This window comes from Embleya sp. NPDC008237, assembly GCF_042956465.1.
GTDB lineage: Bacteria > Actinomycetota > Actinomycetes > Streptomycetales > Streptomycetaceae > Embleya.
In genome coordinates this window covers 173,015-230,685 of sequence record NZ_JBIBGL010000013.1, presented here as the reverse complement: position 1 = coordinate 230,685, position 57,671 = coordinate 173,015, and the positions used below count along the sequence as shown (strand labels likewise).

The 57,671-nt window shown below is 72.2% G+C and carries 47 protein-coding genes (2 of these 47 running past the window's edge); 24 read left to right on the top strand and 23 right to left on the bottom strand.

Features of this window, described 5'->3' with window-relative positions; all coding sequences use genetic code 11:
* Both ACFZBU_RS31210 and ACFZBU_RS31205 read right to left on the bottom strand, forming a co-directional pair.
* On the bottom strand, window positions 1-1,980 hold the 5' portion of the coding sequence (locus ACFZBU_RS31210; RefSeq protein WP_391587042.1) for a DUF6493 family protein. Its footprint begins 843 nt before the window's first position; only the first 1,980 of its 2,823 coding nucleotides appear in the window; it begins with the start codon at window positions 1,978-1,980; its stop codon lies beyond the left edge, outside the window.
* Window positions 1,977-3,374, bottom strand: coding sequence for an SWIM zinc finger family protein (locus tag ACFZBU_RS31205; protein WP_391587041.1), 1,398 nt, complete (start codon window positions 3,372-3,374; stop codon window positions 1,977-1,979). Before ACFZBU_RS31205 ends, ACFZBU_RS31210 begins: the two co-directional genes overlap by 4 nt.
* Before the next feature lie 488 nt (window positions 3,375-3,862).
* Here ACFZBU_RS31205 and ACFZBU_RS31200 point away from each other — a divergent pair, with 488 nt between their 5' ends.
* Window positions 3,863-4,729, top strand: coding sequence for a helix-turn-helix transcriptional regulator (locus ACFZBU_RS31200; RefSeq protein ID WP_026219056.1), 867 nt, complete (start codon window positions 3,863-3,865; stop codon window positions 4,727-4,729).
* 49 nt (window positions 4,730-4,778) lie between these two features.
* On the opposite strand, the gene ACFZBU_RS31195 is transcribed toward ACFZBU_RS31200, so the two are convergent.
* From ACFZBU_RS31195 to ACFZBU_RS31185, 3 genes are all read right to left on the bottom strand, one after another.
* Window positions 4,779-5,015: a DUF397 domain-containing protein gene (locus ACFZBU_RS31195; RefSeq protein ID WP_020554482.1), complete on the bottom strand. Its 237-nt coding sequence runs from the start codon at window positions 5,013-5,015 to the stop codon at window positions 4,779-4,781.
* A 468-nt stretch (window positions 5,016-5,483) separates the two neighbouring features.
* On the bottom strand, window positions 5,484-5,918 hold the full coding sequence (locus ACFZBU_RS31190; protein ID WP_391587040.1) for an ATP-binding protein: 435 nt from the start codon (window positions 5,916-5,918) through the stop codon (window positions 5,484-5,486).
* Window positions 5,919-6,324: 406 nt separating this feature from the next.
* The gene (locus tag ACFZBU_RS31185) at window positions 6,325-7,395 is read right to left on the bottom strand and encodes a hypothetical protein (RefSeq protein ID WP_391587039.1); all 1,071 of its coding nucleotides are present in this window, start codon (window positions 7,393-7,395) and stop codon (window positions 6,325-6,327) included.
* Window positions 7,396-7,685: 290 nt separating this feature from the next.
* Here ACFZBU_RS31185 and ACFZBU_RS31180 point away from each other — a divergent pair, with 290 nt between their 5' ends.
* The 6 genes from ACFZBU_RS31180 (at window position 7,686) to ACFZBU_RS31155 (ending at window position 16,715) form a co-directional block, all read left to right on the top strand.
* Window positions 7,686-8,705, top strand: a complete 1,020-nt coding sequence (locus ACFZBU_RS31180) for an acyl-CoA dehydrogenase family protein (protein WP_391587038.1) — start codon at window positions 7,686-7,688, stop codon at window positions 8,703-8,705.
* Complete coding sequence (locus ACFZBU_RS31175; RefSeq protein ID WP_391587037.1) at window positions 8,705-9,862, top strand: acyl-CoA dehydrogenase family protein; 1,158 nt, start codon at window positions 8,705-8,707, stop codon at window positions 9,860-9,862. The genes ACFZBU_RS31180 and ACFZBU_RS31175 overlap by 1 nt, the downstream gene beginning before the upstream one ends.
* Window positions 9,863-10,153: 291 nt before the next feature.
* Window positions 10,154-12,610: a serine/threonine-protein kinase gene (locus ACFZBU_RS31170; RefSeq protein ID WP_391587036.1), complete on the top strand. Its 2,457-nt coding sequence runs from the start codon at window positions 10,154-10,156 to the stop codon at window positions 12,608-12,610.
* A gap of 124 nt (window positions 12,611-12,734) precedes the next feature.
* A complete protein-coding gene (locus tag ACFZBU_RS31165) occupies window positions 12,735-12,905 on the top strand; it encodes a hypothetical protein (RefSeq protein ID WP_391587035.1) in 171 nt (56 codons plus the stop codon).
* Window positions 12,906-13,170: 265 nt separating this feature from the next.
* A complete protein-coding gene (locus tag ACFZBU_RS31160; protein ID WP_391587034.1) occupies window positions 13,171-14,334 on the top strand; it encodes an FAD-binding oxidoreductase in 1,164 nt (387 codons plus the stop codon).
* 89 nt (window positions 14,335-14,423) lie between these two features.
* A complete protein-coding gene (locus ACFZBU_RS31155) occupies window positions 14,424-16,715 on the top strand; it encodes an FdhF/YdeP family oxidoreductase (RefSeq protein WP_391587033.1) in 2,292 nt (763 codons plus the stop codon).
* 166 nt (window positions 16,716-16,881) lie between these two features.
* Here the strand turns inward: ACFZBU_RS31155 and ACFZBU_RS31150 are convergent, their stop codons facing one another.
* Complete coding sequence (locus ACFZBU_RS31150; RefSeq protein WP_391587032.1) at window positions 16,882-18,063, bottom strand: FAD-dependent oxidoreductase; 1,182 nt, start codon at window positions 18,061-18,063, stop codon at window positions 16,882-16,884.
* 96 nt (window positions 18,064-18,159) lie between these two features.
* On the opposite strand from ACFZBU_RS31150, the gene ACFZBU_RS31145 reads away from it, so the two are divergent.
* Window positions 18,160-19,368 carry an ATP-grasp domain-containing protein gene (locus tag ACFZBU_RS31145; protein ID WP_391587031.1) on the top strand — a complete coding sequence of 403 codons (1,209 nt, stop codon included), beginning with the start codon at window positions 18,160-18,162 and terminating at the stop codon, window positions 19,366-19,368.
* A gap of 9 nt (window positions 19,369-19,377) precedes the next feature.
* On the top strand, window positions 19,378-20,244 hold the full coding sequence (locus tag ACFZBU_RS31140) for a family 16 glycosylhydrolase (RefSeq protein ID WP_391587030.1): 867 nt from the start codon (window positions 19,378-19,380) through the stop codon (window positions 20,242-20,244).
* 34 nt (window positions 20,245-20,278) lie between these two features.
* Here the strand turns inward: ACFZBU_RS31140 and ACFZBU_RS31135 are convergent, their stop codons facing one another.
* From ACFZBU_RS31135 to ACFZBU_RS31105, 7 genes are all read right to left on the bottom strand, one after another.
* Window positions 20,279-21,118 (bottom strand): polysaccharide deacetylase family protein, encoded by an 840-nt coding sequence (locus tag ACFZBU_RS31135; protein ID WP_391587029.1) that lies wholly within the window; start codon window positions 21,116-21,118, stop codon window positions 20,279-20,281.
* On the bottom strand, window positions 21,115-21,459 hold the full coding sequence (locus tag ACFZBU_RS31130) for a hypothetical protein (RefSeq protein ID WP_391587028.1): 345 nt from the start codon (window positions 21,457-21,459) through the stop codon (window positions 21,115-21,117). Before ACFZBU_RS31130 ends, ACFZBU_RS31135 begins: the two co-directional genes overlap by 4 nt.
* Complete coding sequence (locus tag ACFZBU_RS31125) at window positions 21,456-24,284, bottom strand: glycosyltransferase family 2 protein (RefSeq protein WP_391587027.1); 2,829 nt, start codon at window positions 24,282-24,284, stop codon at window positions 21,456-21,458. The genes ACFZBU_RS31130 and ACFZBU_RS31125 overlap by 4 nt, the downstream gene beginning before the upstream one ends.
* The gene (locus ACFZBU_RS31120; RefSeq protein ID WP_391587026.1) at window positions 24,281-25,576 is read right to left on the bottom strand and encodes a hypothetical protein; all 1,296 of its coding nucleotides are present in this window, start codon (window positions 25,574-25,576) and stop codon (window positions 24,281-24,283) included. The genes ACFZBU_RS31125 and ACFZBU_RS31120 overlap by 4 nt, the downstream gene beginning before the upstream one ends.
* Window positions 25,573-27,057 (bottom strand): glycosyltransferase, encoded by a 1,485-nt coding sequence (locus ACFZBU_RS31115; protein ID WP_391587025.1) that lies wholly within the window; start codon window positions 27,055-27,057, stop codon window positions 25,573-25,575. The genes ACFZBU_RS31120 and ACFZBU_RS31115 overlap by 4 nt, the downstream gene beginning before the upstream one ends.
* A complete protein-coding gene (locus ACFZBU_RS31110) occupies window positions 27,054-27,866 on the bottom strand; it encodes a glycosyltransferase family 2 protein (RefSeq protein ID WP_391587024.1) in 813 nt (270 codons plus the stop codon). Before ACFZBU_RS31110 ends, ACFZBU_RS31115 begins: the two co-directional genes overlap by 4 nt.
* Before the next feature lie 245 nt (window positions 27,867-28,111).
* A complete protein-coding gene (locus ACFZBU_RS31105; protein WP_391587023.1) occupies window positions 28,112-29,434 on the bottom strand; it encodes a DUF5685 family protein in 1,323 nt (440 codons plus the stop codon).
* 118 nt (window positions 29,435-29,552) lie between these two features.
* Here ACFZBU_RS31105 and ACFZBU_RS31100 point away from each other — a divergent pair, with 118 nt between their 5' ends.
* The 3 genes from ACFZBU_RS31100 (at window position 29,553) to ACFZBU_RS31090 (ending at window position 32,892) form a co-directional block, all read left to right on the top strand.
* A complete protein-coding gene (locus tag ACFZBU_RS31100) occupies window positions 29,553-30,095 on the top strand; it encodes a low molecular weight phosphatase family protein (RefSeq protein WP_391587022.1) in 543 nt (180 codons plus the stop codon).
* 144 nt (window positions 30,096-30,239) lie between these two features.
* A complete protein-coding gene (locus tag ACFZBU_RS31095) occupies window positions 30,240-31,994 on the top strand; it encodes a penicillin-binding transpeptidase domain-containing protein (RefSeq protein ID WP_391587021.1) in 1,755 nt (584 codons plus the stop codon).
* Between the two features lie 16 nt (window positions 31,995-32,010).
* Window positions 32,011-32,892 (top strand): acyl-CoA thioesterase, encoded by an 882-nt coding sequence (locus tag ACFZBU_RS31090; protein ID WP_391587020.1) that lies wholly within the window; start codon window positions 32,011-32,013, stop codon window positions 32,890-32,892.
* A 148-nt stretch (window positions 32,893-33,040) separates the two neighbouring features.
* On the opposite strand, the gene ACFZBU_RS31085 is transcribed toward ACFZBU_RS31090, so the two are convergent.
* Together ACFZBU_RS31085 and ACFZBU_RS31080 are read right to left on the bottom strand one after the other, a co-directional pair.
* A complete protein-coding gene (locus ACFZBU_RS31085; protein ID WP_391587019.1) occupies window positions 33,041-33,388 on the bottom strand; it encodes a YkvA family protein in 348 nt (115 codons plus the stop codon).
* Between the two features lie 18 nt (window positions 33,389-33,406).
* Window positions 33,407-34,786 carry an NADP-dependent succinic semialdehyde dehydrogenase gene (locus ACFZBU_RS31080; RefSeq protein WP_391587018.1) on the bottom strand — a complete coding sequence of 460 codons (1,380 nt, stop codon included), beginning with the start codon at window positions 34,784-34,786 and terminating at the stop codon, window positions 33,407-33,409.
* A gap of 134 nt (window positions 34,787-34,920) precedes the next feature.
* Here ACFZBU_RS31080 and ACFZBU_RS31075 point away from each other — a divergent pair, with 134 nt between their 5' ends.
* Window positions 34,921-35,256: a glyoxalase superfamily protein gene (locus tag ACFZBU_RS31075; RefSeq protein ID WP_391587017.1), complete on the top strand. Its 336-nt coding sequence runs from the start codon at window positions 34,921-34,923 to the stop codon at window positions 35,254-35,256.
* Between the two features lie 8 nt (window positions 35,257-35,264).
* On the opposite strand, the gene ACFZBU_RS31070 is transcribed toward ACFZBU_RS31075, so the two are convergent.
* Together ACFZBU_RS31070 and ACFZBU_RS31065 are read right to left on the bottom strand one after the other, a co-directional pair.
* On the bottom strand, window positions 35,265-38,276 hold the full coding sequence (locus tag ACFZBU_RS31070; RefSeq protein WP_391587016.1) for an NACHT domain-containing protein: 3,012 nt from the start codon (window positions 38,274-38,276) through the stop codon (window positions 35,265-35,267).
* Window positions 38,277-38,475: 199 nt separating this feature from the next.
* Window positions 38,476-39,108 carry a TetR/AcrR family transcriptional regulator gene (locus tag ACFZBU_RS31065; RefSeq protein ID WP_391587015.1) on the bottom strand — a complete coding sequence of 211 codons (633 nt, stop codon included), beginning with the start codon at window positions 39,106-39,108 and terminating at the stop codon, window positions 38,476-38,478.
* A 99-nt stretch (window positions 39,109-39,207) separates the two neighbouring features.
* On the opposite strand from ACFZBU_RS31065, the gene ACFZBU_RS31060 reads away from it, so the two are divergent.
* The 7 genes from ACFZBU_RS31060 (at window position 39,208) to ACFZBU_RS31030 (ending at window position 47,193) form a co-directional block, all read left to right on the top strand.
* On the top strand, window positions 39,208-39,867 hold the full coding sequence (locus ACFZBU_RS31060; RefSeq protein WP_391587014.1) for an FMN-dependent NADH-azoreductase: 660 nt from the start codon (window positions 39,208-39,210) through the stop codon (window positions 39,865-39,867).
* The gene (locus ACFZBU_RS31055) at window positions 39,867-40,187 is read left to right on the top strand and encodes a DMT family transporter (RefSeq protein WP_391587013.1); all 321 of its coding nucleotides are present in this window, start codon (window positions 39,867-39,869) and stop codon (window positions 40,185-40,187) included. The genes ACFZBU_RS31060 and ACFZBU_RS31055 overlap by 1 nt, the downstream gene beginning before the upstream one ends.
* Before the next feature lie 137 nt (window positions 40,188-40,324).
* Complete coding sequence (locus tag ACFZBU_RS31050; protein WP_391587012.1) at window positions 40,325-41,161, top strand: ABC transporter ATP-binding protein; 837 nt, start codon at window positions 40,325-40,327, stop codon at window positions 41,159-41,161.
* Between the two features lie 9 nt (window positions 41,162-41,170).
* Window positions 41,171-43,735 carry an ABC transporter permease gene (locus ACFZBU_RS31045; protein ID WP_391587011.1) on the top strand — a complete coding sequence of 855 codons (2,565 nt, stop codon included), beginning with the start codon at window positions 41,171-41,173 and terminating at the stop codon, window positions 43,733-43,735.
* A 115-nt stretch (window positions 43,736-43,850) separates the two neighbouring features.
* Entirely contained in the window at window positions 43,851-44,987 is a 1,137-nt protein-coding gene (locus ACFZBU_RS31040) for a sensor histidine kinase (RefSeq protein WP_391587010.1), read from the top strand.
* The gene (locus ACFZBU_RS31035) at window positions 44,984-45,634 is read left to right on the top strand and encodes a response regulator (protein WP_391587009.1); all 651 of its coding nucleotides are present in this window, start codon (window positions 44,984-44,986) and stop codon (window positions 45,632-45,634) included. Before ACFZBU_RS31040 ends, ACFZBU_RS31035 begins: the two co-directional genes overlap by 4 nt.
* Window positions 45,635-45,750: 116 nt before the next feature.
* Window positions 45,751-47,193, top strand: a complete 1,443-nt coding sequence (locus tag ACFZBU_RS31030) for a TerD family protein (RefSeq protein ID WP_391587008.1) — start codon at window positions 45,751-45,753, stop codon at window positions 47,191-47,193.
* A gap of 36 nt (window positions 47,194-47,229) precedes the next feature.
* Here ACFZBU_RS31030 and ACFZBU_RS31025 read toward each other — a convergent pair whose 3' ends face one another.
* A complete protein-coding gene (locus tag ACFZBU_RS31025; RefSeq protein ID WP_391587007.1) occupies window positions 47,230-47,919 on the bottom strand; it encodes a hypothetical protein in 690 nt (229 codons plus the stop codon).
* A gap of 51 nt (window positions 47,920-47,970) precedes the next feature.
* A complete protein-coding gene (locus ACFZBU_RS31020; protein WP_391587006.1) occupies window positions 47,971-48,714 on the bottom strand; it encodes a TetR/AcrR family transcriptional regulator in 744 nt (247 codons plus the stop codon).
* A 133-nt stretch (window positions 48,715-48,847) separates the two neighbouring features.
* On the opposite strand from ACFZBU_RS31020, the gene ACFZBU_RS31015 reads away from it, so the two are divergent.
* Window positions 48,848-49,168 (top strand): 4a-hydroxytetrahydrobiopterin dehydratase, encoded by a 321-nt coding sequence (locus ACFZBU_RS31015; RefSeq protein WP_391587005.1) that lies wholly within the window; start codon window positions 48,848-48,850, stop codon window positions 49,166-49,168.
* Window positions 49,169-49,371: 203 nt separating this feature from the next.
* On the top strand, window positions 49,372-49,905 hold the full coding sequence (locus ACFZBU_RS31010; RefSeq protein WP_391587004.1) for a hypothetical protein: 534 nt from the start codon (window positions 49,372-49,374) through the stop codon (window positions 49,903-49,905).
* Window positions 49,906-50,059: 154 nt separating this feature from the next.
* On the opposite strand, the gene ACFZBU_RS31005 is transcribed toward ACFZBU_RS31010, so the two are convergent.
* The 4 genes from ACFZBU_RS31005 to ACFZBU_RS30990 form a co-directional block, all read right to left on the bottom strand.
* On the bottom strand, window positions 50,060-51,094 hold the full coding sequence (locus ACFZBU_RS31005) for an agmatine/peptidylarginine deiminase (protein WP_391587003.1): 1,035 nt from the start codon (window positions 51,092-51,094) through the stop codon (window positions 50,060-50,062).
* 284 nt (window positions 51,095-51,378) lie between these two features.
* Complete coding sequence (locus tag ACFZBU_RS31000) at window positions 51,379-53,052, bottom strand: urease subunit alpha (RefSeq protein WP_391587153.1); 1,674 nt, start codon at window positions 53,050-53,052, stop codon at window positions 51,379-51,381.
* A gap of 20 nt (window positions 53,053-53,072) precedes the next feature.
* The gene (gene ureA / locus ACFZBU_RS30995; RefSeq protein WP_391587002.1) at window positions 53,073-53,942 is read right to left on the bottom strand and encodes an urease subunit gamma; all 870 of its coding nucleotides are present in this window, start codon (window positions 53,940-53,942) and stop codon (window positions 53,073-53,075) included.
* A gap of 137 nt (window positions 53,943-54,079) precedes the next feature.
* The gene (locus ACFZBU_RS30990) at window positions 54,080-54,697 is read right to left on the bottom strand and encodes a TetR/AcrR family transcriptional regulator C-terminal domain-containing protein (RefSeq protein WP_391587001.1); all 618 of its coding nucleotides are present in this window, start codon (window positions 54,695-54,697) and stop codon (window positions 54,080-54,082) included.
* A 215-nt stretch (window positions 54,698-54,912) separates the two neighbouring features.
* Here ACFZBU_RS30990 and ACFZBU_RS30985 point away from each other — a divergent pair, with 215 nt between their 5' ends.
* A complete protein-coding gene (locus ACFZBU_RS30985; protein WP_391587000.1) occupies window positions 54,913-56,415 on the top strand; it encodes an APC family permease in 1,503 nt (500 codons plus the stop codon).
* Window positions 56,412-57,671 carry the 5' portion of an amidohydrolase gene (locus ACFZBU_RS30980; RefSeq protein WP_391586999.1) on the top strand. 333 nt of this gene lie beyond the right edge of the window, so 1,260 of the gene's 1,593 nt are visible here — the first part of the coding sequence; it begins with the start codon at window positions 56,412-56,414; the stop codon falls past the right edge of the window. Before ACFZBU_RS30985 ends, ACFZBU_RS30980 begins: the two co-directional genes overlap by 4 nt.

Genomic DNA, 57,671 nt, shown 5'->3' with positions numbered 1-57,671 from the left:
CGAGCCGAGCCGGCCGGCCCGGGCGACCACGGCGGGGTCGACATCGGCGGGCAGCCGCAGCAGCGCCTGGTCGACGTCCCGACGCCACGGGGTGTATCCGGAGGCCTCCCACTGTTCCAGGCCCGCCACGAGGGCCTGGGGGTCCACGAAACCGCTCGCGTCGGCGATCTCGGCCAGGTGCGGGCCGCTGCGCGGCAGGCGCAGCCGGGTGCCCACCTCGTACAGGCGCGCGAGCAGGAAGCGCTGGGTGGGTTCGAGTCGCTCGATGTCGACCTTGGCGCCGGGGATCAGTTGGTGGTCGGAGGCCTCGGTGCCCTTGCCGAACAGGCTGCGGAACCAGCCCGATCGGGAGCCGCCGTAGCCGGTGGCGGCGGCCACCATCGCCCCGACCGCGCCCTGCACCTGATGGATGAACCACTGCTGCTCGATGATGTGCGCGTGCCGTTCGGTGAGCGGCAGCAGCGCGGTGTGCAACGCCTCGCGGTCGCGGGCGTGTTCTCGCAGCATCGCGGAGACGATCCGCTCCACCGCAAGCGGGTCGGTGGCCCGGCCGCGCGTGCTCACCCACGGATTGGGGGTGCCGGCGAACAACACCGCGAGTTCCTCGACCAGTTCGTCGAGCGAGTCGATCGGCGGCGGCAGCTCGCGCACCGGCGGCGGCGCGAGCTGCGGCGCCGAATCCGGCTCGGCGGCCACGCTCTCGCCGAGCAGGGCCGCCGCCTCTTGCCGCAACGCCTCGCCCAGCAGCGGCAGTTGTCCGCGCACCTCGTCGAACACGAGGGCGGCCTGGTCCGGGGCCAACCTGCCGACCTGCTTGGCGATCAGGGTGAGTGCGCGCTCCTGGAGGTCGACCGCGGCCGATCCGAACGCGGTGCAGGCACAGGCGAGCAGGCTGCCCGCGTGCTCCGGGTGGCGCTTGATCGCCTGGCCGAGCCAGACGAGTTGGCTGCGGACGAGCTTCTTCTCGCTCCGGAACAGCACCGACCGGCTCGCCTCGGCAAGTCGCTCCGGGTCCAGCCGGCCCGCGGCGTCCAGCCGGCGCAGCACCTCCTGGGCGGTCCCCGCCACCGGTGAAGGTGCGTCCGGGAGCAGCCGCAGGTAGGAGTCCACGCGGGCGGCGAGTTCGTCGTCGGTGGGCGCCATCGCATCGTGCATGCGGACGAACGCGCGCAGCGCGTTCGGGCGTTCGCCGCGCAGCAGGCGGGAGAGACAGCCGTCCAGGACGGTGTCCCGCTCGATCAGCTTCGCATCGGCGAGTTCGGCCAGCGCGGCGCCCCAGCCGGGCTGCCCGGCCTGCTTCCAGGACTCGTGGTTCTCCAGGTGTGCGCCGACCCCGGGAACCTCGAACAACGCGGGCAGCAGGTCGGTGAAGTAGCGGTCCTCGCGCAGCCGTTCGGTGAGGGGGCGCCCGTTGCCCTCCTGCCCCACCTTCGCCACCCAGCGGACCACGAAGCCGGTCGTGGTCGGCGTGGGCAGACCGCTGCCGCGCACCAGGGCGTCCACCACGTCCCAGTGGTTGCCCCACGTGTCCACGGGCATCTTCGCGGCGAGCCGCTGCACGATGTCCGGTATCCAGGCCGGGTTGCGTTCGGCGAGCAGCGTGTGCACGGCCCGTTCGGCGCCGGGGTCGGTGGTGGTCCAGCTCATGTCCTCGCGGGAGAGCCACTGGGCGATCCCGGCGGGTCCGCCCAGGCAGGCCACACCGACGTAGCGCAGCGGGCGCATGCCGTGCGAGGTCTCCCGGAACGAGCGGACCGCCTCCTTGTAGTCCGGCAGCAGCTTGCGGCGTTCGGCCTCGGTGCGTCCGGCGAACAGGGCGACGATCGGCGCCGGGTTCTCGCCCGCCCGGTTCTGTTCGAGCAGTGCCACTCGCACCTGTGCCCACGTGAGCGGTGCCCGGGCCGGCGTTTCGGTTCCGGCGGGAGCTTCGCTCCCGGTCGTCATCGGTTCGGTTCCGGTCGTCGGCTCGGTCCCGGTCATCGGTTCGCCTCCTGCGCTGCGGGGGCCGTCGCGGTCGGGTCGACGGCGGCCCGCCCGCGCACGATCTGCGTGGCGAGCAGATGCTTGCAGGGCCCGCGTCCGCCGCGGTACTCGGCCCACCACTGGCACGTGCAACTGCCCGCCCCGGCCAGTCGCAGGCCGTAGGTGTGGTCGCCGCTGCGCACGCTCGCGGTCTCGCCGGTCCCGGTCAGTGTCACGGCGCCGGCGGCCACCAGGGCGTGGGCGTCCCGCAGGCGCGGGTTCATCCGCTCCACGCTGCCGGTGTCATAGGGGAGCTCGCGGTGGTAGTAGGCCGCCTCGGCGACGTCGTAGCCGATCCGGCCCCCGGTGCCCAGCCGGACCAGTGCGGCCCGCACCCGGTCGGCGGCGAGCCCGGAGCGGGCGGCCAACTCGCCCACCTCGACCCGGGGTTCCCAGGCCAGCAGAGCCGAGATCAGGTCGGCGTCCGCGGCGCCGGAGTCGGCGGCGAGGCCGGTGAGCACCGCGCCCTCGCCGGAGAAGCCCCGCGCCGGGTCCGGCGAGAGGGTCAAGGTCAGCCGCATGCCCGGCAGTTCGATCTCCCACGCGGAGGACACCGCGGTGCTGCGCGCGTGCACGGCGGGTCCGTACACGCGCAGCGCGAGGGCGTGGCGCAGCAGCCGGGTCAGCGCCTGGAGCCGGTCCGGCCCGGGCAGGCACACCGCGCCGGGCAGCGGGCGGGCGGTCAACCGCAGCGAGCGCCCGGCCGGAACCGCCCACAGCGGCTGCCTGGCGCCGCGTGGCAGCGCACGCAGGAAGCGCACCGCCTCGCCCGCCGCAAGCTCGGCGCGCAGGTCGAACCCGGCCGAGATCACCTGGACTTCGGCGAATCCGCGCAACCAGCGCTCGGGCAGCGGGACCTTCTTCTCCACGACCGGTCCGTCGAACGTGGTGACGGTGACGTCGTCGGGCCCGACCGCCAGGTGCAGCGGATCGGCGCCGCCGACCTTCGCCAGCGCCTCGCGCAGCGGCGCGTTGACGTCCACGTTGGTGGTGCCGGTGCCGAACATCTCGCCGTCGATGCCGGCGGGCAGGACGTCCAGCCGGGCGTGCACGCCGCAACAGGCGGAGAAGGACTCGAAGCGCAGGCGGTCGCCGTTGCCGGTGACCACCGGGTCGAGCAGGCCCGGCCGCATCGGCTGGTAATAGCGGGCCGCCGCGACGTCGGCGACCGCGAGCAGCCCGCCCGCGGCTGCCTCCGGGGCGGTCAGGAAGCCGTCGAAGAAGCGCGGGAAGGGGCTCAGGCCGTGCGAACTCAGGCCGCCGCAGGTCTGCAGGCCGAGCGAGCGTTCGCCGTCGGTGGCGGCCAGGGTGGACGACCGCAGGTAAGTAAAGGAGTGCACCGGGGAGGACATGCGGAAAACGTAGACACCCCGTCCGACAGCGGAGTCGGCCCGGGACGGCGCCTGTTCGGCCGATCGCCCGCCCGGACCGGGACGCGTGCGGAGGGCCTGCGCCGCCGACTCCGGGGCGCGGGGCGTCCGTCCGTCCGGCCGGTTCGGGTTCGGGCGCTCCCCGGGTCACCCGCGCGGCGGTGGATGCGACACGAGTCACGAGGTGCGCGCGTAGCGTGCCCGTCGGCTCGTTCGTTCGTCGGAAACATCCGGATTACCCGATAGTAGAGGGGGATTCGGCGTGCCGCGGCATCGATTAGGTGGTATCACCTGTGCGAGCATGGGCGGCTGGGGCCCGGGCCCGAACATGAGCGGCGAAACTGCGGCACGTGGACGACTCGGGTGGGTGGTGGCACATCGTCAAGAGAGTGCTGTTGTAACCATGATCCGAGGACGCGTGGCAACGCGCCGGCATACTATGCGCTGGTCCATTCAGCCGGAGGTAGCAGATGCCCGCAACGCAGCCGGGGAGCGGCTCGACGGTTCGCCGTATTCTCCTCGGTTCCCAGCTTCGCCGTCTGCGCGAAGCGAAGGGCATTTCGCGGGAGGAGGCCGGATACGAGATCCGCGCCTCCGAATCGAAGATCAGTCGAATGGAACTGGGACGCGTCAGCTTCAAGGAGCGCGACGTGGCTGATCTCCTCACGATGTACGGCGTCGGCGACGAGACCGAGCGGGCGGCGCTCCTGGGCCTCGCGGCGGAGGCGAACGCCCAGGGCTGGTGGCACAACTACAACGACATCCTGCCGAGTTGGTTCCAGGTCTACGTGGGCCTGGAGGAGGCCGCCTCGGTGATCCGCACCTACGAGGTGCAGTTCGTGCCCGGCCTGCTCCAGACGCCGGAGTACGCGCGGGCCGTGGTGATCGCCGGTCAGCCCTCCGCGTCGGCGGCCGAGGTCGACCGCCGGGTGGGCCTGCGGATGCAGCGGCAGTCGATCCTGTACCGCGACAAGCCGCCCAGGTTGTGGGTCGTGCTGGACGAGGCGGCGCTGCGGCGGCCGATCGGCGGTCGGGACGTGATGCGCGATCAGGTCCGGCACCTGATCGAGATGGCCGCCCTGCCGAACGTCACGATCCAGATCATGCCGTTCCGATTCGGTGCGCACGCGGCCGAGGGCGGCCCGTTCCTGCTGTTGCGGTTCCCGGAGAGCGACCTGCCGGACGTGGTCTACCTGGAGCAGCTCACGAGCGCGCTCTATCTGGACAAGCGCGACGAGGTCGACGCGTACACCGAGGTCATGGACCGGTTGAGCGTGGACGGCATGCCGCCGGACAAGAGTGTGGATCTGCTTCAGCGGATCCTGAAGGAGAACTGACCCGGGTCGACGTGTGGACCCACCCGGGCGGAGCGTCCCGGGCGGGCTTTCACGCGAGCAGGTTGTCGAAGTCCCCGTCCTTGACCCCGAGGATGAGCGCCTCGATCTCGGCGCGCGTATAGATCAACGCCGGCCCGTCGGGGTGGCGCGAATTGCGGACCGCGACGTCGCCGTCCGGCAACGCCGCCATTTCGACGCAATTGCCTTGCGAGTTGCTACGGCGACTCTTCTGCCAGGTGACCCCGTCGAGCGCGGTCGCCGATACCCCGTTGTGCGTTGCCTGCATGACGCTTCTCCTGGACCTCTCGCCGAGCGACCCGACGGCGGTCGCCCGCCCCCCGGTTGCGGCACGTGTCGTTCCTTCGTCCCGGTCCGTCGCAATTTCTTCCAGAACCGGTCCGACTTACGCATGCACGTGCATCTGACCATGCATATGCAGCGTACAACGGTGATGATAGCGCAGCCCGACTTCACTCACACGGGAGGGCTCATGCATTCCTCAAGGTTTCAAAGGAAGCGTAAAAGCTGCTTAAGCAGTGGGGGACGAAACGGGCGTAAGAATGCAGAAAACCCGTCGAAGGATCGACGGGTAAACGCTTCGTGGCCCTAACTCGAATACCGCTGCACCGGATACCGCCGGATTCGGTCGGCACCGGATTCGGTTGCCGCTACCGAATGTGAATTAGAACTCTCCGCAAAGCTGCAACGCGAACACCGCAACGCCATGCGTTCCATGCATTGCGGAACGTGTTTGTCAGGCCGGTATCTCGAACATCGCCCAGACGACCTTTCCGGTGCGTCGGCCCATCCCGTCGAGCGGGAACCAGCCCCACGAGTCGCTGAAGCAGCCGACCAGATACAGGCCTCGACCGGATTCCTCGTCCTCGCCGCCGGCCTGGGTCTCCGGGAGGCTCTCGCCGGGATCCTGAACCGCACACATCACGCGCTCACCCTTGCGCAGGAGCGCGAGTTGGATGTTGTGCGCGACATCGCCCGCATCGTCGCGGCCGGCGCCGAGGCCGTGACACAGCGCGTTGGTGACCAGCTCGGACACGACCAGTGCGAGGTCGTCCTCCAGGCACGCCGCACCCCAACCGGCGAGCACCGACTGGGTGAAGTCCCGAGCGGCCTTGACCGACTCGCGGCGGGCGGCGAGGGCTTGTATCGCGATATCGGATGTTGGGCCCATATCCCCGGCCAGAGGCTCCATCCACTGAAACGTCGACGTCCGGAACCCTGCGGGACTCGCGACGGTCATCCGTGCCTCCGAGCGGGTACTGGTCCCCGGCCTGTTGGGAACGCCGCCAGAGGACTCGCCTCACAGAGCGTCCATGCACATGCGCGTGCACATGCACACACTTCATTATGAGGATGCCGACCCCAACTGCAAGACCGGATGCACGTGCATCGACGATTTCTGCGTCTGCACCGCGCCGATGCACGTGCATTTCGATCGACCAAGGGTTGCTTTCCGCCCGGTTCCCGGACATATCAGGGAACCGGGCTTTTCCTTCTTTTGGCCATACCTCGGGAATAATCCGGACAAGCTACGCACACGGTGGTCGCCCGACTCCCGACCGTGCCCGATCGAGCACTCAGGCCGAGGCGCCCGACGGCTCCCTGGGGGCCTCCCGAGCCGGGTCGGGCGAGTCGTTCCGACGACCTGTGAATTGGATCACCAGGGCCGCACCGGCGAGCAGGAAGACCGCCAGACCGGGACCGAACAGCAGCCACGGCATGACCGAGACCTCGGTGTCCTCGTCCGGAATGCTGTCCGCGTCCTTGAAGGTGTCGATGTTCGCGCCGATGTTCTCCACGAGGGCGTTGAACTTGACCAGGATGCGGTCCGTCTCGACCAGGCCCTTGCCGACCTTGGGGTACTGCGTGGACAGTTCGGCGGTGAACTGCGGGAGGGGCTTGCGCAGCAGCGCGGCCATCGACGGGAGCGACTTGGTCTTCATCCCGGCCGCCATCTTGCCCAGCGTGTCCAGGTCGTTGTGCGCCTGCTGGTATCCGGCGTCGGTGAAGGTGGGCCGGAACGCGGTGAACATCTTCTCGGACGCCTTGGTCTTGCCGATCACCCCGGTGGCGAAGACGCCGATCACCATGCCCAGACCGACCACCGCCGCCAGCGACAGGCACACCGTGCTCAGCACGACCCGGTTGCCGATCAGGGAGAACAGCAGGCCGCCCGCGCCGACCACGAGCAACACGATCCCCGGCACCAGATAGAGATAGGTGACCGCGGTGTTGGGTGCGTCCGCCGTCGGGATGTCGTCGGCCTGACGGAAGTTGCCGGCCTGCGTCTCCATGGTGCCCGCGAGCTTGTTGAACCGGGGCATGATCGTGGGCAGTTCCTTGAGCCCCTTGCCCACCTCGGGTGCGGTCACGCCCATCAGGTTGATCAGCGCCGGCGTCTCGATCCCGGCCTGCTTCGCCAGGCCCGGCAGCGTCTCCGCCTGGAGCTGCGCGAGCATCTCGTTCATCGTGATGAGATCGGTCCGGCTCTGCGCGATCGCGGCCGGGGTGAAGGCTGGGCGGAAGTCGTTGGTCAGATCGTCGACAGCCTGCGTCTTCTTCGGCAGGCCGGCGGCCAGCGGGAAGATGATCAGGGCCGCACCCAGCAGGGCGATCAGCACCAGCGCCACGTGGCGGTATGCACGCACAGCGGGTTCTCCCTTCGCTTTCCGTTATTCCTCGGATCGTATGGGTGATCGGCTCGATCGCCCCGGACCCGCACGGCGGAAAGCACCTGTTCTCGTTGTTTGTCACTCGGGCAGCCGATCCTCGCAAAGAGCAACCCGCCAGTCAGCTACTGGCAAGTAATGTCATGGGATCGAGATCTCCGGCACATCGCCCGCCCGGGCGGGCGATGCCATGGATCACGCCACCGCCAGGGGCTACGTTTGCGCCGGCCGGCTCGTTGCGAGCGGCGAGGTGTGAACGGAGGTCGCCGGTGGATCTTGAACCGACGGAAGATCAAAAGGCGGTACGAACCGCCTTTTCGGAGTTCTTCGCGGACCGATGCCCCATTTCCGTGGTCCGCGCGGCCGAGCCGCTCGGATTCGCGGCGGACCTGTGGCGGCGACTGGCCGCGATGGGCGCGCCCGGCATGGCGCTGCCCGAACGGGCCGGCGGTGGTGGAGCCGGCCACTCTGATCTGATTCTGCTGCTGCACGAGGCCGGCCGGGTCCTGGCGCCCGTGCCGCTGAGCGGGCACCTGGCCGCGTCCCCGCTGCTGGTCGACACACCGTGGGGCGCGGAGGCGGCCGAGGGCACGTTGATCGCGGCGCCCGCACTGCGGCCGACCGTGGACGGACTGGCCCGCCTGGTGCCCGGCGGCGCGGTCGCGCACGTCGTGGTGGCCCTGGACGAGGACGAACTGGTCGCCGTGCGCGGCGAACCGCCGACGACCGCACCGGTCAACCACGCGTGCGCGCCGCTCGCCGACCGGTACGTGCGCGACGACCGCGGCGGTCGGGTGGTACTGGCCCGCGGGGACGAAGCGGCACGGCGTTTCGCGATCCTGCGCCGCGAGTGGCAGTTGTATACGGCGGCCACACTGGCCGGACTGGCCGAGCGGGCGTTGGAGCTGGCGGTGGCGTACACGCTGGAGCGCGAGCAGTTCGGCAAGCCGATCGGCGCGTTCCAGGCGATCCAGCAGGGGCTGGCCGACCTGGTCGGGCCGGTGGACGGGATCCGACTGCTGGCCGCCCGGGCCGCGTGGTGCGCCGACGAGGGCGATCCCGCGGAGGCCGGCCGGCTCGCGGTGATGGCGTTCCTGGCCGCGAGCGAGGTGGCCCGCACCACGACGTATCGCGCGGTGCACTTCCACGGCGGATACGGGGTGACCCTGGAATACGACATCCAGCTCTACTTCCGCCGTGCGCGGGGTTGGCCGCTGGTCCTGGGCGACCCGGACGAGGAGTACCAGCGGTTGGCCGACGACCTCTTCGGACCCGTGGGGAGCATCTGATGGACTTTCGACCGAAGGAATCGGTGGAGGAGTTCCGGCGCTGGATCCGGGCGTTCGTCGCCGAGCACCTGACCGAGGACATGGTCGAGCGGGCCCGGCGCACCGGCACGTTCCACGACTGGGAGTTCCATCGCGCGCTCGCCGCGACCGGGGTGATCGCCGAGGGCATGGCCGGCCCCGGGCGCAGCACCGGCCGCGATCCGTTGGAGTTGTACGTCCTGTTCGACGAACTCGGGCTGGCCGACGCACCGTTCTTCGGGCTGGCCAACACGATGCTGGTGGCGGGCATCGTCGAACAGATCGGCAGCGCGTTCCATCTGGCCGAGGTGTTGCCCCGGTTCCACCGCGGCGAGGCGATCGCGGCGCTCGGCTACAGCGAGCCGGGATCGGGCTCGGACGTGGCCGCGGCGGCCACCCGCGCGGAGCGCGTCCTGGGCCATCCCGAGGACGAGCCGGTGTGGCTGGTGAACGGGCAGAAGATGTTCACCACGCTCGTGCACGAGGCCGGTTACGTGATCCTGTTGACCCGCACCGACCCGGACGTGGCCAAGCATCGCGGACTGACCATGTTCCTGGTGCCGATGGATCTGCCGGGCATCTCCTTCCAGCCGGTCGAGACGATGGGCGGAGACCGTACCAACATCACCTACTTCACCGACGTCCGGGTGCCCGACCGCTGGCGGCTGGGCGAGATCGACGGCGGGTGGGGCGTGATGAAGGTGGCGCTGGCGTACGAGCGCGGCGTGTTCGGCAACATGAACCAGGGTGTGTCGCTGCTGCGGCGGTTCACCCGGTGGGCGGCCGAGACCGGGGCGATGGACGACACCTCGGTGCGCAAGCGGCTGGCCCGAATCGCGATCGACAACGAGATCACCGGGCTGCTGGCCCTGCGCCCGGCGCTGATCGCGAGCGCGGGCGGGTTGCCGACGACCGAGGGCTCGATCGCGAAATTGTTCGCGAGCGAGGCGTACAACCGCGCCGCCGAGGCGTGCCTGGACATGGCCGGGCCCGAAGGCCTGCTCGGCGAGCCCGGGGACGCGTGGTTCGTCGACCATGCCGCCCGGGACGCTCCGGTGACCACGATCTACGGCGGCACCAGCGAGATCCAGCGCAACAACATCGCCGAGCATCGATTGGGGCTGCCGCGGGCTCGCTAGTGCCGCGCCCGGATCCTGGTGGGGCCGCGGCCGGAATCGTTCACCGGTTCCCGGTGCCCGGCACCGGGGGCGTGTCCTCGATCCCCCGCCGGGCACCGCGGCGCGGATCGAGGACACGCCCGGGGCCGGCGGATCTCGGGGGTCGGGGGCGCGCGCCGGTGGTGCGATGCCCGGCCTCCACCGATATGACGGGCTCGGATGGCGGGCGGCCGAACGGGTGGCCGGATCGCGGGCCGCTTCATGGCAGACTTCGGCACCGTTCACACCGGTGAGCGAAACGGAGTTTCTGCCATGCGGCCGCTGCACGACGAGGACCCTTCGAGCGTTGGCGCCTACCGACTGGTGGGCCGGCTCGGCGAAGGGACCACGGCTCGGACCTATCTGGGGGCCGCGCCCGACGACACACCCGTCGTCGTGCGGGTGATCCGGGCCGACCTCGGGCGCGATCCCGCCTTCCGGGCCCGTTTCGGCGAAGAGGTGGACGCCGCGCGGCGGTTGCCCGGCCTGGGCACGGCGGTGATCCTGGACGCCGACACCACCGGGCGCCAGCTCTGGTACGCCACCACGCACGTCCCGGGCCCGACTCTGGCGGAGACGGTGCGCCGGCACGGCCCGCTGCCCGGCCACTCGCTGCGCGTACTCGCCGGTGAACTCGCCGCCGCCCTGGGTCGGTTGCACGCCCTCGGGCTGCACCACGGCCGCCTGGACCCGAGTTCGGTGCTGCTCGGCCCGGACGGGCCGTGGTTGCCCGGGCTGGGGATCGCACACGGGTCGGCCGGCTCGTCGGTGACCGCCGACGGCGTGGTGATCGGCACCGTGCTCGACTCCCCCGGTTTCCGTTCGCCGGAGCAGGTCCGGGATCTGACGGTGGGTCCGCCGAGCGACGTGTTCTCGCTCGGGTCCGTGCTCGCCTTCGCCGCGACCGGCGCGGGCCCGTTCGACCGGGGCGGCGCGGCCGGTTCGGTCGCCGATCGAGTCGCCGAGGGTGATCCCGAACTCGGCGACGTACCCGCGTCGTTGCGCACCCTGATCGCCGCATGCCTGGTCAAGGACCCCGCCCTCCGGCCCGCACCGGAGGAGGTGGTGCGGGTCGCGGCCGGCACCCCCGGGCCGACCTGGCTGCCCGCGGCCGGCGCCGCGTGGGTGGCCGAACGGGTGGCCAACCCGTGGGAGCCGCCCGAGCCGATGCCCGGCAGCGAGCCGTACGCGCCGGGCACCGTACCCGCCCCGCCGCCCGGCAGCGCGCCCACACCCGCGGCCGACGCCGAACCCGCCCCGATACCGACTCCGGCGCCGGTCCCGGCCGAGGCCGCGACCCCGGCGGAGCCGCCGGTCGCGCCCGAGGCCGCCGCGCCGTCCGCCCGGACGGACGCCCCCTCCCGCGCCCACCGGTCCGGTACCCGGGCCAAGCCCCGCCGCGGCTTCCTGGCGGTCGCGGCCGGCGCCGCGGTGCTCGGCGGCGCGCTGGCGGCCTGGGCGCTGAGCCGAGGCGGCGACTCGCCCAAGGCCGCGCCGAAGCCGCCCGTGCCGCCGCCGACGCCGGTCGCCTCGGCCGGCCCGAGCACGCCCTCCTCGGTGCAGGAACTGACCGTGTGGACCACCGAGAACCTGGTGCCCACCGCGCTGCTCGGCGATCTGGGCCTGGAGTTCGGGAAGCGCGGTGCCGGGATCCGGCTGGGCAGCCGACTCCAGTCCAGGGCCGGCTACACCCAGGCCCTGGAACAGGCGTTGCGCGCGGGGCGCGGGCCGGACGTGTTCGAGTTGGACCTGTCGGCCGTGGCCCGGTTCAAGGCGGCCGACCTGATCATGGACCTGACGCCGCATCAGAGCCGCTTCGACACCAACACCTGGTTCCCCGCCGTGCGCGCCTCGGTCACCTCCGCCGGTCGGATCATGGCGCTGCCGCTGGCCGCCAACGTGCCGGTGGTGCTGTACGACCGGGGGCTTTTCCAGGCCGCCCAGGTGGGCGTGCCCACCGACCGGGTGACCTGGGTCGCGGACCTGGAGAAGTTGCGCCTGGCCAACGCGAGCAACCCCGACTACCGCGCGCTGTACGTACCCGGCGGCGCGTGGCCGATCCTGGCCTCGTGCGTGTGGGAGGACGACGGCACGATCGCGGTCCAGGAGGGCGACGCGTGGCGCGGCACGCTCGATCTGCCCGGCTCGGTCGAGGGGGCCAGGTTCTTCCGTCACCTGCAGTCCTACGCGCCGGACGCGATCGGCGTGGCCAACGACGACCCGTCGATCGTCACCCGGGTGGCCAAGGGCAACGTCGCGTCCGCGATCGCCGACTCGACGCTGTACGACGCGGTGGTGGCGAGCAACCCGGCGCTGCGCGCGGTGCTGGGCGCGTTCCCGATCCCGGGCCGGACGGGCGGCAAACCGGCCGCCGTCGGCGTGCGCGGCACGGTGCTCGCGGTGTCCGCCGGCAGCCTGTTCAAGGAGGCCGCGATGGACCTGCTCGCGCTGATCGCCACCGAGCGCTGGCGCTCACGGATCGCGACCGACGGCCGACTGGTCCCGGTGCGCACCGGCCTGGACCGGGCGGTGCCGCCGGACAATCCGATGATCCCGGCCTCGATCGCCGCGCTGCCGGTGGGCGGGCGGGCGTTTCCGGTCGCCCCCGGCTGGTCCGAGCGCCCGCTGACCGAGCTTTCCAAGCAGACCTTGGCCGGCGCCGACCCACTGGCCGCGGCGGCCGCGGCGAACACGATCGTGGCCCGCGAGTTCGGCGTGTCGCCGGCTTGACGGATCTCCCGACCGAGGCGGACCGGCACGCGTCCCAGGGTTTGGGCAGGATCCACATCCCGCCGATCGGAGGAGCCGCACCGCGCCGTCGTGGCACGACGACCCACAGGCGTCAGCAGAGCAGGTGACACCGGAGGATGGCACGTCGGCCCACCCGAGCGCGGGCATCGACCTCCATCGGAAGCTCCAGGCGTACTCGACCGCGCCGAAGGACGTCGACGAGCTCAAGGACCCGGCAGGCCGGATCCCCGCCGTGCTCGCGGGGCAAGTCGGCGATGCCGCGCGGACGCCGTGATCGGTGCCACGTTCGACAAGGACGCCCAGCTCTGATCCCGGATGGGTGACCGCCCGCCCCTTGTCCCCCACACGGCGCAAGAAATCCTCAAGCGTAAGCCCGCCGCGGTGCACCGCGGCGGGCTTCCCGCATTACCCACCCTCCGCGATCGCACCGCCGCCTACCGTCGGGTCACTTCCCCTTCGGGTGACCGGCGGTTTCCGGATTCGGCAGTACATGTCCCGCCGTCGAGTCGCTCTCCGAGCACACGAGGATGCGGTCCGTCATGTCCGGAAGCCCCGATCCCTCCCGGGCCGATCTGCTCCGCGGCAGCCTCACCGCCGTCGCTCCCGCCGCGCACGATCTGGTCTCGCACTTCTACGCCCTGCTGTTCCTGCGCCGGCCCGACCTGCGCGAGCTGTTCCCGCCGGCCATGGATCTCCAGCGCGACCGACTGCTCGCCGCGCTGCTGCGACTGGGCTCGGGCAGCGACGAACCGCACGAGCTGCGCCGCTTCCTGCGCCAGTTGGGCCGGGACCACCGCAAGTACGGCGTATTCGACGAGCACTACGACGCGGTCGGCTCCGCGCTGATCGGCGCACTGGCCCGCTACCTGGGCGCCCGCTGGACGCCCGAACTCCAGGCCGCCTGGCTGGAGGTGTACACCTGGGCGGCGGCGGTGATGATCGAGGCCGCCGCCGACGACGCCGAGGAGGCCCCGCCCTGGTGGGACGCGGTGATCACCGGCCACGAGCCGCGCGGGCGGGACATCGCGGTGATCACCGTGCAGCCGGATCACCCGCTGCCCTATCACCCCGGCCAGCACGTCACGGTGGAGACCCCGTGGTGGCCGAGGGTGTGGCGGCACTACTCGATCGCCAACGCCCCGCGCGTGGACGGCCGGCTCGAACTGCACGTGCGCGCGGTGCCTGCGGGTTGGGTGAGCAACGCGCTGGTGCACCGTGCCCGGGTCGGCGACCACATCCGGCTCGGGCCCGCGCGCGGCGGCCTGGTGCTGCGCGGCGAGACGCTGCGCCGCACGTTGTGCGTCGCCTCCGGGACCGGTCTGGCGCCGATCAAGGCGCTGGTCCAGCACATGGCGCAGCGACAGTTGGCCAATCGGGCGCACGTGTTCATCGGCGCGAAGTACGGGGTGGACCTGTACGACCTGAACGCGCTGTCCGCGATGGCGGAGGTGTACCCGTGGCTCAACGTGATCCCGGCCGTCACCCACGACCATTCGTTCGCCGGTGATCGGGGCGCACTGCCCGACGTGCTGGCCCGGTACGGCCACTGGCACGACCACGACGTGTTCGTCAGCGGGTCGGCGGCGATGGTTCGGGCCACCGCACACCGGCTGACCGGCGAGTTGGGCGTCGCCCCGCAGCGGCTGCACACCGAGAGTCTGGACGAGATCGCCCAGGGTCCGCGGTTGCTCCAGGGCTGCTGAGCTGCGGACATCCGACCGTGGGGGCGTAACGTACGGGGCACCAGGGTCGCGTCCGAGCGACCGGTTCGAACAGCAGCAGGAGCGCCCGCATGGTCAGCAAGCCGCCCGTGGACGACGTCGGCGACGAGGGCCTCGTGGTCGGCCCGCCCAAGGAGTACGCGGCCGGACTGCCGGCCGTCGCCTGGTCGCTGCGCCATGCCGGCCGCCAGATGGGGGTCAAGCGCAGCCTGCTGACGCTGGTTCAGGTCAACCAGAAGCAGGGCTTCGACTGCCCCGGGTGCGCGTGGCCGGAGCCGGACCATCGCAGCATCGCCGAGTTCTGCGAGAACGGCGCGAAGGCGGTCGCCGAGGAGGCCACCGTGCGCCGGGTGGGCGCGGACTTCTTCGCCGCGCACCCGGTCGCCGAATTGGCCGAGAAGTCGGACTACTGGCTGGGCCAGCAGGGCCGGCTGACCGAGCCGATGTACCTCGCCGAGGGCGCCACGCACTATGCGCCGATCTCGTGGGAGGACGCGTTCGGGGTGGTCGCCGAGGAGTTGACGGCGCTGGACTCGCCGGATCGGGCGGCGTTCTACACGTCCGGCCGCACCGGCAACGAGGCCGCGTTCGTGTACCAGTTGTTCGTGCGCGCGTTCGGCACGAACAACCTGCCGGACTGCTCCAACATGTGTCACGAGTCGAGTGGCTCGGCGCTGACCCAGACGCTCGGGGTCGGCAAGGGCAGCGTGTCGCTGGAGGACCTGTATCAGGCCGACCTGATCTTCGTGGTGGGCCAGAACCCGGGCACCAACCACCCGCGGATGTTGTCCGCGCTGGAGAAGGCCAAGCAGGCGGGCGCCTCGATCGTGGCGGTCAACCCGTTGCCCGAGGCCGGCCTGCTGCGGTTCAAGAATCCGCAGAAGGTCTCCGGCATGCTCGGCTCGGGCACCACGTTGACCGACGAGTTCGCGCAGATCCGGCTGAACGGCGACCTGGCGCTGTTCCGGGCGCTGAACCGGCTGCTGCTCGAAGCCGAGGACGCCGCGCCGGGCACCGTGCTCGATCGTGCGTTCATCGACGAATACGCGCACGGCTTCGAGGAGTTCGCGGAGGACGTGCGGACCACGCCGTGGGCCGACGTACTGGAGGCGACCGGGCTCCCGCGCGAGCAGATCGAGCGCATCCATCGGCGGGTGCTCGACTCGCGGCGGATCGTGGTGTGTTGGGCGATGGGCCTGACCCAGCACAAGAACTCGGTGCCGACCATCCGCGAGGTGGTCAACTTCCTGCTCCTGCGCGGCAACGTCGGGCGGCCGGGCGCCGGGGTGTGCCCGGTGCGCGGGCACAGCAACGTGCAGGGCGACCGGACGATGGGCATCTATGAGAAGCCCTCGGCGGCGTTCCTGGACGCGTTGGAGAAGGAGTTCGGCTTCGCCCCGCCGCGCGAGCACGGGCACGACGTGGTGGACGCGATCCGGGCGATGCGCGACGGCCGGGTCGAGGTGTTCGTCGCGCTGGGCGGCAACTTCGTCTCGGCGACCCCGGACACCGCCGCGACCGAGGCCGCGTTGCGGGCCACCCGGCTGACCGTGCAGGTCTCCACCAAGCTCAATCGTTCGCATGCGGTCACCGGCCGGCGGGCGCTGATCCTGCCCACGCTCGGTCGCACCGAGCGGGACCAGTTCGTCACCGTCGAGGACTCGATGAGCGCGGTGCACATGTCGCGCGGCAAGCTGCCGCCGGCCTCGCCGCACCTGCGCTCCGAGGTGGCGATCGTCTGCGGGCTCGCCGAGCGGGTGCTGGGTGATCAGGGGCGGGGCAATCGGGTGTCGGTGCCCTGGCGCGACTTCGCGCGCGACTACGACCTGATCCGGGATCGCATCGAGCGGGTGATCCCGGGCTTCACCGACTTCAATCGGCGGGTGCGCGAGCCCGGCGGCTTCGTCCTGCCGCACGGGCCGCGCGACGCGCGGACGTTCCCGACCACGACCGGCAAGGCGAACTTCTCCCGCAACGACCTCGTGGTGCTGCGGGTGCCCGAGGGGCGGCTGATCCTGCAGACGGTTCGCTCGCACGACCAGTACAACACCACGATCTACGGCCTGGACGACCGTTATCGCGGGATCAAGCAGGGCCGCCGGGTGGTCTTCGTGAACCCGGCCGACCTGGCCGCACTCGGCATCGCGGACGGCTCGCTGGTCGACCTGGTCGGCGAGTGGAGCGACGGCACCGAGCGCCGGGCGCCGTCGTTCAAGGTGGTGTCCTACGACACCGCGGTGGGCTGCTGCGCGGCCTACTTCCCGGAGACCAACGTGCTGGTGCCGCTGGACAGCACGGCGGACGAAAGCAACACGCCGACCTCGAAGTCGATCGTGATCCGGCTGGAGCCACACTCGCGCTGACCCGGCGGCCGGGGGTTGTCCTCAAGCGCCGGACGGGCCGGATTTTTGCTCGGTCGGGGCCTGCGGGCTGCGGATTCGGGTGTCCTCGAGTGCCGGACGGGCCGGATCGGGGCGTCCGGCGCTCGAGGTCGCCTGTGCCAAGCCCGTTCTCGATGGCTCGCCGGCCCTAGAAGCGGGCTGCGAGGACGGCTGCCAGCCGGCGGGAGGCGAAGCCGGTGCCGTGTACGAAGCGGACCACCGGGCCGAAGGTCGCCGCGGCCGGCGGGCCGGTGACGTACAGGCCCGGCACGGTCGTCTCGAAGGCCGCGTCCAGCGCGGGCAGTCCGCCGACCGTGGCGATCCGCCGCCGCACGTGCGGCGCGAGGAAGCCGAGCGCGGCCAGGTCGACCCGGTAGCCGGTCGCCGCCAGCACGTGGTCCGTGTGCACCTCGCGCTGGTACCCGGTCCGATCCCGGAGCAACATCCGGGCCCGTCCGTCCGGCTCGCGGCAGGCCCAGGTGATCGTCTGCGCGTCCCGCACCGGGACCCGCCCGTCCAACCGATCCCGCAACCACCACGCGGCCGAGGGGCCGAGGATGCGCCGGGCCAGGTCGACCCGCACACACGCGGGCAGCAGCCGGAAGGCGGCCGGTCCGCGCGCGGCGGCGGCGACCGACCACCCGGCGCCCAGCGGCGAGTCCGGGGTGAGTCGCCGGGCCCGGCCCGGCTCGGGCCGCGCGGCGAAGCGCACCCGCTCGGCCCGGCCGAACACGCGCACCCGCGCGGCGCCGCCCTCGTGCAGCAACGCCGCGCTCTCCAGCGCGGATTGCCCCGAACCGATCACCACGATGTCCCGGTCCGCGCCGAGTTCGGCCAGGTCCGGGTGCTCGGCGGAGTGCGAGACCAGGTCGGCGCCCAGGTGTTCCAGCACGGGCGGCACGTAGCGGTGCGCGGCCAGTCCGGTGGCCAGCACGACCGCGTCGACCTCGACCTCGGCGCCGTCCTCGCGGCCGAGCGCGAAGCCGTGTCCGGCCGGTTCCACCCCGATGATCCGCACCCGTTCCACACCCGGCACCAGTCGGTCGGCGTACCAGCGGCCGTAGGCCGCGAACGTCTCCCGGGGCACCGGCTGATCGCCCGTCAGCGGCCGTTCGTCCCGCGCGCGTTGGTAGCAGGCCAGGTCGAATCCCGGCCTCGGTGCGGCGATCGAGGATGCGTCCGGCCGGGATTTGAGCAGCATGCCGACCGGCATATGGCGTCGCCAGCTCTCCATGGGCTCGCCGAACACCCGGGTGGTCACCCCGAGTTGGCGCAGGTGGGCGGCAAGCGAGAGGCCGTAGGGGCCGGCTCCGACGATGGCGACGGTCATGGTGTGCGTCCTTCGGGTATTCGGCACGAATTGTTGGCTTATCCGGTGAAAAGTCGGGTCGCGCTGCTAGAAAGGTCCGGACGGGGAGGCAACGACATGGGTGGGCGAGCAGTCGAGCTGGATCGTTCGGTGCCGGCGCTGCTGTTCAAGGTCGGCCGCTATCCGCTGCATCAGGGCTCGGTCGGCGCGGTGCGCTCGCTCGGCCGGGCGGGTGTCGCGGTGCATGCGGTGGTCGAGGACGCGTACACCCCGACCGCGCTCTCCCGGCATCTGCGTCGGCGACACGTCTGGCCCACCACGGGTCTGGAGGACCCGGCCACGCTGCTGGATCGGTTGTTGCGGATCGGTCGTCGCCTGCCCGCCCGCGCGGTGCTGGTGCCCACCGACGACGAGGCGGCCCTGCTGGCCGCCGGCGCGCAGGACCGGCTGGCCGAGTGCTTCCTGCTGCCGAAGGTCGATCCGGACCTGCCCGCGGGACTGGCCGGCAAGCGCGGTCTCTACCGGCGCTGCCTGGCCCACGGGGTGCCCGCGCCGGACACCCGGTTCCCGGCGGACCGGGGCGGACTCGTGCACCACGCACGGGAGTTGGGATACCCGGTCGTGGTCAAGAACCTCGCGCCGTGGGATCGACTGCGCGCCCCGGTGGTGGCCGGCACCACGCTCGTGCCCGACGAACGCGCCCTGCTCGCCCTGGTCGGCACCCCACGCGCGGTGTTGTTGCAGGCGTACGTGCCGCGTGCGGTGGCACAGGACTGGATCGTGCACCTGTACGCCGCGCCCGACGGCCGATGCGCGCCGGTGTTCACCGGTCTCAAGCTCCGGTCCTGGCCGCCGCACGCGGGAGTGACCACGTACGCACGCGCGTTGGCCAACCCGGGGCTGGCGCGCCGGTCGGCCCGGTTGTGTCGGGCGATCGGCTATCGCGGGCCGGCCGATCTGGACTGGCGGCTGGATCTGCGCGACGGCCGGTACAAGCTGGTCGACTTCAATCCGCGGGTGGGCGCCCAGTTCCGCATGTTCGAGACCGAGCGCGGGCTGGACGTGGTGCGCGCGCTGCATCTGGACCTGACCGGTCGGGCGATCCCGACGGGCGCCCAGCGCGAGGGCCGGCGCTACGTCGCCGAGCACCTGGACGTGGCGGCCCTGCTCGGCTACCGGGGCCGGACGGGCGCGGCTCGTCCACCCGGATACCCGCCGGTCCGCGGCGGCCTGGAGAGCGCCTGGCTGGCCTGGGACGACCCGCTGCCCGCCGCGGCGGCCGCGGTTCGGGCGCTCGCGGCGGCCGTGCGTCGGTACGGGCGCTGAGGGCGGGCGATGACGGCGCCCGGGCGACTGCGACGCGCGATGGCGGTGCCGAGGGCCGTGCTCCGCCGCGCGGTTGCGGCGCTGCCGGCCGTGCCGCGACGGGCGGTGGCGCCGGTCCTGCCGCTCGTGCTGCTCGCGGCCTGCGGGATCGGGCCGCCCGGCGGGCCGCGGCTGTTGTTCGCCGACGACTTCGCCGGTTCGACGTTGGCCGCCGGGCGCTGGGTGACCTGCTACGACTGGAACGTGGACGGCTGCACCAACGCGGGCAACCGCGAGCAGCAGTGGTACCGGCCCGAGCAGGTCCGGGTGCGCGGGGGCCAGGCGATCCTGAGCGCGCTGCGCCGACCCACGCGCGGCTCGGACCACCTCGTGTACCCGTGGGCGTCGGGCATGTTGTCGACCGGGCGGCCGAGTTGGTCGGGCCGGCCGCGGTTCACCTTCACGTACGGTCGGGTCGAGGCCGAGTTGCTGATGCCGCGCGTGCCGAACGCGTTTCCGGCCTTCTGGCTGATGCCCGCCTCCCGGTACACGCCGCCCGAGCTGGACGTGGTCGAGTTGATCGGCGCGGACGATCGGGCCCGGTCCACGGTGCACTGGCGCGATGCGAACGGCCGTGCGCAGGCGTGGGTGCACGAGTCGCCGGCGCGCGACTGGTCGGACCGGTTCCACCACTTCGCACTCGACTGGGCGGCGGATCACCTGACCTGGTCGATCGACGGCGAGCGGGTGTTCACGGTGAGCGATCCGGACCGCATCCCGAACGAGCCGATGGAGGTGCTGTTCACGCTTGCGATGGGTTACCCGGACCCGGTGCCGGAACACGTGCACGAGGCCGAGCTGCGGATCCGGTCGGTGCGGGTGTGGGCGGCGCCCTGAGGGCGGGCCCACCGGCGACGGGTCGGTCACCGGGTCACCGGGTCCGGCCCGCCACCGGATCGCGGTGTCCCGGCCAGGGATCGGGGTGTCCGCGCCGGCGCGCCCGGGTCCGCCGCCAGGCCCGCCAGGCCAGCGTGGGCAGCCCGTCGCGAAACGGCGCGACCCGGGTGCCGGCGCCGGCCAGCCAGGCGTCCAGGCGGCGTGCGTCGGTGTCCGCGCGCACGAGCAGGCGGGAGATCCGCCACGGGTCGTCCTCGCGTGAGCTGTGCGCGTCGCGCACGGCCATGGCGGTGCGATAGCCGGCATGCCGCACCGCCTCCCGCACGGCCGCGTTGTTGTAGCCGAACGGATAGGCGAACGAGGTGACCGGGCGCTCCAGTTCGGCTTCCAGCCGCTCGCGCGAGTCGGTGATCTCGCGGTGCATCAGCTCGACCGGCAGGGTGTCCAACTCGCGGTGTGTACAGCCGTGTGCGCCGATGGTCAGCCCCGGCGCGTCGGCGATCCGGCGCAGGCCGTCCCAGGTCAGCATCGCGGCGGGCGGCAGCGCGGGCCGCCGGGTGGGCCACAGCGCGTCGGTGGTGACGTAGAGCGTCGCGGGCAGATTCCGCTCGACCAGTCGGGGCAGCGCGTACCGGGCGAAGTCGGCGTAGCCGTCGTCGAAGGTGATCAGCACGCTGTGTCGGGGCAGATCACGTCCGCCGTGCAGGGCCTCGGTGAAGCGCTCCAGGTCGACCGGAACGCGGCCGCTGGCCAGGACCCGGTCCAGTTGCCGGCCGAACTCGGCCGGGCCGACCGTGAACGGGGCGATCCACGGCGGCGGGTCGTCGCGCACCGAGTGGTACAGCAGCACCGGAACCGCGGTCTCGGATCTCATCGCATTTCCCTTCGCGAGGCGTACGTGTGCGCGACGGTGCGGATCAGCGCCGCGGTGGTGGTCAGGGCCGCGAGCGTGCCGAGCACGCGGGGGCCGGAGAAGGCGCCGGCGAGCAGGTACGCCTGCGCGGTCAGCGCGCACAGCGCGGCGCTGCCGGCAATCGAGGTCACCGCCGTCGCGAGCGCCGTGCCGGCGTCCCCGGCGATCGCGTAGCCGGGTCCGACCGCCAGGAAGGCGACCACCACGAGCCCTCGCAGCGGCTGTCCGGCGGGCAGTGTCGACGCGCCGAACGCGAGCCAGCCGGCCGCGGCGGGCAGCGCCGCGCGGATCGCACCGGTCACCGCCGGGGCCCGCTTCGGGCCGGGGTGATCCGGATCGGGGCATCCCGGATCGGGGCGGCCTGTGGCGGCGCCGACCCGATCCGCTCGGTGCGCGGGTCGATCCGGTAGATCACCGCGTCCCGATCCCGCAGGAGCAGGGTGAAGCGCGGAGCCGCCGAAAGCGTGCGATCCATCCGTTCCAGCGCACCGGCGGGCAGCAGCCCGGTCTGTTCGCACTCGGCCCGCTGACCGGCGGTCAGGAACAGGTACGCGGTGCTGCCGGCGTATTCGTCGGCCAGCGCGGTGAGTCCGGCGACCGGGTCGCGCACGACGTCCTCGCGCAGGGTCGGCGTCTCCATCGCGAACCAGCGGTGCTGTTGTCGCTCGTAGTCGGCGTAGGCGCCGGGGAAGTTGTTGGTGGCCGCGACGATCAGATCGCCGGGGGCGGACACCGTGGCCAGCCACCGCCGGGCGGCGAGCTCGCCGTCGTCGAAGTGGTTCTGCCGCTCCTTGCCGTAGTAGCCGAACACGAACCCGGTGAGCAGCAGCGCGAACACCACCGGCAGCAGCACCGCGCGCGGGCGCGGGCGGCCCCGGTCGCCGAACGGCGGCACCAGCCACGAGGCGATCAGGAACGCGACCGCCGGGAGTGCGAAGAGGTAGACGCGGAAGATGATCTCGCCGCCGTACGCGCCGGCCGCGAGCAACGGCAGCGGGGCGATCGCGAGCAGTGTGGCAGGCGAGCGACGCAACCGCGGTCGGCGGATCAGCGCGGCGGCGGCCAGCAGCACCACACCGGCGGTCAGCGCCCGATCCACCCGGGCGACCAGCACCTGCCCGGGCTCGGCGCTGCCCAGATCGACCATCCCGGCATGCGCGTTCGCCTCGAAGTCGCCGAACTGGGACCAGGAGGCGCCGAATTGCTCGAAGACGAAGGGCCGGGCCACGGTCAGATCCCAGACCAGGACGGCGACCGCGGTCAGCGCGAACAGGGGCAGCGCGATCCGGCGATGCACACGCGAGCAGGCCAGCGTGCCGAAGGCGACCACGAGCATCAGCGGGGTGAGCTGATGCGCCGTCACCACCGCGAGCACGAGCGGCGTGCACAGGGCGAGCGTGCCGAGCGGACGGCGGTCGCGGTCCAGGACCAGTGCCAGGATGCTCACGTAGAGCACGAACGCGAAGGTCTGCGGTGCGAAGTAGTCCTGGCCGACCCAGGCGGTGCCGAAGTAGATCCACACCGCCGCCCAGACGATCCGCCGGTTGCGGGTGAGGGTGCGATAGAGCAGGACCAGCGGGCCGATCAGCAGCAGGTCGAAGGCGAGCGGCGACCAGGTCGCCATGGCCAGCGCGTCGTGCCCGCCGCTGCCGCGGACCACCGCTGCGGCGGCGGCGAAGAAGCCCGGCCACTGGTGATAGGGCGCCAACTCTCCCGCGTGCGGCAGGGTTTCCCCAGTGCGCAGGAACTGGTCGACCACCTCGACGTGCTTCCACGCCCACGCGTAGCGCAGATGCTCGTACAGCACCGCGGGTGTCGCATGCAGCATGGTCACCAACGCGGCGGTGTGGAAGGCGTATCGGGGCGCCCGGGCGGCGCGGTCGAGCAGGGTCGCGGCGAAGCCCGCGGTGAGCAGGCCCAGTGCGCACCAGTACAGGACCGGCAGCACGTCCAGCAGGCCCAGGCCGCCCATGTGTTCCACCCCGACCGGCATGCGCATCGCGAGCACCCACAGCAGCACCGCGACCGGCAGCGCGAGCAGCCCGAACGCGCGGAAGGCGAGGGCCGCGGCGGTCGTCGGCCGGTCGTTGCCCAGGCCGCGCAGCCGGCCGGTCGCGTAGCCGAGCGCGGTGGTGAGCACGCCCAGGACCAGGGCGGGGATGGTGGCCTTGGACGGTGCGGCGTCCGGCGCGAACGGCCGGACCAGGGCCCGCGGGATCGTCGAGGCCAGGTAGGAACGCTCGGATGCGAGCGCGGTGTCGGTGCCGGTGTACCGGCTGACCGCGGCCTTGGACAGGCCCTCGGCCCAGCAGCGGGCCCGGAAGTAGCGCCACGTGGTGCGCGCGGCCGGGACCCGGTGGCGGACCACGGCGGCGGGTTCGTAGCCGAGTGTGCCGCCGCGGTGCCGGGCCGCCGCCCGGATGCACAGCTCGGTCTCCTCGCAGCCCAGCGGGCGGGTGCCGACCCGGCCCAGGTCGGTGCGGAAGCCGCCGACGTCGAGCAGCACGCCGCGCCGGAAGGACATGTTGGCGCCGATCAGATTGCGTACCGGCGCGGCGTGTTCGGGCATGCCCCGGTAGGTGCAGCCGACCACCCAGTCGAACTCGGCCGGGAACCAGGCCGGGCGCCCGGTGTCCCAGTTCGGCCGGATCCGGCCGCCGACGCCGAGCACGTTCGGGTCGGTGTAGCCGTCGAGCAGGCGCATGGTCCAGTCGGGTTCGGCCACCGCGTCGTCGTCGAGGAAGGCCACGATGTCGCCGCGGGCACCCTCGACGCCGGTGTTGCGGGCGCCGGAGAGACCGCGCCGGCCGCGGTTGCGCAGCACGGTGATGTCGGTGAACTCGCGGGCCGCGCGGGCGGCGAGTTCGTGGCAGTGGTCGGCGACCAGGATGGTCTGGGCCGGTGGTTCGTCCTGGGCCCGGATCGAGGCGAGGGCCGCGCTCAGGTCGTCCCAGCGGTCCATCGTGTAGGCGCAGACGATCACGGTCAGGGTGGGTCGGGGCGCTGTGTGCGCCGCCGGTGGCACGGCCCGCCGGATCGCCGCCGCCCGGGCCCGTCGGACGGCGGCCTCCTCGGCCCGGATGGCGACCCAGGCCAGACGTCTGGTGTGCGGTGGAGTCTCCGTCATGCGGGCCTCCCGGGGGCGGCGGTGGGCAGCCAGACCCGGCGGGCGGTCAGCAGCGCGAGCGCGGTCGCGGTCTGCGCGCCGAGCCACGCGACGCCGGCGCCGAGCACGCCGAGCACGGGCAGCAGGACGACGGTCAGGGTCAGTACGGCCGTCGCGAGCGCGGCCTGGATGGCGACGACCACGCGCATCCGGCCGAGCACGCGGCATGCGCTGATCGCGGTCGCGACCACCAGGTGCGGCAGGGCGGACAGGGCCAGGAGTCGCAGCAGGGTCGAGCCGTTGCGGGCATAGCCGGGACCGAACACGCGCAGGACCAGCGGCGCGCCGGCGACGAGAGCGGTGATCGCGAGTACGAGCAGTGCTCCGGTGTGGCGGAGTACCCGGCGGCAGGCCGCGGCGAGTCCGACGCCCCCGCCGGCCGCCTCGACCAGCAGCGACGCACCCATGTTGAGGCTGATCAGGTAGAGCGTGTTGGCCACCACCCAGGCGAGCGAGAAGTAGGCGCTCTCCCGGGCACCGGCGTGCTCCAGCACGATGATCGGCGGCAGCGTGGTCGCGGCCAGCCAGCACAGCGTGCCGAGGTAGTCGGCGCCGGCGTAGCGCAGGACGGAACAGCCGGGCAGGAAGCCGGTGCCGCCCCGGGCGGGCGCGGGGCCGCGGCCCGGGAGCAGCCGGGCGAACACCCACGCGTCCACCACGACCAGGGTCGCGAGCAGGGCGAGCGTCCAGGACATCAGGATCCCGAGCGTGGGCACGAGTGCGGCGAGCGCGGCGACGAAGACGATCTTGGCGAACGCGAAGCCGCTGTTCTTGCCCACCACCAGCCCCGGGCGGCGCAGTCCGGTGAGCGCGCCGTCCTGGAGCGCGAAGAGCGCGTACGCCACGGTGGTGGCCGTGAAGCAGCAGCCGGCCGCCGGTTCGCGCAGGAATCCCAGGCCCGGCGCGCACACCGGGATCAGCGCCAGGAAGCCGAGCACCGCGACCAGCGTGGCGCCGCACGCGGCGGTGTAGGCGGCCAGGATCAGCCCGCGCCGATCCTGCCCGGCCTGCGGCAGGAAGCGCACGAGCACATTGCCCAGGCCGAGTTGGCCCAGTCCGGAGAGCAGCATCAGCGCGGACACGGCGGCGTGGCTGCGGCCCACCGTCGCGTCGCCGTACCAGCGGGTGGCAAGTGCCCAGTAGCCGGCGCCGAATGCCGAGGTGACCAGCGAGCCGACGGTCAGCACATGGCCGTTGCGCAGCAGCGGATCCACCCCGAGCCGGCTCGGCCGGCGGAGCTGAGCCTGCGTCACCGGGCCTGCTCCGGTTGCTCCCAGGGCGTTTGCACGCCGTGCATGCGCACGCGTGCGTGCAGGTAGGCGAGTGGGCCGGCGGCCAGCGCACGACGTTCGAGCCCGGCCAGGCGGGCGGGCCAGGGGACTTCGGTCCGGCCGGGTGCGCGGGTGCGGGCCAGGGCGTGGCGGATGCCGCCGGGCACGCGGCGGGCGAGCGCGCCGAGGGTGCGCGGCTCGCGCAGCACGGCGGCGGTCAGGTAGGCGCCCAGTCCGGTGCCGTAGCCGCGGACCTGGTGTGCCACCGCGGCGCGATCGGCGCGATGCCGGTGCCAGATCAGCGCACCGGGTTCGTAGCCGATCCGGTGGCCGCGCACGATGGTGCGAAAGAACGCGAGCAGGTCGTCGCCGCCGCGCGCGGGCGTGCCGACTCCGGTCGCCGGGTCGAAGCCGCCCATCGCGCGCAGTACGTCGGCACGAAAGGCCATGTTCGCGCCCGAGCCGAAGCGGCCGGCGGTGAACGGGAACAGCGGGTCCGCCGGCGGCGCCTCGGCGTCGTACAGCACGGGCTCGAATCCCTTGGCGAAGCCCCCGTGCCGATACAGCATCAACTGCGCGGGGGTGCGCAGTTCGGCGGGCAGGATCAGCCCGGTGACACACGCGGGCCGGCCCGCCCGGGCGAAGCCGGCGACCAGCCCGGCGACCCAGCCGGGGTCGGCCAGGACGTCGTCGTCGGTGAAGGCGAGCAGTTCGCCGGTGGCGGCGGCGATGCCCCGGTTGTGCGCGAGCGCCAGGCCGGCGCGGGGTTCGCGGACGTAGCGGACCAGGCCGGCGCAGCCGCCGCGGACCACGCTCGCGGTGCGGTTGGTGGTGGGCGCGTTGTCCACCACGATCAGTTCGATGTCGGGATAGGTCTGCCACAACAGGGTGTGCAGGCAGGCGGCGAGCAGTTGGGGGCGCTCCCGGGTCGCCACGATCACGCTCACCCGCGGGGTTTCCCGGCGTCCGGGCGGTTCGGGGCCGTGGTCGGGCGGGGCGGGAGCGCCGAACCGGGTGCCGGCAGCGGCGACGAGCCGGTCCGGGTCGGCGCCGTACGATGCCGGGTCGAGCAGGCCCACGGGGGTGCCGTTGTGCCGGACCAGGACGAGTACGGCGCCGGTGGGGCACTTCGCCGGCCGGCCGTCGGGGGTGGTCAGCCGGGCGGCGCCGGCGGCGGTCAGGTCGAGCACGCGCACGTGCACCAGGTCGGGCGGGTCGGGGTCGGGGTCGAGCGGGTCGGCGGCGGGCTCGGGGTCGAGCCGGTCGGCCGCGGGTTCGGCTTCCAGCCGGGCGCCGGGTTCGGGGTCGGCGGCCGAGCGACTCGGCGCGGCCGGGCGTGGGATGAACACCGGGGGCGGCTCGGCGTCCGGGTCCGGGCTCGACGTCGGGTCGGTGTGCTCGGCCGGGCGCTGCCTGGGGATCAGCGGCGTCGGGTTCGGGTCCGGGTCGGGTCGCGGGGTCAACCGTCCTCCCCTGTCCGGATCGCCCGCACGCCGCCGCCGTGCTCGCGCAGCACGGTGCGCAGTACCCGGTGGCCGTCGCGCACTGCGTTGAGGTTGGATCGACCGCTGCGGCGCGGGAGTTCGAGGCTGGGCACCTCGGCGATGCGCAGCCCGGCGCGGAGCGCGCGGACGATCATCTCGGCCTCGATCTCGAAGCCGGTCGAGCGCAGGTCGAGGTGGTCGAGGAAGCATCGGCGGAACGCGCAGAAGCCGTAGCACAGATCGGTGAGCCGGTAGCGGTAGAGCCGGCTCACCAGTGCCATCAGCGCGTGGTTGCCCATGCTGCGCAGCGTGGTCAGGTCGAGCGATCCGCCGCCGCCGACGAACCGGGAGCCCTTGACGAAGTCGTAGCCGTTGGTCAGGAAGTGCACGTAGTGCGGGATCTCCTGCGGCGACATGCTGCCGTCGGCGTCGATGGTGACGATGATGTCGCCGGTGGCGTGCCGGAATCCGGTCCGCAGCGCGCTGCCCTTGCCGGGGGCGGATTGCGGGATGACCCGGGCGGCCGGCAGGTAGCGGCGAGTGATCAGCGAGGTGGCGTCGGTGGAGTCGCCGTCGATCAGCAGGACCTCGTCGACGCCTTCGGGTATCTGTTGGAGCACCCAGGGCAGGTTGCGCGCCTCGTTGCGGGCCGGCACGACCAGGGTGACCCGGTCGCGCGGCACCGGGTCCGGTACCGACTGCCCGGCGCGCAGCGGTGTGCTGCCGGGCAGTTCGGCGATCCGGGGCAATGGACGTGTCGCGTGTGCCGTGTGCGTCGTGTCGTGCATGACCGGCCCCCTCCCGTCTGCCGCGCGCCCCGGGAGGCACACGGCATCGGGCCGGCGAACCGGCCCGAGATCGGTGACGCCGGGTGCCGATGGCACGACACCCGGTCATCGCTGATCGTGGTTGGGCGGCGAAAGCAGGGTCAATCGGACCGAAGATGCTTTGCCAAGACGTTACGGTTGGGCGTTTTTACCGTCGAATGCCAGTTCGGGAAAGTTCTGCGCCTTTCAGGGGGATACGGGTGCTTTCAGCAGGAGCAGTCGCACGAACAACATTCCCCGCATTCACAACAGTTGCCACAGCAGTCGCAACCGTCGCAGCAGTCCCCGCAGTCGCACTTGTGGCAACAGCCCTGCCGCTGCTGACCGGTGCACGGGTCCTCGAACGACTCCCGGCAGCACCACTGGCACGTGCAGCACAGCCCGGCCCAGATCGCGCACGCGACGAACACGTTGTGCCCACCGGGCGGCGGAGGCGGCGGGGTCGGCCCGCCGGGCGGGCCCCACGGGCTGTTCGGGTCGTGGGGGTTGCCGGGCGGTTGCTGGTTCGGCGGCTGCGGGTAGGGCGGCTGCTGGTTCGGCCACGAGCCCTCCGGCCGCGCGGCCAGGCGCCGTTCGGGCCGCTCGCCGTGCTTGGCACAACCGTTGCCGTGTTTGCCGCCGACCGAGCAGGACGGCGACTCGACCGGAAAGCCCGCGTGCCGGAAGGACCGGTCGATCGCCTCGTCGATCTCGTGCACGAGCAACCGGTGCACGAGCACGCCGTCGACGAACTCGACCTCGGCCAGCGCGAGTTTGATCCCGGTCGCGGCATCGCGGCACAACCGGTGCGCCTCGTCCGGCCCGGTCCCGGTGGCGAGCAGCGGATTCCAGGCCCCGGCCGCCCGGTCGGCGTGGATGTCCTCGACCGCGTCGAGCAGGTGCGCGAGCCGCCCGAACAACCGACCCGCCTCAGCCAACGACTCGGCGTTGTCCGGGCGTTCGGCCAGCACCGCGGTATGCGCGAACGCGGCGCCGGTCGCGGTCTCGGTGGGTTCGGTCACGGTCAGCACGGACACACCCGGTCCGGCCAGCGCCTCGACCTCGACCTGCCGATCCACCGCCTCGACCATCACGGCCGTGTCGAAGCCGACCTCCAGCGCGGCGTCCGCGCCTTGGCGGGCCCAGCGCTCGGCGACTCGGCGCGCGCCACCGGCAACCGCACGCCGCTTGTACACGCCGTCGCCGTCGTCGATGTGGTCGCGCATCTTCGCCGACGCGAGCACCAGCGACACCGCGCCGGCCAACCGGGCGCCCTCGCCCATCGCGACGTCGGCCCGGCGCATCGCGCGCAGCGGGCACGGGCCTGCCTTGCGCCGGCCGTCCGCCGTGGGGCGGGCGGACTGCGCCTCGACCAGGACCGAGATGATCAGCCCGTCGTAGTTGGTGGCGACCCGAGCCGCCTGTCCGTGGTCGTCCCGCAGCGCGAGACACATGCCGCACAGGTGCGCCATCCACTCGCTCTGCAGCTTCTCCGACAGTCGGTGCCGGCACGGCCGGATGATCCCGAACAACCCCTCGCCCCATTTCACTGCGCCGTTCCGGTCCTCCACAGACGGCTCAGCCTACTGATCACCCGTCACCCCCGTTCGGGATCCGCACCCGGGCCGGCCGGCGGCCGACGACCGCCCCACCCGTAAAATCCGCAGCGTGAGCGCATCGGTACTGGTCGTCTGCAGCGGGAACATCTGCCGCTCCCCCCTGGTCGAGGCGATGTTGCGCCATCGGCTGGCCGCATCGGCGCTGCCCGCCGAGGTCTCCTCCGCGGGCACCATCGACTGGAACGCCCGGCCGATGGCGGACAACAGCGCGCTGGTGCTGCACGAGTACGGCATCGACCCGGGCCCGCACCGCAGCCGCAAACTCTCCGCCGACCTGCTGCGCGCGGCCGACCTGGTGATCGGCATGTCACGCGAACACCACTGGGCGGTCGACGCACTCGCCGCCGACGCCCTGCCCCGCACCTTTCTGCTCGGCGAACTCGTGCGACTGGGCGAGCGTTTCGGCCCGCGCGGCGAACTGCCGCTCGCCGACTGGGTGGCCGGGGTCGACGCCCTGCGACCGGCGAACCGGCTGGCCCGGCCGGCCGACGAACTCGACGACCCGATGGGCGAACCGCTCGAATCGTTCCGGGTGATGGGCGCCCGAGCGGACGAACTCACCGCACGGCTGGTGGGCCTGCTCGTGGGGTGATGCCCACCCGGCGGCGAGCCGAGATCACTCGAACAAATGATCTTTCCTTGTGGCGCGGCAAGGCCCCTGGACACACCGACCTTTTGGCCTGCCCGTACACTCGCTGTCCCGCCGTGGGGATCGGCGGTACCGGGCGGGGTGGGCATGCGCGACGCAGAGCACGACCGGAACTACCAGGACGACGGCGAGCACGGCGGCTACGCCGACCACGGCTACGACGGCGACTACGACGGAGACGGCGACTACGAGAACGAGCACCGGCGCCGAAGCGGCTGGGTGTTCCTCGGGTTGGCCCTCTTACTGGTGGTCGGCACGGGTTACGGGGCCTACTCGTTCCTGAAGCAGGACGACCCCTCGCCGACCACGAACGCAGGATCCACGGCGTCCGCGACGGCGGGCGGCGTGGAGCAGAGTCCGCGCAACGCCGCACGGCGCTTCCTCGCCGAGTGGCAGGCGGGCGACTGGAGCGCCGCCGGCGCGCTCACCAGCGATCCGTCCGCGGCGGGTGCGGCGCTGGTGGGTCTCGACGACGGGCTCCGGGTGGGCAGTCGGCGGCTGACCGTGGGCGAGGCGCAACCCCAACGGCCGGACGGCAGCGTCCCGGTGCCGTTCGAGGCACGACTGACCCTCAAGGGCGCCGGCGAATGGACCTATACCGGCTCGCTCACCGTCGCCAAGGCACCGGGCCGGGGCTACCTGGTCGGCTGGGCGCCGAGCGTGCCGCATCCGGAACTGACCGCGACCACCCGGCTCAAGCTGGCACCCAACCAGAGCGGCGCCGGCGGCGACGTGTTGCGGGCCAAGGGCGGAGCGGCGCTGTCGCCGACCGAATACCCCTCGCTGGCCGCGATCCGGACCGGCCTGGCGAGCAAGGCCCGGCCCGCCGAGCAGGCCGCGACCGGCGGCACGGTGCTGCTGGTCGACGCGGCCACGGGCGCCACGGTCGGACAACTCGCCACGATCGGCGAGGTCCGGACCGCACCGCCCACGGACGGCGGTGTGCAGACCACGCTCGACGCCAAGCTGCAGGCGGCGGCCGAGCAGGCGGTCAGGGGCGAGTCGCGGACCATCTCGCTCGCGGCGGTGCGGATCAGTACCGGCGAGATCGTCGCGGTCGCGAACAACCCGGCGGGCGGCCCGAACAACGCGTTCCTGGGCACGACCCCGCCCGGCTCGACGCTGAAGATCGTCTCGGCGGCGACGCTGCTGACCAAGGGCGCGGTCGACCTGGACGACAAGGTCGGCTGTCCCGAATCGGCGAACGCGGGCGGCATGCGGTTCACCAACTCCGAGGGCCGCGCCTTCCCCGAGGGCACCTTCAAGCTCGCCTTCGCCCAGTCGTGCAACACCACGATGGCGAACCTGTCCGGCAAACTCACCGGCGCCGACCTGTCCACGATCGCGCACGACTGCTTCGGCATCGGCGGCAACTGGAAGACCGGCATCGTCTCGTTCGACGGCCGGGTGCCCGCGGCGACCGACGACACCATGAAGGCCGCGAACATGATCGGCCAGGGCCAGGTGCAGATGAACCCGCTCACCATGGCCTCGGTGGTCGCCACCGCGAAGTCCGGTACGTTCCGGCAACCGCATCTGCTCGTCGACCAGGAGGACCTGTGGCGGGCCCCGCGCGAACTCGCGCCCGCGGTGAGCAGCCGGTTGCGCACGCTGATGCGGTCCGTGGTCACCGAGGGCACCGCTCGCGAGTCGCTCGGCGGGCTCGGCGGTGACGTGGGTGCCAAGACCGGCACCGCCGAGGTCGGCGGCGGCAAGCCGAACAACGGCTGGATGGTCGCCTACCGCGGCGACATCGCGGTCGCGGTCTGGGTCGAGGGCGGCATCACCGGCGGCCGGTCGGCCGGGCCGATCGTCAAGTCGTTCCTGGGTGCGGCGGGCTGAGCGGCCGTAGTCCATCATGGGCAGCGTGAGCGAACACGATCTTGCCGACGAGGGCCCTGGCCGGGCCGAGACCTTCCTCGACCTGCTGCGCTTGGAGCAGATCGAGGAGAACATCTTCCGGGGCTGGTGCCACGCCGGCGCGCCGCTGCGCGCGTTCGGCGGTCAGGTGGCCGCCCAGGCCCTGGTGGCGGCGGGCCGCACGGTGGTACCGGAGCGGCACGTGCACTCGCTGCACAGCTACTTCCTGCGCCCCGGCAGCACCACGGCGCCCATCGTGTACCAGGTCGACCGGGTCCGGGACGGGCGCTCCTTCGCGACCCGGCGGGTGACCGGCGTCCAGCACGGCGCGGTGATCTTCACGCTGTCGGCATCCTTCAAGGTGGCCGAGGAGACCCCCGGGCACCGCCGCGCGATGCCGGACGTCCCGCTGCCGGAGGAGCTCCCGGATCCGTACGAGAAGTTGTCCGCCGAGGAGCGCGCGCACTACGAGGAGTCGCAGACCCGGCTGCTGATGGACCTCCGCTTCGTCCCGGAGGACCGGTCGCCGGGCACCCACATCGTCGACGGCATCCCGCACCAGAGGGTGTGGATGCGGGCCGCCAAGCAGCTTCCGGACGACCCGCTGCTGCACGTGTGCGGGCTGACGTACATGTCCGACCTGACGCTGGCGGGCACCGCGGCCAAGCCGTACATCACCGATCCGTCGAAGCTGCAGATGGCCTCGCTCGACCACGCGGTGTGGTTCCTGCGTCCGTTCCGCGCCGACGAGTGGCTGCTGTTCGCCCAGGCCTCGCCGTCCGCCCAGGACGCACGCGGACTGGCGATGGGCGAGTTCTACAACCACGACGGGGTGTTGGTGGCGTCGGTGGTGCAGGAGGCGGTGATCCGCCAGCGGTAGCGGCGGGCCCGCCGCGATCTCGGCGGCGCTCCGTTCTTCGCGTGGACGGTCGCGGGCGGGGCGGGGCGGATCCACCCGGCCGTGGGCTCGACCGCACCGCGGCACCGGTCACCGCGGTCGGCGTGCGACGTGCGGCCGGGTGCGCCGATCACGCCGGCGGGGCGGGCTTTCGGGCCGGGTTCGCACGGGACCGGGCGAGCGCACCCACGCCGTGCCGCACACCCGCGCGCACGCCGCCCGCCGAGCCGAGTTCGCGCAGCGCGTACAGCAGCACCGCGATGTCGTCGATCAGGATCGGGTCGGGCAGCAGGTCCACGGGGCTGATCGCATAGATCAGCGCGCCCAGGAACAGCGCCCGGTCGCGGGCGCTCGCGTCCGGGCCGCGCACCAGCCGCCAGGTCCGCAGCAGCCTGCGGACCAGGACGACCACGATCACCAGCGTCACGACGAACACGAGCGCCGCGACGCCGATCAGAATCCAGAGCCAGGTGTCCACGTCGGGACGTCTGCCCCGTCAGCCGCCGCCCACCCAGACCGTCTTGGCGTTGCAGAACTCGCGGATGCCCAGGTGGGCGAGTTCACGTCCGTATCCGCTGGTCTTGATACCGCCGAAGGGCAGTTCGGGGTGCGAGGTGACCATGCCGTTCACGAAGACCGCGCCCGCCTCCAACTCCGCCGCGCAGCGCTGCTGTTCTGCCTCGTCGTCGGTCCAGGCGTTGGCGCCCAGGCCGAACGGCGTCGCGTTGGCCAGCGCGATCGCCTCGTCCAGGTCGGCGACCCGGTACAGCCCGGCGACCGGGCCGAACACCTCCTCGCGGTACATCCGCATGTCCGGGGTGAGGTCGGCGACCACGGTCGGCGGGTAGTACCAGCCGGGGCCGGTGGGCCGCTCGCCGCCGCACAGGATCCGGGCGCCCTTGGCCCGGGCGTCCTCGACCTGCTCGGTGACGTCGCGCACGCCCTGCTCCTGGGCGAGCGGGCCCACGTCGGTGCCCTCGGCGGTCGGATCGCCGACCCGGAGCGCGGCCATGTTCGCGGTGAAGGCCGCGGCGAACGCGTCGTGGACGTCGGTGTGCACGATGAAGCGTTTGGCCGCGATACAGCTCTGTCCGTTGTTCTGCGTGCGGGCCGTGGTGGCGGTTTTGGCGGCGGCCTCGATGTCGGCGGAGGGCAGCACCAGGAAGGGGTCCGAGCCGCCGAGTTCGAGCACGGTCTTCTTCAGCTCGCGCCCGGCGATGGCCGCGATCGAGCGCCCGGCGCCCTCGCTGCCGGTGAGCGTGGCGGCCACCACGCGCGGGTCGGAGAGCACCCGCTCGACCAGCTTCGACCCGATCAGCAGGGTCTGGAAGGCCCCCTCCGGGAAGCCGGCCCGGGTGAACAGTTCGCCCAGATACAGCGCGGTCCGCGGCACGTTCGAGGCGTGCTTGAGCAGACCGGTGTTGCCCGCCATCAACGCGGGCGCGGCAAAGCGCATCGCCTGCCACAGCGGGAAGTTCCACGGCATCACGGCCAGCACCGGCCCCAGCGGCTCGTAGCGTACGTACGCCTTCCGGGCGCCGACCGCGTCCGCGTCGGCCGGCTCGTCGGCCAGGAAGTCCGCCGCCCGATCGGCGTAGAACCGACACAGCCGGGCGCACTTGGCCACCTCGGCCTCGGCGGCGGCGAGCGTCTTGCCCATCTCCGCCGTCATCATCGCCGCGACCTCGCCCTTCTCCGCGTCGAGCAGATCCGCCGCCCGCCGCATCGCTCGGGCGCGGACGTCGTACGAGTCCCGCCGGTGCGCCCGGAACACCTCGTCGGACCGCGCGATGCGGGCCTCGATCTCCTGTTCGCCGATCTCGGCGAACTCCTCGATCGTCTCCCCGGTCGCCGGATTGACGGACGCGATGGCCATGGACCCTCCAGATACGGCTGATGACTGCGAGGGGCGCGGGCAGCGAACGGTGCACCCCGCCGACCCGTTACCCACGCCGCGCCGGCTGACACAACGCCGGGCGGCTGTCGTACCCGGCTGGGATCATCCGCGCCATGAAGGAACAAGTCATCCCGATCCTGCGCGTGGCCGACGCCGCCGCCTCCGTCCGCTGGTACGCCCGCCTGGGCTTCGTCCAGGAGTGGGAACACCGTTTCGAACCGGACCTCCCCGCCTTCGTGGACGTCGCCCGCGGCGATGTGCACCTCTTCCTGAGCGAACACGCGGGCGACGCGACGTGGGACACGCTGGTCTACCTGCGGGTCGCGGACGTGGACGCGGTGGCCCGGGAATTCGGTCTGCCGGTCGAGGAGGCACCGTGGGCCCGGGAGGTGCATGTGACGGACCCGGATGGGAATCGGGTGCGGGTGGGGACGCCGAGGGAGGAGTGAGCGGGGGATCAGTCGCCGGACATGCCGATCTGCAGCTCGAGCCGACCGTCGGCGACGCGTTCGGCGAGTGGGCCGAGGTGTTCGCGCTGGGCTTCGTCGATCCGTAGCCAGGTCAGGTCCGGAAGGTGGACGAGAGGGCTCAGGTCGGTCACGCGGGTCTCGCACAGACTGAGCCTGCGTAGGCAAGGCAGATCCGCCAGCGGGGTTATGTCCGCCACCAACGTTCGATCCAGGAACAGACATTCGAGAACGGGCAACCCGCGCAACGGGCCCAATTCGGCAACCCGAGTGCCCACGATGCCGAGTGTCTCCAGTCTCGGGTACTTCATCAGAACCGACAGATCTGCAAGCGGAGTGCGGTGAAGGAAGAGCTCACGCAGGTTCGGGACGTCCGGCAAGAGTCCGGAATCCGGCAGTCGTTCATCGCTGAAGAAAAGGCTCGTGATCCAGGGACACTGTGCCAGCATCGTCGGCCCGGAGACCTGCGAGCATTCGAGGTGCAAGAAGGCGATACGCGGCAATTCCGCCAACGCACCGAGGTCCGTGATCCGGGTACCCGCAATGGTGAGTTCGACAAGACTCGGAAGTGCGGCGAGCGCTCGTACCGGAACCTCCGACGTCTCGGCGGGTAACACCAAAGTTCGCACGTCGGTCCGACCGGCCAGCAGTTCCAAGGCGGCCAGGTCCGGAATCTGCACCCGGAAGTCGTCGAACCCGACGTGCTTCAGCACGGTTTCGTAGTACTGCTCGCGATCCGTCACCGCGTCCCAGGCCCTGATCAGGGCCGCCCGGACTCCGAACCTCTCCCGGTCTCGGAAGCGAGCCAGCAGGGGGATCACGATGTCGCCACCGATCTTCCCGGCCGTGTGCACGATCCTGTCCGCGTCCCCATCCGAAACGCGCTGATTCCGCGTCAGGTCGACAAGCAGGTCGACCACGAACTCCCCCGCGGCAGCCAGGTTCTCCGCCGCTTCCCGGTCCTTCGGCGGCAGCAGACCGGCCGTCTCCTCCCGAAACCGCTCCGCTCGCTCCCGGTCGACCATCGCCGCCCCCGACACGCACGCGGCACCGAGCAGCCACAGCCGATCACGGTGCATCTCGTCCGCCTCCGCCCGCGCGATCAGCCCGTCCAGCAACTCCCGCTGCCGGGACGGGTCGTCCTGGGTCCGGCCGACCGCCATGATCAACACGTCGTGGTAGAGCGGGTCGTGCGCGTGGTTGATCAGGTGGTCCAGGTGTTCGGCCCGGACGATCTCCAGCGCCGCCAGGTAGTCCTGGAAGCTCGCGTGGCCGAACTCGAAGACGTCGAGCTCGGGTTCCTGGAGCAGCCCGCTGCGGGCCACCAGGCTGTCCAGGACCTCGTCGGCCGTGTACGGCGGTTCGACCGTCTGCCGGAAGCGGGTCAGCACGTCGTCCACGCACGCCGTCGCCACGCGGCGGGTGATCGACCGGCGGCCGTTGAGCGTCATCCACATGGCCAACGCCGCCAACACCTTCTCCAGTTGCGTCGGCTGGAGCCGTACCCGGCTCGTGCTGATCCGCCGGGCGCGTTCGCGACCACCGAGCAGCATCGCCATCGCCGACCGGTACAACTCGGTGCGGCCCTCCGGGAGGGCCTGGTCCGCGTACCGATGCAGCGCGCACATCAGGGCGCACAGCAGGGGGTTCGTGCCGAGTCGGGCCAGGTCCCGGCGGCTGTCGAAGGTCAGCTTCAGTTGCTCCGCACACGCCGCGAGTTCGTCCGGATCACCGACCTGCGCCCGATGCCAGCGGTCCACGAACAACGCGACCTGTGCGGCGGACATGGCCTGGAGCTCCCCCGCGACGAAACCCGCCGTGCGCAACCGGCGGTGCCGCTGCTCGGACAACACCCTGGGCCGCGAGGTCAGCACGTAGGCCGCGTCGGGGTAGTCCACGCACAGCTGTTCCAGCCAGTCGAGCGCGTCCGCCCGGTACTCCTCCGGCAGTTCGTCCACGCCGTCGACGAAGACCACCGAACGTCCGTCCCGCATCCGGCGGGCCGCCCAGCCCGGCGGCTGCTCGGCACCGAGCGTGGAACCGGACGCGGCGACGAAGTGGGCCGGATCGGGCAGCACCAGTCGGTCGTCCGCGACCATGGTGCGCAGCTTCAGCAGGAACGGGACCCGGCCGGTCCACGAGGACAGACGGGCCGGGAGGTCGCCCGAGGCCACATGCACGGCGAGGCGGCGCAGCAGGGTGCTCTTGCCGGATCCGGCCGGGCCCTCCAGCACCATGCGGTCGCTGCGCGCGAGGGCGTCCTCCAGCAGGCTTCGGGTCGTGTCCGGCTGTCCCGTGTCGTCGTCCCAGCGCCGCCGGGGTCGCGGCTCGCGGCGGGTCTGCACGACCAGGCTCACATAGGCCGTGGTGAGTTCGTAGGTGCTGTCCTGCGGGTCGAGTTCGGTGACGCCGAACAGCCGGGCCTGATCGAGCTTGACCCGCAGGCCGGCGCGGTAGCGTCGGTCGAAGGCGTCGTCCAGGTCCGCCGCGGCGGGTACCCGACGCAACAACTCGGCTTGTGCGACCGCCTGTTCCTGCACGGTGCGGGCCAGGAACTCGGGCTGCTTGGTGAAGAAGTCCACGATGTGCGTACAACACTCGTCCAGGAGCGCGCCGTACAGCGGGGTCCCGGCCACCGCCGGTTGCTCCGCCCGCGCGGCCAGTCGCAGTCGCAGGACCGCCGGATCCAGGCCCGCCGCCTGTACGTCGTCCATCGTCACCGCGTTGCCGAGCGTGGCCACCACGGCCGCGACGACGCGTTCGCCCTCGGCCGGTTCCAAGCGGGCGAAGTCCCGTTGTGCGTCCGCCAGTCGCCGGGTCAGAACCCGGGTCAGCCGCTCCACGTCGTGCGCGCCGACCTCGCGCCGGACCCGCCGACGCGCCACCCGAGCGCCCATCCGCACCGGCGCGTCGACCAGCCGCGCGCCCGGCGGCGCCGCGGTCAACCGGCGCAGTGTGCTCGCGATCGCCGTCGCCAACAGGCGTCCCTGTACCGGATCCACCGCACGCCCCGATTCCCCGGTCGGCCGGAGCTTCGAGTATGGCCCGATCGCCGGCGATCGGGGCCGAATCCCGAATCCTCCACCCTGCTCGTCGAGCCGAAACGGCAACCCCGGCCCCGGCACGAGCACCCGCCGGACGGCCGGATCGACGGCCTCTTCGTCGACGGCGCGGTGACGGGGCGTCGTCCGGCTCACCCGATCATCGGGGTGCCTTCGGCTCGTTGCCGGCCAGGACGCCTCGGGCCAGGGCCGCCAAGGCGTTCTTGATGCGGTCGGGGGAGATGCCCTGGTCGCGCTGGCGTCGGTAGACCTCCGGTGCCAGTGGCGCGAGCAGGGTGTCGGCGAGTGCCTCGGGGTCCGGGCGGTCCGCCGCCAGGACGCGCACGTGCGTGCACCAGAAGCCGTACGCGCCGGTGCGGTAGCGCGCGCTGCCCGTCTCCGCGCCCAGGAGCAGGTGTACGTGCCGCTCCAGCAGGTCGACCATCGCCGCGTAGAAGGCCGCCAGGCGCTCCGCCGGATCGTGCTCGTCCGGGCCCAACGGCGGTGCGCCGCGCAGGATTTCGTGTTGCAGCGCGCGCTCGTGCTCGTCCAGCAGGGCACGCGCGATGGAGGCGCGGTCGGGGTAGCGCCGATACAGCGTGCCGCGGCCGATGCCCGCGGCCTTGGCGATGTCCTCCATGGTGACCTCGGCCGGGTCGCCGGCCGCGAACAGTTCCTCGGCTGCGGCCAGCACGCGAGCCCGATTGCGCGCGGCGTCCGCCCGTTCCCGCGGCGGCCCGGCCCCGTCCGCGGCGACCGGAAGACCGGTGAGCAAGTCGGTGCGTTTCGTCATGTCCCCACCCTAACCAGCAAGTGGACACGTCGTCCACTTAGCCGTTACAGTCGAGCGCACAAGCGGACACCCCGTCCACTTATTCTCTCGGGAGCACCCATGCCGCACCTCCTGCACCTCGACTCCAGCGCTCGCGCCGACTCCTTCTCCCGGACCCTGGGCGCGGCCTTCGCCGACGCGTGGCGCGCCGCGCGGCCGGACGCCGAATACACCCACCGCGACCTCACCGCCCGCCCCGTGCCGCCGATCGACCAGGCCTGGACCGAGATCTGCGACACGATGCTGCGCGAGGGGATCACCGCGATCGCGGACTACCCGCAGGCGGTCCGCACGCCCGAGCAGCGCAAGGCGTGGGACACGGTCGAGCCGCTGTTGGCCGAACTGGTCGCCGCGGACGTCGTGTTGATCGGTGCGCCGATGTACAACTTCGGCGTGCCCGCCCAGCTCAAGAGCTGGATCGACCAGGTCACCTTTCCCAAGATGTCGCTGGCGCCGCGCCGCTTCGTGGTCGCCTCCGCGCGCGGCGGCTCGTACCTGCCGGGCACGCCTCGGGCGCCGTTCGACCACCAGACGCGCTACCTCGTCGACTTCTTCACCGGGCACTACGCGATCTCGGACGCGATCGTGCTCGGTACCGAACTGACCAACTCGCTCGTGGACCCCGGGCTCGCCGAGCGCCGGGACCAGCATCTGTCCTCGCACGCGGACGCGCTCGGCCGCGCCGCGGAACTGGGGCGCTCACTCGTGGAGGCGTACTGATGGCCTGGTTGATCCTGCTCGGCGCGGGCCTCGTCGAGGTCGTGTGGTCGCAGAGCATCAAGCCCACCGAGGGCTTCACCAAACCGCTGCCGACGGTGATCTGCGTCCTGCTCGGCGCGACGGCCGTGTACCTGCTCTCGGTCGCCATGCGCGACCTGCCGGTGGGGACGGCGTATGCGGCGTTCACCGGCATCGGCACGGTCGGCGCGATCACGCTGGGCATCACGCTCCAGCACGACGCACTGAGCGCGGGCCGGATCGCGGCGCTCGCGCTGATCGTGGGCGGGCTGGTGCTGGCCCGGCTGACCTCGACGGCGTGAGCCCCCGGCCCCACACCAAAGGAGGAACAGGATGCAACTTTAGTGACAGCGCTCGGCACGTTCGCGGCTATCGAGCGCACCCGCCCGAGCCGGAGGCTGAGGAGGTGTCAGGATCCCCAGTCAAGGAGCACCCCCGCATGTCTCCCGGAAACCGCCGGCGCCCCCCGACCACGACTCCCCCGGCGAACCCGCTCGCCGGGCCGGACGCGTACGAGCGCATCGATCACGACGATCGGGCCAAGGGCAGCGCGGCGAGTTCCCGGGCCCTGACCAAGTGCTACGGCGAGGGTGAGACCCGGGTGGTCGCACTGGACGAGGTCGACGTGGAGATCGGCCGCGGTCGGTTCACCGCGATCATGGGTCCGTCCGGGTCCGGCAAGTCCACCCTCATGCACTGCCTCGCGGGGCTGGACTCGGTCACCTCCGGACACAGCTGGATCGGCGACACCGAGATCACCGGGCTCAAGGACAAGGACCTGACCCGGCTGCGCCGGGACAAGATCGGTTTCATCTTCCAGGCGTTCAATCTGCTGCCGACACTGACCGCGCTGGAGAACATCACGCTCCCGATGGACATCGCGGGCGTCAAGCCGGACCCGGCCTGGCTGGACACCGTGATCGACACGGTCGGTCTGCGCGACCGGCTCAAGCACCGGCCCAGCGAGCTCTCCGGCGGTCAGCAGCAGCGCGTGGCGTGCGCCCGCGCGTTGGCGAGCAAGCCGCAGATCATCTTCGGCGACGAACCGACCGGCAACCTCGACTCGCGCTCCGGCGCCGAGGTGCTCGGCTTCCTCCGCAGCAGTGTGTACGACCTGGGGCAGACCATCGTGATGGTCACCCACGACCCGAACGCGGCGTCCTACGCCGACCGGGTGTTGTTCCTGGCCGACGGCCGGGTCGTGGACGAGATGTTGTCGCCGACCGCGGACACGGTGCTCGCGCGCATGCAGCGCTTCGCTCGTTCCGCGAACTGAGGCGCCGCCATGCTCAAGGCAACGTTCCGCAGTTTCCTCGCGCACAAGGCGCGAATGGTCCTGTCCGCGCTCGCGATCCTGCTGTCGGTCGCATTCGTGGCGGGCACCCTGATGTTCACGGACACGATCGGCAAGACGTTCCACGACCTCTCCCGCACGGCGGCGGCCGACGTCACGGTCAAACCCGCGTCGGAGTTTCGCGAGGACCGGCTCGGCCGCACCGGCCAGCAGCCGACGGTGCCCGAGAGCACGGTGGCCGCCGTGCGCACGGTGCCCGGGGTCGCCGACGCGCATCCCGACGTCACGGTCACCAACGTGATCATCGTCGACGGCAAGGGCAGGAAGGTCGGCCTGACCTCGGAGCCCCAGGTGCAGGCCGCCGATTGGTTCCCCGACAAGCAGTCCCCGGTCCGGCTCGAAAAGGGCCGCGCACCACAGGGCCCGAACGAGGTCGTGCTGGACAGCGACGCGGCCGGCCACAACAAGGTCCGGATCGGCGACAGGGTGCACGTGATCGCCGCACCGGGCGCGTTCGACCCGACCGTGGTCGGGCTGGCCGACTACAAGACCATCAACCCGGGCGTGACCCTGCTCTTCCTGGACGGCACCGCCGCCCGCGACCGGCTCCTGGGCAAGCCCGGCGTGGTCACCTCGGTGTCGCTCACCGCGCAGTCCGGCGTCGACCAGAAGGAGCTCAAGGCTCGGGTCGCCGCCAAGCTCGGCACGGGCTTCGACATCAGGACCCGGGAGGAGGAGGCCGACGCCGCCTCCGCCGACCTGGGCCAGGCGCTCGACGTGATCAAGTACGCGCTGCTCGGCTTCGCGGGCGTCTCGCTCCTGGTCGGCACGTTCCTGATCTTCAACACCTTCTCCATGCTCGTCGCCCAACGCACCCGCGAACTGGGCCTGTTGCGCGCGATCGGAGCCGGTCGGGCCGATGTGAACCGCTCGGTGCTCGTGGAGGCGCTGCTGCTCGCGGTGGTCGGATCCACGCTGGGCCTGCTCGCCGGCTTCGCACTCGGGCAGGGGCTCCTGGCACTGATGAGCGCGGTCGGCGTCGACCTCGAGGGCACCCCGCTGGAGATCAAGCCCGCGACGCCGATCATCGCGTACACGGTGGGCGTCCTGGTCACCGTGGTCGCCGCCTACCTGCCCGCTCGGCGGGCGGCCCGGGTGAGCCCGATGGCCGCACTGCGCGAGGCCGGCGCCCCGCCGGCGAAGTCGCTGCGCCCACGGGCGATCGGGGGCACCGTGGTCACCGTGCTCGGCGCGATCGCGCTGGCGGTCGGCGCCTCCGCGACCAAGCTGGACCCGGCCCACGGGCTGGCCCTGGGCGGCGGCCTGATCGGCACCCTGGTCGGCTTCATCGTGCTCGGGCCGGTGCTGGCCCGCCTGGTGATCCCGTGGCTGACGGGCACGTTCCCGCGCCTGTTCGGCACGGTCGGCCGACTCAGCCGGGAGAACGCGTTGCGCAACCCGCGCCGCACCGGCGCCACGGCCGCCGCGCTGATGATCGGCGTCGCGCTGGTCGCCTCGCTGTCGGTGGTGGCCACGTCGATGAAGGACTCGGTGGGCAAACAGATCGACCAGCGCCTGGGCGCCGACTTCACCCTGGAGAGCAGCGGCGGCCTCAACTTCGCCCCGGACGTGGCGGAGACGGTGCGCAGGGTGCCGGGCGTGAGCGACGTGGTGCGCCAACGCGAGACCGAGGCCAAGGTCGTCTTCAATGGGTCGACCGAGACCATCTCGGTGACCGGGGCCGACCCGGGCATCGACGCGATGATGAAGCAGAAGTACACCGCGGGCAGCGCCGCCGACGCACTGGCCGCGGGCAGGATCGCCCTGCCCGGGTCATACGTGAAGGGTCGTCACCTCGGCGTCGGCGGCACGGTGACGCTGCGCACGCCCAACGGGAAGAGTGCCGAGTTGCGGGTCGGCGCGGTGATCGACGACGAAGGCATCGGCCTGGGCAACGCGGGCGCCGGCATGGTCGGCCTGGACACACTGAGCAAGCTGGTCCCGGAGCTGCTCGACTCGGTGATCATGGCCAACACCGCCGACGGATCGAAGAGTTCACAGGTGCGCGCAGCTCTGGACGCCGCCCTCGAGCCCTTCCCGCAGGTGCGACTGCGCGATCAGGCCGACTACAAGCAGACCGTGCAGGACCAGACCAACCTGCTGCTGCAGATGGTCTACGGCCTGCTCGGGCTCGCGATCATCATCGCGATCCTGGGCGTGGTGAACACGCTGGCCCTGTCCGTGATCGAGCGCACGCGCGAGATCGGTCTGCTCCGGGCGATCGGCATGTCTCGCGTGCAACTGCGGCGGATGATCCGGCTGGAATCGGCGGTGATCGCGGTGTTCGGCGCGGTGCTCGGGCTCGCCCTCGGGGTGGGCTGGGGCGTCTCCGCGCAGCGCATGCTGGCCTCGCAGGGCCTGGACGTGCTGACCATCCCGTGGTCGACCATCGCCGAGGTGGTCGTCGGCGCGGGCGTCGTAGGCCTGCTCGCCGCCCTGCTGCCGGCCCTGCGGGCCTCGCGGATGAACGTGCTGGCCGCGATCTCCACGGAATGACCACCCTTCGATGATCGACACCACCGCGACCGCCGACGGTCCGCCGGCCCTCCTCGCCGGCGCACCGTCGGCGGTGGTACCGCGATCGGCGGCCGGGCCGGGCTACCGTGACCGGGTGAGCTTGCGTGCCTGGTCGGCGTCCCGCCGTTCGTTCGGGTTCGACGTACTGGTCTCGGCAATCGCCATCGCACTGGGACTGGCCCTGCGGATGGGACCTCACCCGGGCCTGGTCGACCGGCCGTACCTGCACCAGGCGAGCGCGGTGGTGGCCGGTGCACTGCTCCTGAACCGCCGGCGCGCGGCGTTCGGCTCGGGGATGGCCGTCTGTGCCGTGTCCCTCGTGCATCCGACGCACGCGCTCTTCTTCGCGGCCTACGCGGTCGGGGCGTACGTCGAGGACCGACGGCGTGCGCTCGCGCTGATCACCGCCCTGGTGTCGACGACCGCCCAGCCGTGGAACCACCCGGCCCCGTCGGACATCGTCGGCGGCATGAGCGTCGCACTGGTGCCGGCGCTGCTCGGCCTCCATGTCGCCGCCCGCCGCCGATTGCGCCTGGATCGAGCCGCCCGGGCGGAGCGCGAAGGCGAGTTGCTCTTCGAGCGGGTGCGGATGGAGGAACGGGCCCGGATCGCCGGCGAGATGCACGACGTGATCACCCACCGGGTCAGCCTGATGGTGCTCCAGGCGGGCGCCCTGCGCACCCGGGCCCGGGAGGACGACGTGCGCGCGACGGCGGAGGAACTGCGCCTGGTGGGCTGCAAGGCGCTGGAGGAGTTGCGCGGTCTGGTCGCGATGACCCGGTCGGAGCACCGGGTGGGTTCGGTCGTGGCCGCGCCGCGCGCGGTGCTCGACGTGTCCGATCTGGTGGCCGACTCGCGCTCGGCGGGCGTGTCCGTGGACGTGATCACCCTCGGCGAGCCGCACGCCACCTCGCCGGTGATCGGTCGGGCCGCCTATCGGGTCGTCCAGGAGGCGCTGACCAACGTGCACAAACACGCGCCGGGCGCAGTGGTGGACGTACGCCTGCACTACGTGGGCGACGAGGTGCAGATCACCGTGCGAAACTCGGCTCCCACCCGGGCCGCCGACATCGCCCTGGGCACCGGGGGCAGCGGTCTGCTCGGCCTGCGCAAGCGGGTCGAGCTGGTGGCCGGCACGCTGCACACCCGCCCGCTGCCCGACGGCGGCTACGAACTGCTCGCCGTACTGCCGGCCGGCGCATCGACCACGACCACCGGAGAGCCCGCATGATCCGCGTCCTGCTCGTCGACGACGAACGCATGGTGTGTGCGCACCTGCGCACGATTCTCGGCGTGGCCGACGACATCGAGGTGATCGGCGAGGCATACGACGGCGCGGAGGCGGTCGAGTCGGTGCTGCGCCATCGACCCGACCTGGTGCTGATGGACCTGCACATGCCGGGCGTGGACGGGCTGACCGCGATCGAGCAGATCGTCGACCTGCCGAACGCACCCCGGGTGATCGTGTTGACCACGTTCGGCCTGGAGCAGTACATCCTGCGCGTGTTGCACGCGGGCGCGGCCGGGTTCCTGCTCAAGGACACCCCGCCGGAGGACCTGATCGGCCTGGTTCGGGTCGCGATGGACGGGCACACCGTGCTCTCGCCGGCGGTGACGCGCGACCTGGTCACCGCGTCCTCGGGGCGCAACGCGGTCCGCGAGCGCGCGGCGTTGGCCGTCGCGTCGTTGACCGAGCGCGAGATCGAGGTGCTCACCTGCATCGGCGAGGGGTTGTCCAACGCCCAGACCGCCGACCGGTTGTTCCTGAGCGAGACCACCGTCAAGAGCTACGTCTCCCGCATGCTCACCAAACTGGACTGCGCGAACCGCACCCAGGCGGGCCTGCTGGCCTACGACGCGGGCTTGATCCGCCGCTGACCCGAGCACACGGGCCGGCGCCGCCGGAGCCGGGCCGGCTCGGTGCGGCAGGGCCGCCTGCTCGGTAACCTCGGAGCGTCCGGCCCCGGTCGGATCCGTGAACCGAAGGGGTGCGCATGTCGGTGACGCTCACGAAGGGCGGCAACTGCCCGTTGGCGGTGGCCGCCGTGCTGGTGGAGGTCGCCTCCGAGGCGCCGGTGGACGTCTCGGCGCTGCTGCTCGCCGGTTCCGGAAAAGTGCGCTCGGACGCCGACTTCGTCTTCTACAACCAGCCGACCGGCCCCGGCGTGCGGCTTCGCGAGGGCGCACCGGGCCGACCGGCGGCGGTGCAGGTGGACACCGCGGCGGTGCCCGCGGACGTACAGACCATCGTGGTGACGCTGAGCCTGGACGACGGCCCCGGCACGCCGGTCACCTTCGGCGGGACGGCAGCGCCCACCGCGACCGTGCGCGACGCCTCCGGCGAGGCACTGGTCACCTTCACCCCGCACGGCCTGGGCCGGGAAACCGCGCTGGTGATGCTGGAGTTGTACCGGCGCGGCGGCGCGTGGAAGGTGCGCGCGGTCGGCCAGGGCTACGCCAACGGACTCGCGGGCATCGCGACCGACTTCGGCGTCGCGGTCGACGACGAGCCGACCCCGCCCCCCGGTCGCCCCACACAGCCGCAACCGCAGGACCGGCCGCAGAGCGCGCCGGCAGCCGCGGCACCGACCCAGGCCTCGACGCGTCCGCAGACCCCGACGCCCGACAGTCCGCCGCCCACGCCCGCTGCCCCGCTGCTCCCGCACGAACCGCCCAGGCCCGCGCCGATCCCACCGCCGGTGCCACGCCGCCCGGTGACCGTGCAGCCCACCCCGCCGCCCACGCCGACTCCGGTCCCACCGCCGCAGACACCGCCGACGCCGACGCCTGCCGCCGCCCCTGCCCCGACGGTGGCGGCCACCGCCCCGCTCCCGGTCGGCGGCACCCACACCGGTGGGCCGATCAACCTCGACAAGGGCCGGGTCAGCCTGCGCAAGGACCAGTCGGTCTCGCTGGTCAAGACCGGCGCACCGCCGTTGACCCGGATCCGGATGGGCCTGGGCTGGGACCCGGCCAAGGCCGGCAGCAGCATCGACCTCGACGCGTCCTGTATCGCCTTCGACGCGCAGGGCAAGAAGATCGTCACCGTCTGGTTCATGAAGCTGTCCGGTCTGGATGGCGCGATCGTGCACTCCGGCGACAACCTGACCGGCGAGGGCGAGGGCGACGACGAGTCGATCGTGGTCCGGCTGGACGCGCTGCCGCCGCAGGTCACCGGGCTCGTGTTCACCGTGAACTCGTTCCTGGGACAGAAGTTCACCGAGGTCTCCCGAGCCTTCTGCCGCCTGGTCGACGACACCACCGACGCCGAACTGGTGCGCTTCGACCTGTCCGCCACCGAGCCGCGCACGGGCGTGCTGATGTGCAAGCTGGTCCGGGAGGGCTCGGCCTGGTCGATGACGGCGCTGGGCCGCTTCGCCGACGGCCGCACCGTGCGCAAGCTGGTGGACCCGGCCCGCGAGGCGCTCGGCCACTGACCACCATCCGGCACGGGTGCGGCGAGTCGGGCGGGATCACGGACAGCGCTCGCCGTACTTGACCACGCCCACGGTCACCGTGTCCGCGACGGGTTGCCCCTCGGGCGGGCGCTGGGTGCAGACGACCCAGTGCGTCTCGATCAGCACGAGCCGACTCCCGCCCAGGTCCTCCGTCTTGACGTGTGCGTCACCACGCAGCGCCCGGCGCACGACGGTGACGCTGCGGCCGACCAGCTCGGGCATCCGACCGTCGACCACCTTGGGGGCGTCGGTCGGCACGGTGCCGGCCGGGCACTTCTCGTCGTGCCGGACCACGCCCAGCTCGACCGGGAGTTCCTTGGCCAGCGGCCCCGGCTCGGGAGTCTGGTCGCACACCTTCCAGTTGCTGTACACGAACTGCCGTCGGCCGCGCCCGCTCACGTCGTGCGACGTGACGAATCGGTAGCCGGCCCGACGGGCGCCGTCCCACGCCTGTTGCAGATCGACACCGACCACGTCCGGAAGCACGTTCTTCGGCACCGGTGACGGCTTGGCCCGCCGGGTCGGCGGTGCTGCCGACGTCGGCCCGGCGGGTGCCGCCGCGGTGGCCGCGACCCGTACCCCGTCGGCCGCCGCCGATCCGCTGTCGTCCGTGCGGTCCCGGTGCACCAGCCCCACGATCACCAGCACCGCGACGACCGCGCAGATCACCCCGAGCCGCTGCCGCGGGTTCCGCCACCACTTCATGCCCCCACGATGCAGCCGACTGCCGAGAACCGGGGGTGATTCACCCCTTGATCACCGGTTCGTGTGGTTCGCGCCCGAATCCGCGACCGCACCCGAATCCGTGTCCGAATCCGCGGTCGCATCGGTGCCCGCATCCGTGTCCGAATCCGCGGACTCGGCCGCGCCCTCCAGGCCACCCGCGCCGCTCGGGACCGGACCCGCGCACCCCGCCGGGCCCTCCACCACGAACACCTCCCGCAGCGCGAACTCGGTCGCCTGCCGCAACATCTCGGCCCGGGACGGGCCGGGCGAGCCGATCACGATCCGGGTGGCCAGCCCGTCCAGCAACGCATGCAACCGCAGCACGTACCCGTCCGGGTCCGGGTGCGGCCCGATCATCGCGCGCAGGTCCGCCATCCACGGACCCTCGATCTCCGCGCTCGCGGCCAGTACCTCCGGATCGGCCAGTGCGCGTGTCCACACCTCCAGCCACAACGTCCACCGCGAGTCGGCCCGCTCGTCGGGCAGGTAGAGGTCGATGTAGCCGGCGAGCCGCTCGGCGATCGGGACGTCCACGGCGGCGAGCAGCGCCCGGCGGCGCTCGGCGAAGCCCTGCTCGCTCCAGCGCAGCGTCTCCACGAGGAGTTGCTCCTTGGACCCGAAGTAGTACGCCACGTGGCCGCCGCTGATCCCGATCCGCTTGCCCAGGCCGGCCATGGTCAGCTGAGCCAGGCCATGCTCGGCGATCGCGCCCATGGCCGCCTGGAGCACCACCTCCCTGGGCTGTTCCAGCCGCTTGCGCCGTGTCCCCGCCATGCTCAGCACCCCTGGTTCGTTCGACGGCGGACCTCGCCTGCCGCCATGTTAGAACGTCGTTCAATACCGCGCCCGGCGAACCGGCGCCGCCATACTTGCGAGAGGCCCGTCCACCCCGACGAGAGGACCCACCGTGGCACCCCAGCCGCTCACCGACGCCGAATTGACCGAGGCCCTCGCCGATCTGCCGGGCTGGCAGGTCGCCGACGGCGAACTGACCGCGACCTACAAGTGCGCCCGGGCCGACGTGCCCGCGTTCTACGCGACCGTGGCCGCCGCCGAGGACCAGGCGAACCACCACGCCCGGATCACCATCCTGTACGGCACCCTGACATTCGCCCTGACCACCCACGACGCGGGCAACCGGATCACCGCCACCGACGTCGAGTTCGCCGCCCGGGTGGCGTCCTTCGCCGCCGCCCACGACGCACAGAGCGTCACCGCCCAGGGCTGAGCCGACCCCGTCCGCACCCCGCCGCCGCCGATCCGAGCACCCGGGAGCGGCGGCGACGCGGCCTGGACGCAAGCGCGCCGACCGTCGTCGGCCGCCCGGGCCCGCCCGAGCCCGCGCCGGCCCGCCCGCCGGGCCACACAGCCTTCACTCGGCGCTTCCTGGCCGTTCATCCGGGCGACCCGCGCGCCGCCTAGCCTCCGACCATGAGCACCGACGCATCGGCGTCCCACCCCGTCTCGGCCACCGTCCGCGGCCGGCTTCTCCCGATCGCCGGCGCCGGCTCGGCCGGTTGGCTGATCGGGACGTACGCGATCCGCGCCGCCGCCCGGGGTTCGTGCGACGACTTCGGGCAACGCGGCTGCACGGGGGACGACTTCGGTCCGTCCCTGATCGGCCTGGCCGGCCTGGTGCTGCTGCTCGTCCTGGTCGCCGGCGCGGTTGCGACCATCGCCGGTCGGCGCGGCATACCCGCGTTCGCCGGCGCCCTGCTGATCGCGGGCACCACAGCCGTGCTGGCCGCGTTCACCGAACCCATCGTCGACGCCGGTTGGTACCTCCCGACCGCGACCGCCGTCGCGCTCGTCGCCCTGCTGCTCACGCTCGCCGCCTTCGGCACGAGCGAACGCGGACCGGCCCCGGGCCCCGCCCCGAACACCACCGACACCGCACAGCCGACCGCGCCGCTCCGCGCCGGCCACCCCGGCGCCGACGCCGACGCCCCCGCCGAGCGCCGCTGACCATGCGGCGCCGGTGCGCCGGAGCCACGCCGCGGCTCCGCCCGGATACCCGACCGACCACGGGCGTACGGCCCGCGCGCCCGACCGGCGGCCGCGCCCCGGACGCCCGTCGGCGCAGGCGCAGGCGGTGACAGGCCGGCCGCCCCGCCCGCCCTCACACCTTCGGCTGCTGCTGGGTGATGCAGTGGATGCCGCCGCCGTTGGCGAAGATGTCGCGGGCGTCCACGAGTTCGATCGTGCGGCCGGGGAAGAGCTTGCCGAAGGTCGCGGCGTTCTCCTCGTCGCGCGGGTCGTCGAACGCGCACAGGATCACCGCGCCGTTGGCGACGTAGTGGTTGATGTAGCTGAAGTCGACCCAGTCGTCGTGCGCTTCGAGCACGGTCGGCGCCGGGATCTCGACCACTTCGAGCGCCCGGCCGCGGGCGTCGGTGGAGGCGCGCAGCAGCGCCACGTTCTCCTTGCCGACCTCGTGGTCCGGGTGCGCCGGGTCGGGCTGTACGTGGGCCAGGACCAGACCCGGGCGGGCGAAGGACGCGACGATGTCGATGTGCCCCCGGGTGCCGTACAGCCCGTAGTCGCGGGTCAGTCCGCGCGGCAGCCAGATCACCTTCCGCACGCCGAGGAACGCCTTCAGTTCGTCCTCGACCTGCTCCCTGGTCCAGCCGGGGTTGCGGCCCCGGTCGAGTTGCACGGTCTCGGTGATCAACACCGTGCCCTCGCCGTCGACATGGATGCCGCCGCCCTCGTTGACCATCCGCGACGCGTAGCGCCGGGCGCCGGCCACCTCGATCACCTGCTCGGCGATGTTTCGGTCGTGCTCCCAGGAGGCCCACTCCTGGGCGCCCCAGCCGTTGAAGATCCAGTCGGCGGCGGCCAGTTCGCCCCGTCCGCCGGTCAGGAACGTCGGGCCGATGTCGCGCATCCAGGCGTCGTCGAGCGGGCGTTCCAGCACGGTGAGCGGCCGGCCGACGTACCGCGCCACGGTGTCCGACTCGCCGACGTCGGTGATCAGCGTCACCGGCTCGTAGCGGGCGATCGTCTCGGCCACCCGGCCCCACGCGGTCCGCGCGGTGTGCAGGTCCTCCTCGCCGAAGGTCTCGTTGCGGCTGGGCCAGGCCATCCAGGTGCGCTCGTGCGGAACCCACTCCGCCGGCATCGAAAAGCCGTCTGCGGCCGGGGTGTTCGTCATCTCGGAAATCCTTCGGACTCGAATCCGCGGCGGGCCTGCCGGCGGGCGGCCGGGGGCCGACCGGGGAGTGCGGGAGACCCGCCGCGCGGACTGCGGGACGTGCCCGGGCGCACCGTGGGCGCGCGGGCACAGCGGGAAACGGACTGGTTTCAACGGAGGTTCGCAAGCTTCACGAGAGTGCTCAAATCTCGCGAAGGTTACAGATGTCACAAAGGCTCGCAGGTACTACGAGAGAATTCGCAGGTGCCACGAAAATTCGTGAATATCACGAGAGTTCGCGAGCGTCACAGGAAGTACAGGCGGTTCAGCGACACCGATTCGGCGGCCTGCGACATCACCGGTTCGCCGTCCATCGTCACCATTCCGGTGTCCGCGGCGACCCGGACCTCCGCCAGGCGGTTGTTGTGGATCATCGACGCCGGGCCGATCCCCCGGGTGCCGCGAACGCCCACCCGGCGCCGGCGGGTCGGCATCAGGTCGCCGCCGGTGGCTGCCGCCGCCTGCGAGGTGAAGGCCACCGACAGTTCCGCCGGCGCCGCGCCGTGGGCGCCGAACTGCGGGCCCAGGACCAGCGGTTCGCAGTTGTCGGTGGATGCGTTCGGGTCGCCGACCACGCCGTAGGCCGGGAACCCGCTCTTGAGCACGAGTTGCGGCTTGGCGCCGAACCACTGTGGGTGCCACAACACCAGGTCGGCCATCTTGCCGACCTCGATCGAGCCGACCTCGTGCGCCAGACCGTGCGCGATCGCCGGGTTGATGGTGAGCTTGGCGATGTAGCGCTTGACCCGTTCGTTGTCGTGCCGTTCGTGCTCGGCGCCGCGTTCGAGCTTCATCTTCCCGGCCATCGCGAAGGTGCGTCGCACGGTCTCGCCCGCGCGGCCCATGCCCTGCGCGTCGGAGGACGTGATCGGGATGACCCCGAGGTCGTGCAGCACGTCCTCGGCTCCCATCGTGCCCGCCCGGATCCGGTCGCGCGCCATCGCGGCGTCGCCCGGCAGGTCGGTCTTGAGGCCGTGTGCGGACACGATCATGCCGAAGTGCTCGCCCAGGGCGTCGCGGCCGAACGGCAGCGTGGGATTGGTCGAGGAGCCGATCACGTTGGCCACCCCGGCCATCCGCATCACGTTCGGCACGTGCCCGCCGCCGCACCCCTCGATGTGGTACGCGTGGATGGTCCGCCCGTCCAGCACGGACAGCGTGTCGTCCACGGACAGGCATTCGTTGAGGCCGTCGGTGTGCAACGCGACCTGGACGTCGTGGTCTTCGGCCACCCGCAGTGCGGTGTCCAGGGCCCGGGCGTGCGCGCCCATGTCCTCGTGCACCTTGAAGCCGGACGCGCCGCCCTCGATCAGCGCCTCGTCCAGCGGCCCGCGGCCCGAGGACGAACCCCGGGCCAGGAAGGCGATGTTGACCGGCCATGCGTCGAACGCGGAGAACGCGTGCCGCAGCGCCCAGGGCGAGTTCACCCCGACGCCCCACACCGGTCCGAACTCCTGGCCGACGATCGTGGTCACCCCGGAGGCCAGCGATGCCTCCATGATCCGCGGCGACAGCAGGTGCACGTGGGTGTCGATGGCACCGGCCGTGGCGATCAGCCCCTCGCCGCTGACGATCGTGGTCCCGGTGCCGACCACCACCTCGACGCCGTCCTGTGTATCGGGGTTGCCCGCGCGGCCGATCGAGGCGATCCGGCCCTCGCGGATGCCGATCGAGACCTTGCGGATGCCCTGGATCGCGTCGATCACCACGACGTTGGAGATCACCACGTCGCACGTGTCGCGGACCGGGATCGCCTTCAGGTGCAGCCCGTCCCGGGCGGTCTTGCCGAAGCCCGCGAGGAACTCGTCGCCGGGCAGCGCCGAGTCGTGCTCGATCTCGATCACCAGCCCCGAGTCGCCGAGCCGCATCCGGTCGCCGGCCCTGGGGCCGTACGTGGACGCGTAGTCGCGCGGGTCCATGACATCACCACTGCCGCCGCTCACCGGGCGCCACCTTCCTTGCCGTTCCCCGATTCCGACGCCCCGTCGGCCGCGGTCGTCGCCGCGTCGGCGGCGAGCGCCGATCCGCCCGGCTCCGCGCCCAGGTATCCGCACGCGTGTGCCTTGCGCAGTGCCTCCTCCAGCGCGCCCGGCGCGTCCAGCGGCCCGTCCACGAGCCCCGCGAAGCCGATCGCCACGCGCGCCCCGCCGATCGGCACCAACCGCACCTCGACCGTCGCACCCGGATCGAAGCGCACCGTGGAGCCGGCCGGGATGGCCAGTCGGCGCCCGTACCCGATCGCCCGGTCGAAGCGCAGCCTCGGGTTGGTCTCGAAGAAGTGGAAGTGCGACGTGACGCTGATCGGCACCTCGGAGGTGTTGGTGACCGGGATCCGGGCCAGGTCGGCGTGCGCGTACGGATCCATCGCCGGTCCGCCGGGGATCACCGCGCCCGGCGCGTCGTCGCCCAGCGAGCCGGGGCCGGACACGGGCGCCGCGACCGCGCCGGAGCGCGAACCGTGCCCGTGGCAGTGCACCTCGCCCGCACCCGCCGGCAGCCCCTCGCCGGAGCGGAACGGGTCGGTCACCACCGCCAACCGGGTCGCGTCGTCGAACACCGCCTCGACCTTGACATCGGCCAGTACGTCCACGACCCCGGGCAGCACGTCGGTCACCCCGAGCACCGAGCGCCCGGCGTCGATCGCGTCGGCCAGCCGGGCCCCGTCCCGAGCCGCCTCGCACACGGTGTCCGCGATCAGCGCGGCGGCCTCGGGCACGTTCAGGAGCAGCCCCCGGGCGCGCCGCGCGCGGGCCAGCTCGGCGGCTGTGAAGATCAGCAACCGGTCCCGCTCGGTGGGCGTCAGCCGCATGCGTACCTCCGTATTGAATGGCGTTCAAATCGCATTGAACGCCATTCAATAGCACCTGTCAACGCTCGCGCGAGGTGTCGGCCGGCCCGTCCCCCGGCCGCGACGAGACCCGTCGGAGCCGGGGCGTGTCCGGCGGCTCAGCGGGCCAGGCGCGCCGCCAACCCGTCCAGGAGCAGCCGCAGGCCGGCCTCGAAGCCGCGCTCGTCGAGCGTCTCGGGGTCGCTCGCGGCCAGCGATTCGGCAAGCGAGGGATAGTCGGCCCGGTAGTCCTCGACCGGGCGGGCGAAGCCCTCCACGTACGTCTCGATCACCGAGCCGACCACGAGGTAGTCCAGTGCCGCGGAGACCTCGGCCGCCTCGGCGGGGCTCAGTCCGATCCGGACCAGGGTGCGCGCGGTGGCGTCGTACGCGGCCAGCGCCTGCTCGGTGGACACCGGGCGGCGGGCGATCACCGGCAGCGCCTCGGGATGGCGCAGGTAGGCCGCCCGGTAGCCGCGGGCGAACGCGGCGATACCGACCCGCCAGTCCGGGTCCTCCAGCGGCGCACGATCGATCTCCCGGGTTATCACCACGGTGATCGCGTCGAGCAGCTCGTCCTTGGACGCCACGTGGTTGTAGAGCGAGGGCCCCCGAACGTCCAGCCGGGTGGCCAGCGCCCGCATGGTCAGCGCACCCATACCCTTCTCGTCCACCAGCTCGACCGCGGCCCTGGCGATCAGTTCGCGGTCGAGTTTGGGGCGGCTGGGTCGACCCATCGTGCGTTCACCTCTGTGCCGTTCGCGAGCACCGCCGTCGGTCACTCTGCGTCGCCAACCTAGCCCGAAGTCGACTCTTCCCCTACACCCGGTCGACGGTTAAGGTCCTCAAACTAACTAAGTAAGTTTAACGTTCCCGTTGCGAGGTCCCGATGAACCACGGCACTTCTCGCCCACCGACGCCGCCCGCGTCGGTGCCGCCCGGATCGACCCCGGTGGTCGATCACGACGCCGAACAACTCGGCGAACTGGGCTACGAGCAGGAGCTCAAGCGCAGTCTCGGCGTGCTGGGCAACCTCGCCATCGGCTTCGCGACCGTCTCGCCCGTCGTGGGCCTGTACGCCGTCGCGCAGGTGGGCACCACCATCGCCGGCCCGGCGTGGGTGTGGGTCCTGCCGATCTGTCTGCTCGGCCAGGCGCTGCTGATGTGCGTGTACTCCGAGCTGGCCTCGCAGTACCCGATCGCCGGCGGCGCCTACCAGTGGGCCCGCCGCCTGGTCGGCCCCACCTACGCGTGGCTCGCCGGCTGGGTGGGCATGTGCGCGGTCGTGTTCGCCAACACCACGATCGTCTACCTGGGCGCACCGTGGTTCTTCGCCCTGTTCGACGCCCGGCCCACCCCGGGCCGGATCGTCGTGGTGGCCGCGATCTTCCTGATCTGTTGCACCGCGATCAACGCGTTCGGCATCGACGTGCTGCGCTGGGTGCTCGCGGCCGGCATCGCGGCCGAGGCGCTCGCCTCGCTCGGGGTGGGCCTGGCGCTGCTGCTGCTCTTCCGGGAGAACGGCTTCGGCATCCTCACCGACACGATGGGTGCCGAGGCGCTCTCCGGCGGCTCGACCTTCTCCGCCATGCTTGCCGCGCTCGCGGTCGGCGGCTGGGCGTTCTTCGGCTTCGACGCGTGCGTGTCCTCCTCCGAGGAGACCAGGGACGCCGCCCGGCACGTGCCCAAGGCGATCTGGTGGACGTTGATCAGCGTCGGCGGGCTGGTCGTGCTGAACGCGGTCGCCGCCGAACTGGCCCACCCCGACCCGGCGAAGGTCGTCGCCGGCGAGGACCTCGACCCGGTCACCACCGCCGTGGTGAACTCGTTCGGCTCGTGGTCGGCCAAACCCTTCGTGGTCGTGGTGATCATCGCGTTCGTCGCCTGCGCGCTGGCCTCCCAGGCCGCCGCCGCCCGCTCGGTCTACTCGGTCTCCCGGGACGACGTACTGCCCGGCTCCCGCGCGCTGCGCAGGGTGAGCCGCCGGCAGGCACCCATCGGCGCCCTGGTGATCACCGCCGCGATCAGCTGCCTGGCCCTGCTGCTCGCCCTGAACAGCGCCGCGATCGGCAGCCTGATCACCTTCGGCAGCGCCGCGATGTACCTCCAGTTCCTGCTGATCGCGCTCGCCGCGCTGATCGCCCGGCTGCGCGGCACCTGGACGCCCGGCGGCCTGGTGCGCTTCGGCCGCTGGGGCACCCCGCTGAACGTGCTCGCGGTGGCCTGGCTGGCCTTCGAGTTCGTCAACATCGCCTGGCCGCGCGAGATCCTCGCCCCGCCCGGCGCGCCCGCCTACCAGGTCTGGGCCGCGGTACTCGGCATCGCCGTCGTGGTCGCCAGTGGCGTGCTGTACCTGCTGCTCGCACGCCCGCAGGACAAGGTGCGGGTGAGCGAGAGCTTCGGCGACCGCGGCATCGAAGCGCAGACCTCCGTTCCGGTAAGGAGCAATGTATGAACACCGCCGACCTCGTCGTGCTGGACGCACACGTCCTGACGATGGATCGGGACCGACCCCACACCGACGCGGTCGCCGCGCGGGACGGGCGGATCGTCGCCCTCGGCGCCGACGCGCGGGCGCTGATCGGGCCGCGCACCGAGGTGATCGAGGCGAACGGGGACACCCTCACGCCCGGGCTCACCGACTGCCACCAGCACCCGGTGATGGGCGCGGACACCACGCGCGGCGCGAACCTGGTCGGCGCGGTCACCCTGGACGAGGTGCTGCGCCGACTGGCCGAACACGCCGCACCGTGCGGGCCGAACGACTGGGTGATCGGATTCGGCGGCGAGTACGCGGCGTTCGCCGGCCACACCATGCACCGCGACCTGATCGACGCCGCCGTGGACGGACGACCGGCGTTCGTGTGGATGTCGGACAGCCACACCGCGCTGCTGAGCACGGCGGCCTTGCGGCTCGCCGGACTCACCGGGCCGCGCGAGTTCGCCGACCGCAGCGAGATCGTCTGCGACGAGCGCGGCCCCACCGGCGAGTTGCACGAGATGACCGCGTGCCTCCTGGGCTATCGCGCGGTCCCGCCGATGCCGCGCGCCGAACTCCTGTCCCGGGTCGAGGCGTTGTTCGCCGAGCAGAACCGGCACGGGGTCACCGGCGTACACATCCCGGACGACGCGCCGCGCACGGTGGACACCCTGACCGGGTTGGCCGACGAACGGCGGCTGAGCGTGCGGGTACACCTCGCACCGTGGTGCCCGCCCGGCGACGTGGACGACCTCGCCCAGCGGATCGGCGAACTGCGCTCCCTGGGCGGGCTGGTCCGGCTCACCGCAGTCAAGTTCTTCGTGGACGGCGCGATCGACGGCGGCGGCGCGTGGCTGCACGAACCGGACTGCTGCGGCCAGTCGCACAGCTCACAGTGGAAGGACTTCGACCGGTACGCCGAGGCGGTCGCGATCGCCGGCCGCGCCGGGCTGCCCGCCTGGACGCACGCCATCGGCGACCGGGCGGTGGCCCGGGCCCTGGACGTGTACGCCGAGCACGGCGCACCGTCCGGCACCCGACACCGGGTCGAGCACGCCGAGTTGCTGAGCGACGTCGACGTGCCCCGCTTCGCCGCGCTCGACGTGGTCGCCTCGATGCAGCCGACCCACATGGACTGGTCGCTGCCCGACGGCTCGGACAACTGGTCGCGGCGGGTCGGCCCGGAGCGTGCCGAACGGGCCTGGCGCTACGCCGACATCCTGGCCGCCGGT

Bases quoted from the DNA above. Each gene is read 5' to 3' on its own strand.
- ACFZBU_RS31000 (WP_391587153.1), bottom strand. From the start codon at position 53,052: ATGGACCCGCGCGACTACGCGTCCACGTACGGCCCCAGGGCCGGCGAC.
- ACFZBU_RS31135 (WP_391587029.1), bottom strand. From the start codon at position 21,118: ATGAGATCCGAGACCGCGGTTCCGGTGCTGCTGTACCACTCGGTGCGC.
- ACFZBU_RS31145 (WP_391587031.1), top strand. From the start codon at position 18,160: ATGGGTGGGCGAGCAGTCGAGCTGGATCGTTCGGTGCCGGCGCTGCTG.
- ACFZBU_RS31190 (WP_391587040.1), bottom strand. From the start codon at position 5,918: ATGGGCCCAACATCCGATATCGCGATACAAGCCCTCGCCGCCCGCCGC.
- ACFZBU_RS31045 (WP_391587011.1), top strand. From the start codon at position 41,171: ATGCTCAAGGCAACGTTCCGCAGTTTCCTCGCGCACAAGGCGCGAATG.
- ACFZBU_RS31170 (WP_391587036.1), top strand. From the start codon at position 10,154: ATGCGGCCGCTGCACGACGAGGACCCTTCGAGCGTTGGCGCCTACCGA.
- ACFZBU_RS31060 (WP_391587014.1), top strand. From the start codon at position 39,208: ATGCCGCACCTCCTGCACCTCGACTCCAGCGCTCGCGCCGACTCCTTC.
- ACFZBU_RS31030 (WP_391587008.1), top strand. From the start codon at position 45,751: ATGTCGGTGACGCTCACGAAGGGCGGCAACTGCCCGTTGGCGGTGGCC.
- ACFZBU_RS31065 (WP_391587015.1), bottom strand. From the start codon at position 39,108: ATGACGAAACGCACCGACTTGCTCACCGGTCTTCCGGTCGCCGCGGAC.
- ACFZBU_RS31110 (WP_391587024.1), bottom strand. From the start codon at position 27,866: ATGCACGACACGACGCACACGGCACACGCGACACGTCCATTGCCCCGG.
- ACFZBU_RS31205 (WP_391587041.1), bottom strand. From the start codon at position 3,374: ATGTCCTCCCCGGTGCACTCCTTTACTTACCTGCGGTCGTCCACCCTG.
- ACFZBU_RS31035 (WP_391587009.1), top strand. From the start codon at position 44,984: ATGATCCGCGTCCTGCTCGTCGACGACGAACGCATGGTGTGTGCGCAC.
- ACFZBU_RS31160 (WP_391587034.1), top strand. From the start codon at position 13,171: ATGTCCGGAAGCCCCGATCCCTCCCGGGCCGATCTGCTCCGCGGCAGC.
- ureA (WP_391587002.1), bottom strand. From the start codon at position 53,942: ATGCGGCTGACGCCCACCGAGCGGGACCGGTTGCTGATCTTCACAGCC.
- ACFZBU_RS31125 (WP_391587027.1), bottom strand. From the start codon at position 24,284: ATGACGGAGACTCCACCGCACACCAGACGTCTGGCCTGGGTCGCCATC.
- ACFZBU_RS31050 (WP_391587012.1), top strand. From the start codon at position 40,325: ATGTCTCCCGGAAACCGCCGGCGCCCCCCGACCACGACTCCCCCGGCG.
- ACFZBU_RS31090 (WP_391587020.1), top strand. From the start codon at position 32,011: ATGGGCAGCGTGAGCGAACACGATCTTGCCGACGAGGGCCCTGGCCGG.
- ACFZBU_RS31095 (WP_391587021.1), top strand. From the start codon at position 30,240: ATGCGCGACGCAGAGCACGACCGGAACTACCAGGACGACGGCGAGCAC.
- ACFZBU_RS31175 (WP_391587037.1), top strand. From the start codon at position 8,705: ATGGACTTTCGACCGAAGGAATCGGTGGAGGAGTTCCGGCGCTGGATC.
- ACFZBU_RS31155 (WP_391587033.1), top strand. From the start codon at position 14,424: ATGGTCAGCAAGCCGCCCGTGGACGACGTCGGCGACGAGGGCCTCGTG.
- ACFZBU_RS31150 (WP_391587032.1), bottom strand. From the start codon at position 18,063: ATGACCGTCGCCATCGTCGGAGCCGGCCCCTACGGCCTCTCGCTTGCC.
- ACFZBU_RS31200 (WP_026219056.1), top strand. From the start codon at position 3,863: ATGCCCGCAACGCAGCCGGGGAGCGGCTCGACGGTTCGCCGTATTCTC.
- ACFZBU_RS31010 (WP_391587004.1), top strand. From the start codon at position 49,372: ATGAGCACCGACGCATCGGCGTCCCACCCCGTCTCGGCCACCGTCCGC.
- ACFZBU_RS30990 (WP_391587001.1), bottom strand. From the start codon at position 54,697: ATGGGTCGACCCAGCCGCCCCAAACTCGACCGCGAACTGATCGCCAGG.
- ACFZBU_RS31020 (WP_391587006.1), bottom strand. From the start codon at position 48,714: ATGGCGGGGACACGGCGCAAGCGGCTGGAACAGCCCAGGGAGGTGGTG.
- ACFZBU_RS31075 (WP_391587017.1), top strand. From the start codon at position 34,921: ATGAAGGAACAAGTCATCCCGATCCTGCGCGTGGCCGACGCCGCCGCC.
- ACFZBU_RS31140 (WP_391587030.1), top strand. From the start codon at position 19,378: ATGACGGCGCCCGGGCGACTGCGACGCGCGATGGCGGTGCCGAGGGCC.
- ACFZBU_RS31080 (WP_391587018.1), bottom strand. From the start codon at position 34,786: ATGGCCATCGCGTCCGTCAATCCGGCGACCGGGGAGACGATCGAGGAG.
- ACFZBU_RS31005 (WP_391587003.1), bottom strand. From the start codon at position 51,094: ATGACGAACACCCCGGCCGCAGACGGCTTTTCGATGCCGGCGGAGTGG.
- ACFZBU_RS31025 (WP_391587007.1), bottom strand. From the start codon at position 47,919: ATGAAGTGGTGGCGGAACCCGCGGCAGCGGCTCGGGGTGATCTGCGCG.
- ACFZBU_RS31055 (WP_391587013.1), top strand. From the start codon at position 39,867: ATGGCCTGGTTGATCCTGCTCGGCGCGGGCCTCGTCGAGGTCGTGTGG.
- ACFZBU_RS31195 (WP_020554482.1), bottom strand. From the start codon at position 5,015: ATGCAGGCAACGCACAACGGGGTATCGGCGACCGCGCTCGACGGGGTC.